This is a genomic window from Mesobacillus selenatarsenatis SF-1 (assembly GCF_000813125.1).
GTDB classification, from domain to species: Bacteria; Bacillota; Bacilli; order Bacillales; family Cytobacillaceae; genus Mesobacillus; species Mesobacillus selenatarsenatis.
Genome location: NZ_BASE01000060.1, coordinates 1 through 44,416 on the forward strand (window position 1 = coordinate 1; position 44,416 = coordinate 44,416).

The window sequence follows — 44,416 nt, forward strand, 5'->3', positions numbered from 1 at the left end:
TGGATCTGAAATGTCCAAGAAACAGGCTTTAATGGACATTTTGAGGTGCAAATGGATCTGAAATGTCTAAGAAACAGGCTTTAATAGACATTTTGAGGTGCAAATGGATCTGAAATGTCTAAGAAACAGGCTTTAATGGACATTTTGAAGCATGAATGATGTCAAAATGTCTAATATCACTACAACAATATGATTCGTGAAGTTATGAGAGCGAATCATGAAAGGAGATTGACTATGACTAGACCACTAAAAGCGTTTATTTTTGACCTTGATGGCGTCATTACCGATACAGCTGAGTATCATTTTTTAGCTTGGCAGGCGCTGGCTCAGGATTTGGGGATTACTTTTACCCGCGAGGATAACGAGGAGCTGAAGGGTGTTTCCCGGATGGATTCGCTTGAGAAAATCCTTGAGTTGGGCGGCCGTACGGGGGACTTCACGGCTGAGGAAAAAGATGCATTGGCAGACAAGAAAAATGATCATTACCTTACGCTTATCCAGAACATCACACCAGCTGATCTTTTGCCGGCGATCAAAGAGCTGATTACGGATATTAAAGCAAAGGGACTCAAGCTGGGCATGGCTTCTGCAAGCAAGAACGCATTCACCGTGATGGAGTCACTTGGAATGAAATCCGAGTTTGATATCATCGTTGACGCAAAGACTGTCGTTAACGGCAAGCCGCATCCTGAAGTTTTCCTGCGCGCGGCGGAAATGCTTGGTGTGGAGCCTGAAGCATGCATCGGTGTCGAGGATGCAGCGGCGGGCGTACAGGCGATTAAATCAGCGGGAATGTTCGCTGTAGCTGTGGGGCCAAAGGAAAGCTTCGAGAATGCTGATATCGTCTATGCAAGCACGGCCGAGCTTTCATTAGAAAGAATTTTAGAAGTTTATAATGCATAACTATTATGGAACCCGGTCGTGAATGTGCGGCTGGGTTTTTACTTTTTTTGGATAAATGGGAGATTATTTGGATTGAGTGAGAGATTACTTGCTTCTATTGAGAGATTTTCGATTCATCGAGAGAGTTTTGCTTTTTATCAAGAGATTAACTGTACTGATCGAGAGATTATTTTTATTCAGCTTTAAAAAAACGATCACTCTGGGAGTGACCGCTTCAGTTCATGGTAAAAAATATCCGGTTCATCGACATTCAATACAATCCTCGTTGCTTTCCGCTTCAAACCGTATATAAAATGAACATTCTGGGGCTCATGAAGCAGGATTTCAAACATTGGCTTTTCCTGGACCAAATCAGGCACCCTGGCATCAAAAAGTTCTTTTTGCTCTTTTCTGCTGAATTTTTCAGGCCCTTCGTAACGTTTGATTTCCTTGATATTGCTTAAAGGCAGGTGCATTGAACTTGAAAACCCTGTCTGTAATAACAAATAATCATCTGTCAGCAAAAAAGGAGTCAAGCGTGTGGCCTGAAGCTCGGCCAGCATGAACAGAATGCCGTATATGTTCAAAATTAGCAGGACATAGGAAACAATTGGGTTCCAGCTATGCAGGAAGTAATGCAGGCCAACCGATTCAATCGCGATGGCATGGATGACCATGATGTAGACAGCATTCACACTGTTTTTTTTATGATAGGTAAAAGCCATGCCGTGATCGATCTGAACTTTCTTTTTCCAGGAGAAGAGAGAGTAATGGAACATGGAAAATTCAGTGACAAGGATTCTGGCTGCAGTATTATCTGGCAGGCTTGTTTCTACAGCTTTTCGAATGTTGAAAAGAAAGAAAGAATTTCGGCTGGCCAGTGTTTTATACTCTTTAAGCAGTTTTGGAAGCCTGGTGATGACGGTATAAGCAATATATAGTTCAAACAGCAGGAATGCGCCTTCCGAAACAATCAAGAGATAGGGCAGGAAGGGATAATCCGATAGATGCTGCTGGGGGACGATTAAGTAGGCTGCGGCAAATCCAGCAAATATGACGATTCCCATATACTTTAGTGAATATCTTTTGTGAATGATCATGAAGTATGTCAAGAGAGGCAAAATGATTAATAGGTCAAGCAAGGAACCGATAACAGCGCCCTCCGGTACTGGTCCGAACAGCGGAGTACGGTAAAGAATGTAATTCGTTGCTAGAATTAAAGAGGCTAAAATTACATAAAGCAGTAATCTTGGTTTTTTTGCGATTGCATTTGTCATTATTATCCACCTCGCTTTTATTATAACTGAATTCATAGTGCTAAAGTAGTAATTTGAAGGTGTTCGACAAAACTAGTGTTTATAAAAATATTGAGAAAATTACTCAAGAAAATAGTGCCGTGAATAAACCCGATTACCACACCTTTAAAAAGGGAAACATTCAATTATGAAACTTTTTAAAAAGGACGGTGGATCGGGTATGTATGATTGCCTTATAGTTGGAGGCGGGATTGCGGGGCTCCAAGCGGCGATTCAGCTTGGGCGCTACAATCATAATGTGATGGTTTTGGATGCAGGTGACGGCCGGTCGGCGATTTGCCAGAGCTATCATAATATCCTTGGCTATCCGGAAGGGGTAAGTGGGCCAGAACTAAGAGAGATTGGCCGTAAACAGGCTGAACAATATGGTGTGGAATTTTTGATTGGCAAGGCTGAAAGTGCCCAAAAGGAGGGAAATGGATTCGAAGTTAAGGCAGAGAGTGGCGACACATACAAAGCGAAGACATTGCTTCTGGCCACGGGAGTCATGGATCGGATTCCGCCTTTCCCAGAGCTTATGCCTACCCTTGGAATCAGCGTGTATATATGTCCGGATTGCGATGGCCATGAAGTGAAGGACAAGTCCACAATCGTGATGGGATCGGGTAATCCTGGCGCGAACATGGCACTGACCCTTAACTATTTTACAGATCAACTTACGTATGTGAATCATGAAAATAAAGAAGTCGATGAGGAAATAATGACGGAAATGAAGGAAAAAGGAATTAAGTATGTCGAAGGGCCAATTGAAAAGGTACTGGCAGACGGGCCTGATTTCAGGGGAGTTGTACTCGCGAATGGTGAGGAGCTCACTTCAGAGCGTGGCTTCATGGCCTTTGGTGGCAATGAAGTAAAGTCCCAGCTGGCACAGCAGCTCGGCGTCGATCTGCATAAAAACAAGCATGTCCTAGTCGACCCGCGCACAAAAATGACCAATGTAGAGAACCTCTGGGCCGCAGGTGACGTCGTTGCCCATTCTGAACAGACAACCATCGCAATGGGAGACGGCATGCAGGCCAGCATCTGGATTCATAAGACACTTTTAGCAGATAAGGGATAATGTTCGCTGTTAATCCCCGTTAGCAGGGTTTTATTCCCGGTTAAAAGCGATATAGTTCCGGTGAATTGGATATATTCCCCCATTGGACAAAATGAAAGCCGCCATTCAACATGGAATGGCGGCTTTTGCTGGTATTAAAATTTTTTTGTAAAAACGTTCCTATTCCAGGTCTAATCTTTTCAATGGCAGCTCAGCTGGGCCTTCAACCACATCTCCTTTGTAGGAGAAGCGGGAGCCATGGCATGGGCAGTCCCATGTGCGTTCGCCATTGTTCCAGTTGAGTTCGCAGCCCATGTGGGTGCAAGTTGTATCGACGACGTGCAGCTTGCCGTTTTCATCACGGTACGCTCCTGCGCGTTTGCCATTAACTGTTACGACTGCCCCTTCTTCCTGAACCAGGCTCTCCGGATCCGTCGATGGCCGATCCAGTTTCCCTTTAACCAGTTCCTTTGCGACCAGGGCATTATCAGTAACGAATGTCGCCACATCCGGCTTGGCATGGAACCTTTGCGGTTCGAATAATTCCACATATGGATTATCTTTCTTCAAAACAAGATCGGACATGAGAAGCGCGGCATTGATGCCGTTGCTCATCCCCCATTTCCGATAGCCGGTAGCAACGAAGATGTTTTCTGTGCTCGAAGAATATTTTCCGACAAAAGGAATTTTATCAAGGGTTGTCGGATCCTGCGCCGACCAGCGGAAAGGGATTTCCTTTACGCCGAAAGCCTGTGCTGCGAATGCCTCGAGTGCCTCATAATACTGGTGTGTGTTTTCTTCCTGCCCGGTAATATGGCTGTCTCCGCCAAACAGCACCAGCTTCTCGCCGTTCCAGTCGGTATAGCGCAGTGAGCGTGACGGTGTCTCAGCATTGATGTACATGCCGCCGGGAAACTCTTTTTCCGTCCTGACGGCAAGCACATATGAACGATTGACCTGCATCCTTGAAAAATAGAACCCTTTTAAATCGTAAAACGGGAAGTGCGTGCTGATGATCATTTGATTGCAGCGAACCTTATGACCGTCCCTTGTCGTAATGACAGGTTCAGAGCCTTCCTCCATATCGACTGCGGTTGTATTCTCGAAAATCTGGCCGCCCATTTCTGTAAAACGCTCCACCAGATGCTTTAAAAATTTTAGCGGGTGGAATTGGGCCTGGTTCCTCATGACCACAGCTGCCATCGCCTCAACTGGAATCGGTACCTCTGAGACATACTCACTTCCAACGACACCCAACTTCTCGTAGGCCTTGAATTCCTTTAACAGCTTTTCCATTTCCTTGTCGGAATTCGTGTAGATATAGGCATCCTCTTCGGTAAAATCGCAATCGATCTGCTGTTCTTTCACGATGTTTTTAACGAATTGCATCGCATCATAATTCGCCTGATAGTAAAGGCGCGCCTTTTCCTCGCCAAAATGGCTGATCAACTCGTCATAAATCATGCCGTGCTGTGCGGTCACCTTTGCCGTTGTATGTCCGGTTGTGCCATTCAAGATCGTGCCGGCCTCAATCACGGCCACCTTTGCTCCAGCTTTGGCCAGCAAGTATGCTGAAGTCAAACCTGTAATCCCGCCGCCAACAACAGCGACATCGATCTTCAAATCCTCCTGCAGCTTAGGGAATGTTGGCAGTTCTGCGGTTTTGCGCCAATAAGGTTCAGGGAAACGAGGCAGCTTTGAAGTATAATCGTTCATCAACAATCCTCCTTAAAAATCTTCATAATAACTAATTTTTCCTGTTTTGATAAAAAACATGCTTTTTTCTTTTACCCGCTTGATAAAGGAATAGACAAGTTATTTCCAAATAGAGCGCATTGGGCAAGAAATTGGTTCCTGCGTGATAAAATGGAATCATCACTGAATGGAGGGCCAATATGGAAATCACAGTAGTTGGGACAGGCTATGTTGGTCTTGTCACGGGAGTTTGTTTTGCTGAAGTTGGTTACAATGTGACCTGTTTTGATATAGATGAACAAAAAATCAGCACCCTCTCCACAGGGATATGCCCGATTTATGAGCCGGGACTTGAGGAGATGCTGAAAAAGAATCTCGATGAAGGAAGGCTGCATTTTACATCTGACTCAAAAGCGGCTTGCACAAAGGCAGAGTTTATTTTCATCGCTGTCGGGACGCCTGAGGATGAGGATGGCTCGGCGAACCTTGACTATTTGGAAGCTGCAGTTGCTGATATCGGCGCCAATTTGACCAAGGATGCTGTCGTTGTCATTAAAAGCACCGTGCCGGTTGGGACAAATGAGCGGATTGGTCAGATGCTTCAGGATATCATTCCAGGCAATATTCATGTGAAAGTCGTTTCAAATCCTGAATTTTTGCGGGAAGGGTCCGGCATTCTTGATACGTTCCATGCTGACCGGATTGTCATCGGCACGGATGACCTTGAGGCTGGCCGCGAGGTAGCGCAGTTGTTTGAACCTTTTGGCAGACCGATTATACAGACAGATATCCGCAGTGCGGAGCTCATTAAGTATGCCTCTAATGCGTTTTTGGCAACGAAAATCAGTTTCATCAACGAAGTGGCCAACCTGTGTGAGTACACAGGCGCAAATATTGAAGATGTCGCAAAAGGAATGGGCATGGACGAGCGAATCGGCAGCCAATTTTTAAAAGCGGGAATTGGCTATGGCGGTTCATGCTTCCCGAAGGATACAAAGGCACTTGAAAAGCTGACAGAGTACTATAATTATGATTTTAAAATTCTGCGTTCCGTGATTGAGGTGAACAGCAGGCAGAAACAGCAGCTATTTTTAAAAGCGAAGAAGATGTTAGGGAGCCTGCGGGGAAAGAGGGTGGCGGTCCTTGGGCTTGCGTTCAAGCCGCATACTGATGATATCCGCGAAGCACCAGCAATAGAGCTGATCACCCAGCTGATTGAAGAACAGGCTGACATTTCCGTGTATGACCCGGCAGCCGTTGGAAAAGTCGAGGAGTTATTCGGCAGCCGGCTTTATTACGCTGACACAGTGGATCTGGCGATTAAAGGAGCGGATGTTGTCTTCATCATGACCGAGTGGCCGCAAATCACTCAATATGATTTAGGACGTTACCCATTACTCATGCGTGAACCTTTGATTTTTGACGGAAGGAATTGCTATGGCTTGGTTGAGGCAGAGTTAGCTGGCATAACGTATATTTCTATAGGCAGGAAGGCTATTAATGTGAATCGGAATCTCGAAAACTCGAAAACTCCAGCCTTAGAGACTGAGCTGGAAGAGACCAGGATTGAATCGGCCATCCTCCATAAGGTAAAATTATCCTAAATACCCTCAGGTAAGGAGGAACCAGGATGGCGAAGGTTAAAACGAACGCGATGAGGATTCTTGATACGCAGAAAGTGCCGTATGAGATTCTTACGTATGATTCAAAGGATGGCAAGATCGATGGTGTTGCTGTTGCGGGGAAGATTGGCCGCGATCCTGCACAGGTCTATAAGACGCTTGTTGTAGTAGGTTCCAGCAAGGAATTATACGTTTTTGTCATCCCGGTGGAAGCGGAGCTGGACATGAAAAAAGCTGCGAGGGAAGCCGGGGAAAAGAATGTTGAAATGCTTCCTGTCAAGGACATCCAGAAATTTACGGGCTATATTCGCGGCGGCTGTTCGCCTGTTGGCATGAAGAAGAATTATCCGACATTTTTGGATGAGAGCGCCCAGGAGCTTGAAACCATCATCGTCAGCGCAGGGAAAATCGGTTTCCAGGTCGAATTGGCACCGGACCAATTGATCAGTACGGTTGCAGGGAAATATGCAGAACTGGTGAAAGCATAGATGTTTTTCTTAATAGGATCAGAGTTCTGACAGGTTCGCGAGTGAATGCGGAAAAGTAGGCAAGAAAACCCTGGAATCGTGACAGGTTAGGGTATAAGGGCCGTAAAGCTGTCAAGAAAACCTGGGAATCGTGACAGGTTTGAGTGTGAAAGCCGAAAAGCTGTCAAGAAAACGCCGGAATCGTGACAGGTTTGGGTGTGAAAGCCGAAAAGCTGTCAAGAAAACTTCGGAATCGTGACAGGTTTGGGTGTGAAAGCCGAAAAGCTGTCAAGAAAACCTCGGAATCGTGACAGGTTCGCGTGTGAAAGTGGAAAAGCTGTCAAGAAAACCTGGGAATCGTGACAGGTTTGGGTGTGAAAGCCGAAAAGCTGTCAAGAAAACGCCGGAATCGTGACAGGTTTGGGTGTGAGAGCCGAAAAGCTGTCAAGAAAACTTCGGAATCGTGACAGGTTTGGGTGTGAAAGCCGTAAAGCTGTCAAGAAAACTTCGGAATCGTGACAGGTTTGGGTGTGAAAGCCGTAAAGCTGTCAAGAAAACCTCGGAATCGTGACAGGTTCGCGTGTGAAAGTGGAAAAGCTGTCAAGAAAACCTGGGAATCGTGACAGGATTGAGTGTGAAAGCCGTAAAGTTGTCACGATAAGTCCCCAATTCCGACAGGTTCATGAGCAATAGCAGAATAATTGTGCGGAGGTTATCCTTTAAACAAAAAACAGCCTTTGCTTGAGCTCGGGCTGTTTTCCATATTACTGAACTATTCATGCCCTGCGGCATTAATTTTAATCTCCAAACTAGCGACTTGCGATTGATAGAGTTCTTCATAGCTCTTGGCTGTGTCATAGGCGATCTCTTTGTCAGTAGCATTTGGCTTTTCTTTTACAACGTCGGCTTTGAGTGTTTCATAGATCTGCTGGGTAAGCAGCTTTTCGGTGAAGTAGCTGTTCAGCCTGTTTTTATATGCATCTTCAGGGTAAGCGGAAACAAGCTGCGAGGCTGCTTCATTTTGCTCGACTTTCGCTTTGAATTCTTCAATAGTTCCAGCTACCTCAGCACTTTCTACGTCCAGGCCCTTTTCCCTTGCTAGCAGGTACATGGTGTGCTGCTCGAGCATTTTGGACAGGTTCACGTTGAAATTATCATGGTACTTGGATTGCTCATCCCAGTAGGCCATTTTTTCTTCCAGTTCCACGCCCTGCAAATTCTTTTCATCGACAGCGCGGTTCAGCTCGATATCTACCTTGTTCATCAGCTGATAAAATTGCAGGTCTTCATAGGAAAAGACCTTGCCGTTGATCGTGACGACTTTGTCATCAGCCTGAAATCCGTCTTCCGAACTTTCCTCCGCTTTCTGCGCACTTGAGTTGTTCTCAGTTACAGGTTCCTTGTTATCCTGCTGGCAGCCCCCAAGAATCATACCGGCCACCAGCAGCACAAGAATCAGAAGTTTTTTAAGTTTCATGTTGGATCATTCCTTTTCCACTTCGAATGTAATCACATGCTCAAAAGCAGAACCATCTGATTCTCCTTCGATATTGGCGATCCATTCTCCGCCCATCGGCAGTTCGACGCTTGATTCATAAACACCATTTCCTTTGTCCTCAAAATTAAGTTCAATGGTACCATGGTCCATTTTGGCCATTTCAAGGTAAGCAGCAAATTCCAGGCCGTCCACCGGCTCGCCATCCTTCATGACTTCAATTACAACTGGGTAGCTTTCGCCAGCCTTGTACTTAGGGGCTTCCCTCAAAGTGATCTCAAAATCAGAGCCTGAACTGCATCCAGCTAGAAGAACAATCAGCAACATAAAGCCTGCGAGTAATTTTTTCATTTGTAATCCGCTCCTTTTAAGTGCTCATTAAGAAATTCATCGACCGTGTACTTTGTCATTTTTCCGTCTTCCAAAAATGCTACATGCGAACAGATTTGCTTGATTTCATCCATATGATGCGATGCCATGAAAATCGTCTTTCCGGATAGAGACTTGAGGATTTGCAAAATCTCCTCGCGGCCGAGCGGATCAAGTCCGCTTGTTGGCTCATCGAGAATCAATACTTCTGTATCGTAATAGAGCATGACGCAGAGTCCGAGGCGCTGGAGCATCCCCTTGGAATAGCCCTTCACCTGGTTATGCCGGTCTTCCCATAAAGAGACCATCTTCAGTTTCTCCTCAATCTTCTTTTCATCAATCTCCTCAGTTCCAAGCGATGCGAAAAAGCGCATATTCTCTTTACCAGTCAGATGCGGATAGAGGTGGAATTTTTCGGGGAGATAGGAAACGATTTTCTTCCAGTCTCCTTTCGAATTTGGAAATCCCCCAAGCGTAATCGAACCTTTTTTAACAAGCTGCAAACCGAGGATCGAACGAATCAAGGTTGATTTCCCGGCACCGTTCCGCCCAACCAGGGCACAGTACTCGTTTTTCTCTATTGTCAGGTTGATATCTTTCAAGACTTGCTTATTTTTATAAGATTGTGATAGGTCCTTGATTTCAATCATGATTTTTCCCCCTTGCTGCGGAACAGGATGGAGAGCTCGAAGAACAGGATCATCCAGAATGCCAGGTCAATCAAGAGAAACTTCCATGGAGCCATCCAGATCATTTTTTCCATCAATCGCGACATATTGTTCAGCGAGAATAATCCGAGCGATGTCTCTAGGAAAAAGCGTAATGTGTGCAATGGATCCAGGAAGTAGAGCCACGAAAACAGTTTGACATTTTCATAGGAAACAGAAGGTACGTACTGGATGAACGCCAGGTCGATCAGGAACACGAACAGGAACCATGTGAAAATCGTTGCGCCGATCAGCTGCATCTTCGTGTTCGTGATGTTCCCCAGAAACAGTCCCAACTGGTTGAAAATCAACAGCAGTACCACAACTGTCACGAGAAAATAGATGAAGCTGGTTAGCTGGAATTGCAGGAACCATTTCATCGCGATGGCGAGAACAAAGTACCAGCCGACAAACACGCCAATGACGACCGTCTGAATCGCGATGGTTTTCTTCAGCAACAGGCTTCGGTTCGATTCTTTTTTCGTCAACAGGATCATCGACGTCTTCAGCTCTTTTTCCTGGAAGATTGAAAAAGAGGAAATGAAGAGAGCGAAGATTGGTACCAGATAAATATTCATGTCATAAAGCGAGAGAAGAAAGGCGTCAAATCCGAGTTCATCTGGATATGAGCGTGCTTCCATCAACAGGAAGATGGAAGTCAGCATGACCATGGCCAGGCCGAGCCAGAGGCCTTTCCCGCGTGACTGTTCAAGCCATTCCTTCCAAATGTAATTCATGATAAACGACTCCTTCTCTTTTTGGTAAAAATCCAACCCGCAATCGCGATCGCCGGAATGAAAAGCAGCATCCATGGTGCAGATTCCTTCTCCTTCTCAATAAGCGGGAATTCATCCACGACCATCACTTTCTGGGTGCTTAAGACTTCATTGATTTTTTCATAGATTTTAATGGCCGGGCTTTTTAAAAATAAATACGCGAGTTCATTATCTTCTACTAGTTTGTAAAGGGACGATTTATATTCAACAGGAGAGTCACCAATCTGGTTCTGATCCAGGTCGAGGACAGAAAGCTCTGTGCCCCAGTAGTTGCCCTTCCCGTTTAGATTCCATTGATTATAAGATTCCGCGCCAATTGTCAGGACATTGGCAATGTTTTGCTCAAAGTGATTTTTCGTGAATACCTGGGAAGTGGACGTAGTCCATAGCTCCACACCAATGTCATTGTGGAAAAACTTGTTTCCCTCAATCTTGTTCTGTTTGGATTGCTCCAGGTAAATGCCACGCTGGTTCAGGTAAAATTCATTATCCAGGACGGTGTTGTTGGTGCTCGTCTGGATGATGAGCCCGAATGAGCGGGATCCCTGGTTAAAGGAAAATTGATTTTCCTTCAACAAGATGTTCTGGGAGTGCATGATTGCCGCACCGCCAGTGTTTTTATTGAAACGGTTTCGGTAAAAAGTATTATCGTTTGAGTACATATAGTGCAGGCCGTACCGTGTTTCACTTACATAATTGTTGCGGATTACGTTTTTATCCGCGTATTCGACATAAATGCCGTCGCGTGTTTTGGAAATAGTGCAATCTTCAATAATATTATTGGACGTGCGCACAAGCTGGATGCCATTTCCCTGGCTGCCTAGCTTTCCCGTACCTTGCCCGGTGACTGTTACATTTTTCACGAGAGTGTGGTTTGAACTATTAATATAGAGTCCATGGTAAACATCGTGGATAACTAGATTAATAAACTGGTTGTGCTCTCCCATCGTGCGGATCCCTGAATATTCCTCATCAGAGCTTCTGTTCAGGCTGCCGTGTTCGATTGTTAAATTTTTCATAATGACATTGGAGGCTTTGACCAGGACGACATTCCCTTTTCCATCGCCGCGGATCGTTGTGTCTTTTTGTCCGATAATCGTAATCGGTTTCGTAATCTCGATATTTCCTTCATATTGCTTATTCTCTAAAATCAATTCACCGTTTATTGGAGTTTCATCAATCAGCTTCTGCAGGGATACATCTGCCGAGACAGGCAGGGTGGAGAAAATCCAGACGCCTATCCCAACAAATAAAATCAATAGCCTGTTCATTTCCGACGCTCCAGCCAAAATGGCAAAAGTGTAAGCAGGAAGCCTGCTCCAAGCAGGAATGACCCTGTTGTAAAATAACTGTGTGTCACGAAGTTCGCAAGGATGTTTTCTCCAATAATCGGCGGTACGAATGGTTCAAGTTCGATTGGTGCCTTAGGGTCAAGCTCTGTACCAAATTTCGTGAGCCAGCGGTTCATGTCGTAAATGCCAAGGGCTCCACCCACAATAAGCAGTGCTGGTGGTACATATAGCAGGCTTTTCTTTCTCACTAAAGCGACGATGATGATGATTGCCGCAAGCCCCATGATCAGGCCAGGCAGGTATTGCAGTTCAGGAAAGCTTTCATTGCTGAAGGGAGCCATGCCAATATAATGATTCAAGCCGTTTACGATATCGATGTCTCCAGCTAGCTTGCTAGGATAAACAATGATATCTAGCCCTTCCATATATTGCGGTGCGTAAAACTTCATCCCCCACCAGGGGAATTTGATAGAGGCAAAAATCAATGCTGCAGCCCCGATAAGACTAGCTATAGAACCAGCAGATAATTTCTTTGCCATCTGAATCATCTCCTAAAAGAAATCTGCAAGAGTCATTTTTTAACGCTGCAAAATTTCTAGACTTAAAACTTTTTAAAAAGGGAGAAAGGGTATCGGCTGAAAACTCAATACCCTTTTCCATATTCAGCTTGCCAGGTTATTTCGGTTCTACTAACATGTAGCCGCTCATTTCCTGGTGGAGGGCTGAACAGAAGTTTGTGCAGTAGATTGGGAATGTACCAGCTTTTTCAGCGGTAAATTCAATCGTGCTTGTCTGGCCTGGCTGGACTTCGTAGTTCAGGTCGTGGTCCATGATGCCGAAGCCGTGGGTGATATCCTGGTCAAGGTCAATATTCGTCAGGTGAATGATAACCTTGTCGCCTTGTTTGACCTTGATTTCGTCTGGACGCTCAGCTTTTGCGTCAAAGACAAACTTGGAACGCATGGCGATACCGTATACATGGACTTCATTGCCTTTGCGCTCGATTCGTGTGTCTTCTTGTTTCCAAACAGAGTGCTCGCGGTTTTCGTCTTTCTCGTAAATCTTGATCGTTTTGATTTTGTCACGGTGGATCGTCTGTGCGTAATGCGGTTCTGGATCGACCGGAGCCGTGTACGTCAGGGACATCTTATCTCCTGAAATATCAATCAGTTCCATTGATTCAGGGTGTGAAGGTCCAACTGACAGGAAATTGTCCTTGGCAATTTTGTTCAGAGATACAATCCATTTGCCGTCCGGAGAGGCTGTGTCACCCTCTGTTGCTGTTGAGTGTCCTGGTGAATAGTGGACAGGTGTACGGTCCAGAATTTCTCCAGTCTCGACTTTCCATTTGACGATCTCAGATGAAATGAACATCGTATTGTACGCATTGCCTCTGTCGTCAAATTGAGTGTGAAGTGGCCCCAATGCTCCTGGAGGGTCAACTTCACGTTCTACAACCTTGTCATAAGGCAAGACTGGAATACCGAATTTTTCAGTTTCAAAGTCCCCAGCCTTGATCGCTTCAAATGCTTTTTCGAATGAGAATACAGTCATTAAAGGTGCCAGCTTACCAGATGCGATGAAGCGTGTTCCGTCCGGAGTGACGTCAACGCCGTGCGGTGATTTCGCTACAGGTAATGCGTAAATCGAACCCTTGTGCTTGCGAGGGTCAATCATCTTCGCGCCATTGACTTCTTCATACTCACCAGCTGCCACTTTTTTCTCGAGCTCTTTCCAGTTCAGCAGGACGATATAGTCACGGTCATTCTGCGATGCGTTGATTTCGTTATTCGTCGTTGCGAATTCTGTGTTGTAAGTTGTCATGACAATCCAGTCGCCAGAAACCTTTTTACCAGCGTCGGAAAGGTCATATGACCAAGGCGGAAGCATGATCTGATAAGCCAGATCGAAGTCCTTTTTTTCCTGGTCGAATGTGACCATTGAAACTACACCTTTATATTTCTCCTCGAATTCATCCAGTGGAGCGTACTCTTTTCCGATTGGAACCGAGAAACGGGTAGGCATGACAATGTATTCCGTGTTCTGTGTAACGAATGTCCCTGCGTGCGGTCCGCCCATGTTCGGCATTTCCATGATGTCTGCCGTATGGAAGGTGCTTAAGTCAACCGCCGCGATTCGGTTATTGGCCACGTCATTTGCGAACACGAATTTGCCATCATATTCACCATCTGTCTCGGAAATGGCCGGGTGGTGAAAATCTCCCCATGTATAGCCGCCAAGCATTTCTTTCGATTTTGTGTCGAAGCCGTATCCAGTGGCCGGATCCGGCGTGAACACCGGCACGGTACGAATCTTTCTCATGGAAGGCAGTCCGTAAACGAATAGCTGCCCTGAATGGCCGCCTGATGAAAGCATGTAGTACTCGTCTAGCTCGCCATAAGGAACATAGACCTTTTCAGCGTTTGACTTGTTTGCGGTGTCATTGCTTGCCGTTCCTTTAGGTCCTGTTGAAAAATCAGCAAAGAATACAGTTGCCGCCATGAAGCCGGCTAGCAGCCCGGAAGCTGCGGGAACCCATTTTTTCATTAACACTGCACCACCTTTGGTTTATTTTTCAGAAGCTTCTTTCAAAATTTCTACAACTTGATTTATTTCTTCCTCTGTCAGCGGGTTGCCGCCAATTACGCCGGACATGACTGCTGAGGTAGGTTCTTTAAGGAATTCATCGATTGCTTTACCGTGCTTGCCCTCGACATTGGTGAATGCACCGGAAAGATCAGGTCCGGTTGCTCCTCCAGTAAGGTTCAAGGCTTCTACAGAGTGGCAGCCAAGGCAGCCTTTCGCTTGAAGGATGTTCTCCTCACCAGCAGCAGTGGAAGTGGTCTCATTTGACTCTTTTTCTTCCTTGACCGTTTCTTCAGGCTTTGAAGACTCATTGACAGCTGTGACTTCTTTTTCCTGGCCATCGTTCCCAGGAATGACATCGAAGGCTATATAACCAATCCCGAGTCCAAGAAGAGCACTGATGATGAAATGGATGATAGGTTTATTCACTTTTTTCCCCCCTTGATTATTTTCCAAGGCTCTTTCCGTTTCAAAGATAAGGCAGTCAAATCCACCCATAAATCTGATTGAGCCTTTCACACTTACATCCTAACTTTTTGGAAAAAACGTTAGTGTGATGTACTGCACACATATTTGTGTTTATTGTGAATGAATTGTGAAAGCGCTGTGATTAGCTGTGAAGAACGTCACTTGCCCGGGAAACAGTTTTCAAAATAGACAAATTTGGAGTGAGATCTGGGCAATCACCCAGAACAAATTCCCTGCATATAGTAAGGAGGAAGCGAAAACTTACCGTTTTTAAGAACGGTTGGAGGGAGTGCAAATCTATGTCAGGGAAAATCCTGAACTACTTTGCCGGCGGCAACACGGCCCGCGGTTTTTACAGCTTATATGATTCCAGCTTGCAGGGCTTGTCCCGGCTTTTCATATTGAAGGGCGGACCAGGAACAGGAAAATCCTCGCTCATGAAAAAGATCGGCAATGAATGGCTTGAAAAAGGCTATGATGTACAATTCCTGTATTGCTCATCAGACAACAAATCAATCGATGGTGTGCTAATTCCCAGATTGAATGCCGGAATTGTTGACGGAACTGCGCCTCATGTCATCGAACCGAAGGCACCTGGAGCGATAGAGGAGTATGTCAATCTGGGTGAAGCGTGGAATTCCGGCAAGCTTCAGGAACACAAGGAAACCATCCTGAAGCTTAGTGAAAAAATCAGTGAGGCATTCAATTCTGCCTACAGCCTTTTTGCCGAAGCGCTGAGAATCCATGACGAGTGGGAAAAAATCTATATTGAAAACATGGATTTTGAAAAAGCGAATGAGCTGACGAACAGATTGATTGAGAGGTTCTTCGGAGACAGTACATCAACAGAAGGCAGCGGGCGGGTGTACGACCGATTCCTTGGTGCCGCCACTCCGGTTGGGGCAGTCGATTTTGTACCTAATTTGACAGAGACAGTGGGCAAGAGGTACTTCATCAAAGGTCGTCCAGGCTCTGGAAAGTCCACCATGCTGAAAAAACTTGCTGCCAAAGCACAGTTGCGCGGATATGACGTTGAAGTCTATCATTGTGGATTTGATCCGCACAGCCTGGATATGGTCATTGTCCGAGAGCTAGACTTTGCGATATTCGACAGCACGGCGCCACATGAGTATTTTCCGGAAAGTGAGACAGATGAAATCATCGATATGTATACAGAGTTGATCACTCCTGGTACGGATGAAAAATATGAAGCGGAAATTAAGGATGTTGGCGGAAGGTATAAAGCAAAGATGAACGAAGCAATCGCCTCACTAGCCCGTGCAAAAGAACTGCGCGACCAATTGGAGGCAATCTATATCGAAGCAATGGATTTTGCCAAGGTAGACGAAATCACCGGCCAGCTTCAGAAAGAGATCGAAAGACTGGGCGCAAACTAGCACCGAATTGGGCTTTTTGCATACATTACAAGGAAGACTTTTAGAGAGGGGACATGAGTTTTGTATTACAATAACTTCTACCCATATGGACCAAATCAGCAATTTGAAGACGATTATGGCTTTAATGAGAACGAATTTAACCAGCAGGGAGATTTGAGGACATTTGGAGGCTTTCCTGGAGGACCAGGTGGATTTCCCGGCCAGGGTGGAGGCATTCCCGGTGGTGGATTTCCGGGGCAAGGCGGGGGCATTCCTGGAGGTGGCTTCCCTGGAGGCGGACCAGGTGGAATCCCAGGAGGTTCACCAGGTGGAGGCCAGGCAGGAGGCCCGCCTTCATCGCCTCCACCAGCATATGTGCCGCAAGAACAGGCAACGGCATTTGCAGTCGACCCAGGCGGAATCAGGAGATGTATGTACCGCTTTACGTATATCTGGCTGATCGATGGCAGAAGCTTCTGGTTCTATCCAATCTTCCTCGGCAGGAATTCGATTGCCGGCTGGAGATGGAGCCGCCGCCGTGGATGGGTTTACTACGGAATGGACCTGAGACAGATTCGATCATTCCAGTGCTAGGAACAGATAATTTTAAAAGAGAAGCGTGCTGCTTCTCTTTTTTGCTGGAAAAAATCAGTGATTTTTTCCAGTTCGCGGAATTAACTTAGAAATTCGCGGAATTAATGTGAGTTTTCGCGGAATTGTGGTCTGATTTCGCGGAATCCCACCCCATTTTCGCGGAATTCACTAAATATGAAAAAACCGGCTGGCATCTCGCCACCCGGTTTTCGCAGTTTTACCTCTTTTTGGTTGTATTAAGATCGAATCACGTTCATTTTGAGTATTTTCACCACTTAAAAAATGATATGCGCAACCAGTACAACGATTGGCAATGTCACAAGTGTACGCTGCAGGAAGATAATGAACAATTCCCCAAAGCTGACAGGAATTTTCGAACCAAGCAGCAGGCCGCCGACCTCAGACATATAGATGAGCTGTGTGACGGAAACAGACGCAATGATGAACCTTGTCATCGGGCTTGCAATGTCAGCACCGATAACGGATGGAAGGAACATGTCCGCAAAGCCGACAATCAGCGTCTCAGATGCTGCCTTCGCTTCAGGAACCTGCATTAGCTCAAGCAGCGGAATGAACGGCATACCTAACCATTGGAATACTGGTGTGTATTCAGCGACAATTAGCGCCAGTGTTCCGAGCGCCATGACGATCGGCGCAACTCCCATCCACATATCAAGGATATTGCGGACGCCGGCAAGGAAGAAATCTTTGAAACTCTTATTGCTACTTGCTTTATCGACAGCCTGTGCCATACCCCAGGAGAAAGGTGTATAGCCATCTGGAATGTTTTCCTCAGAATAGTCGTTGTTCTGCTCCACATAATACGTATCCTCTTTCCTGGAAAGAGGCGGGATTCTTGGGAGGATAACAGCCGCAACCACGCCAGCCAATGTCACGGTCAGGTAAAATGGGACAAACATATGGCCCAGGCCAACCTGAGAAATGACTACGAGACTGAATGTGATTGAGACAACAGAGAATGTAGTTCCGATAACAGCGGCTTCACGTCTAGTATAATACCCTTCTTCATACTGCTTGCTTGTCAGGAGAACACCAATCGTGCCGTCACCAAGCCATGATGTGAGAGTATCGATTGAAGAACGTCCAGGCAATGTGAAAATAGGACGCATGATCTTGGCCATCAATGTTCCGAACAATTCAAGAAGGCCGAAGTTTAGTAATAAAGGCAGGAATAATCCCGCAAACAGAAAAACAGAGAAAAGGATTGGCAAAAGGTCGTTGAGAAGCAGGCCGCCTGTGTTAGGTGACCAAACTGCTTCCGGTCCTAATTGAAATAAAGTCATAACCGCAAAAGTTGCCCCTAAAATCCTGGCAACCAGCCAGACAGCTGGAACATCAAACAATGATTTTAGGAAATGATTGCGATCAAGAATTTCAGGTCTGATTGTTTTTATTAATAATGTTCCGATTAGCGTCAGAACAATGATTACAGTCATGATCGCAGGCAGTGAGCCGCCAAGTAAGTCCTGCAGCCATCCTGATAGGACCGCGATAGGTATTGTTATTTCTCCATTATAGGAGATTGGTAACATAAAGAAAAATATTCCTATTAATGAGGGAATAATGAATGCTAATAAGTCCCCGGTAGATCTTGTTTTGCGCAATGGTTTTTCCAAAATGATTTCACCCTTAGAATACATATTTATAAGCCAAAAATTATTTTAATGCATAACCCCTGTTTTGCCAACACTTTTCTCTCCCCAATTCCTTCCTGTGTTATATTCTCCTAAAGCAAGCAAGCTAAACGTCAATCCGCCACCCTCATATAAAATTCAATTTTTTTTAGCAGGATTCCTTCTGTTTAGCGTGAATTCTTAATAGGACTATTACCTTATTTAACCGGGGAGAAGAAGAATGAAAGTTACTTTGGAAAAAATCAGACCAGATAAAAAGGAAGTACTGCGTAATCTTTATTCACTATACCTGCATGATTTGTCAGCTTATACAGATGGTTTGCAGATCAGCAAGGATGGCAGCTTCGAATTTGATTCATTTTCGCTTATATGGGAAAAAGAAGGAATCACTCCATACTTCATTAAAGTCGATGAAAAACTGGCAGGCTTTGTCCTGATTCTCGAAGCACCTTTTACGAAAAAAGTAGATAAAGTGATCAATGATTTTTTCGTCCTAAATGCCTTCAGGGGAAAGGGAGTCTCTAAAGCAGCCGTATCAGAAATATTTGCTCATAATAAAGGCAGATATTACATATCTCAGTTGGTAAAAAACGAAACAGCAGTTCACTTTTGGAAAAATATCTACAAGCAAATGGAGATAGACTTTGTAGAACAGCCTGAAGTACAGGATGGGGAAGAGGTCGTTTATCAGACCTTTACTGTAATAAAAATGCCAGGAATTGCACTAGAAAGAGAAAGAAGGTAAATAAGAAAAGGTAATAGGTTAATGGTAGAGGACTTTATGTACAAATAACAAATTTTTTATGATGTAGGTAAATTATAGTTAATTTAAGAGGGTGAAGGTATGGGGTTAAGCTTTAAAGTGGCTTCAGAAACGGAGATAAAAGAAATTTATGAATTAGCAGGTGAAAACCGTAAAGAAGCAACAAATCATGATGCAGATGATAATAAGCAAAAAATGATTGAAGCATATGAGCATTCCGCGAAGTATAATGCTTATTTTGTTTGCTTAATGAATGACAATACGCTTCTTGGATGGGTTCAAATTGATAAAGCGTTTGATTACTTAACGGGTGATGAAATCGGCTGGATAAATGATATATATGTAAAAATGCCATACAGAGGCAAGGGTTACTCTAAATTATTGATGGAAGAGGCTTTAAAGGAATTTAGGAAAAACGGATATAGTGATGTAAGACTGAATGTATATTCACATAATGAAAAAGCATTAAAGTTGTATGAGAAAATGGGATTTAAGGATGTTAGTAAATTCATGAAAATATCTTTATAATCGCTTGTTTCTTATAAAATCATGAAGGCTATAGTGACATAAAAAAACGCTGTTGATTTTGTTTTCAACAGCGTTTTCTTGTGTGATTATTCATGTGAATAGCTTTGTGATTTTTGTGGATAAACAAGAAATTGTTTATGTTGTTTGCACCTTAAATCGGCACTCCCTTTAAAAATCAATTCAAATATACTCTTGTTTCATATGGCTTCAATGTGAATGACGGTTTCTGTTCTTCAACCTTGTAGTTGTTAAGCAGCAATTGGCTTGATTCAAGCGGAAATCCGTCGAATTCGAAGGCTGCTGGCTCGCTGGATAGGTTGGAAAGCACAACAGCTTGTTTGTCGTCCAGTGTTCTTGTATAGGCATAGATTTGTTCGTGATCTTCCAGAACTAAATCGTATGTGCCATAAGTGAAAATGTCATTGGCCTTCTTCATTTCGATCATTTTTTTATAAAAATGAAGGATGGAGTCGGGGTCATTAAGCTGAGCTTCGACATTGACCTCTTTGTAGTTCGGATTCATCCCGAGCCAAGGCTTGCCTGTTGTGAAACCGGCATTTTCTGCATCGGACCATTGCATTGGCGTACGTGAGTTGTCGCGGCTAGTCGCCCAGATGAAATCCATGATTTCTTCATGTGGCACACCGTTTTCACGGCGGATTTTATAGAGGTTCTTGATTGCGACATCATCATAATCCTCAATTGAAAGGAACTGGACATTGGTCATGCCGATTTCCTGACCCTGATAGATGAAAGGCGTGCCCTGCATCAAGAAATACATCGATGCCAGCGCAGTTGCACTTTCGCGCCAGTAGTCCTTGTCATCGCCCCATGTCGAAACGATCCGGGCTTTATCATGGTTTTCAATGAATAGCGCATTCCAACCATTTCCTTCAAGCCCTTTTTGCCAGCGGGTAAAAGTTTTCTTCAATTTTGCCAGGTCGAGTGCCTTCTTTTCAGAATCCCACAGGTCTAGGTGCTCAAACTGGAATACCATATTGAACTTACCTTGTTCCTCGCCAACCCAGAGATCGGCTTCCTCGATGCTGACGCCATTTGCCTCGCCGACTGTCATGATGTCGTATTTAGAGAATGTTTCTTCCTTCAGCTCTTCAAGGAATGTCTGGATTCCATCGACATTCATATGCTTGTCAAAAGAAGAAACATACTGCAGCCCTTCAGGGTTAGGCATGTCTTTTAGGCCAGCTTCTTTTTTGATGTGGCTGATCGCGTCGACGCGGAAACCATCGATCCCTTTATCAAGCCACCAGTTAATCATATTGTATAACGCAGTACGGACCTCTTTGTTTTCCCAATTCAAATCTGGCTGTTTGCGGGAGAAGATGTGAAGGAAGTACTGACCTGTCTTTTTGTCATACTCCCAGGCAGATCCGCCAAAGATGCTTTCCCAGTTGTTTGGCTCAGCGCCGTCCTTGCCATCGCGCCAGATATACCAGTCACGCTTAGGACTGTCTTTGGATTCACGGGATTCGATGAACCATTGGTGCTCATCGCTTGTATGGTTGATGACAAGATCAATAATCAGCTTCATGCCGCGTTTATGCGTTTCAGCAAGCAGCCGGTCAAAGTCTTCCATCGTCCCAAATTCATCCATGATGTCCTGATAATCACTGATATCATAACCATTATCGTCATTTGGGGATTTGTACATTGGGCAAATCCAGATGACATCGATCCCTAAATCTTTTAAGTAATCAAGTTTTGAAATCATTCCCTGTAAATCGCCGATGCCGTCGCCGTTGAAATCCATGAAGCTCCTTGGATATACCTGATAGGCAACAGCCTCTTTCCACCATTTGTGTTTCATGTGAACCCTCATTTCTATATTTACTCTTGCTGTTTTACCTTGATATTTAACGTATGCCCCGACATGTGTTGAAGCGGATTTAATTAAGGAGAAAAATAATAAAATTACTAATTGTGCAAACGATTGCAGACAGGATTCATAATAGCATATGAATCTTTTCATGACAATATGGACCTAGCTTGAAAATTTGATCACTAGTATATACACGTATTATTTGCTGTCGAGAGTTTGAAGGTCTATCATGATTGTTAATACTGAAAAAATAACTACAGAAGGTGAAGAAATGATTAGGTGCATAGCTACAGATATGGACGGGACGTTATTGACTGCTACCCAGCAGATTACTGCAGAGAATAGAGAAGCGATTTTAAAAGCAAAAGAGCAGGGAGTCGAAGTCGTTGTCGCAACTGGACGGTCGTTCGAGGAAGCAAGATTCGTTCTCGAGGAATCCGGTCTTAAACTGCCAATGATATGTGTGAATGGAGCCGAGGTTCGTTCAGAGGATGGGGAAATTGTTTCTTCAAGCCCGTTGAATAAAGCCGAGGCACGGCAGGCAGCGCTAAGGCTTGTGGAAAGCGGCGTTTATTTCGAGGTTTACACCAACAAGGGTACCTTTACTGAAGATGAGGATATGGCGATCACGATCATCGTTGATATTTTCTCAACCGCAAACCCTGAAGTGCCGATCGAAAAAATCGCCGAGGCTGCTGAGGAAAGAATGCATAAAGGACTAATTACGAAGATCGACCATTATGACGAATTATTCGAGGACGACCAATATGAGATTTACAAGCTGCTGGCTTTTTCGCTAGATGATGACAAGCTAGAGGCCGCAAAGGATGGCCTGAAGGAAATTTCAGGGCTTGCGGTCAGTTCATCCGGGCGTGAGAACATCGAAATTACGAGCCTCGAAGCTCAAAAGGGGATTGCCCTGGAAAAATTCGTAGCTACAAGAGGGATCAGCCTTGAGGAAACGATGGCGCTTGGTGACAATTTCAACGATGTATCGATGCTTGAAAAAGTCGGCAAACCTGTAGCGATGGGAAATGCAGCTCAAGAAATTAAAGAACTATGCGGCGAAGTGACATTGACGAATGAAGAAAGCGGCGTCGGAAAAGCGATTATGAAGGTGCTGGACATCTAATTTTTGAGTAGATGTGGAGATCTGATTTTTAGAATGGATTATATATAGGAAAGGACGTGTGTCATGAAAAGACTCTCGTATGTGTTGCTAGCAATGCTGATGATGATGGCAGGCTGTTCAACCGGCGGTGACGAAACGAAGCCTGCAGGTGAAGTGAATCAAGAACCAGAAGACAAAGAAGCGGTTGCTCAGGCTGACCAGCTTGAGGTTGTTGCAGAAAATCTGGAAGTCCCGTGGTCAATCAATAAAAGCGGTGAGACATTTTACTTGAGCGAACGCCCAGGTTCGATTGTAAAAGTGGAAGGCGGTAGCACAGAGCGACAGAAGGTTACTTTTAAAAAGAAAGTGTCACAAGCTGCTGAAGCCGGATTTCTTGGCTTTGTGCTCGCTCCTGATTTCGAGCAGTCCAACAAGGCATTTGCTTATTATACATACGAGAATGGCACCGGGCAGTTCAATCGAATTGTCGAACTGGCTTTGAAAAATGGTGAATGGCTGGAAGGCAAGCTTTTGCTTGATAAAATCCCGAGCGGACGCTTCCATCATGGCGGCAGGCTGAAAATCGGGCCGGACGGAAAGCTTTACGCAACCACAGGTGATGCGGCAACAAACCCGGAAATCGCCCAGGATCTTGATTCGCTCGGCGGCAAAGTCCTGCGCCTGAACCTTGATGGAACTGTCCCTGCAGATAATCCATTTGAAGCCTCCTATGTTTACAGCTATGGACACCGAAATCCGCAGGGACTGGCCTGGTCGAAGGATGGAACTCTTTATGCCAGCGAACACGGCCCATCCGCGCATGATGAAATCAATTTGATTGAGGCAGGGAAGAACTATGGCTGGCCGGAGATAACTGGTGACGACACGAAGCAGGGCATGGAAGCGCCAATTTTCCATTCGGGAAGCAATACTTGGGCACCCTCAGGTATGGCAGCGCATGAAGGGAAGTTATATGTTGCTACATTGAGAGGCAACGCGCTGCGTGAATTCGACCCTGCGGCGAACTCCACAAGAGAAGTAGTCACCGGATTAGGCCGAATCCGCGATGTGATCGTTGATGGTGATGATTTATATTTCATCAGCAACAATACCGACGGCCGCGGCACCCCAAGTGAAGGCGACGATAAGCTTTATCGTGTAAAATTGCAGGATTTACGTTAAAAATGGTGGAGGAGTACCTGAAATGGTGCTCCTTTTCTTGTTTTGGAGGCAAAATTACCGATTAAAAAGGATTACTATTATGGTTATTGGCGATAATTTAATTTTATTGGCGGAGTTCACAGTTTTATTGGCGAAAATTTGATTTTATTGGCGATTTTCACAAATTTATTGGCGAAAATCCATTTTTATTGGCGAACTGGAAATTTATCCGCGATTTTTTCCAGTTCCAAAACAAAAAAACCGGGCACGCCCGGTTTACTTTTTACTGTGGTTTGGTCCTGCCAATCCATGCATGATGAATTGAATGGTCCGCTCTGTTTCTGCTTCATCATCCCAATCCGCTTCAGGCAGGATCATATAGCGCGCGATCAAATAGCCAAAGATGGTAGAAAATGTCATTCTAAACACACTGTAGGCCGGGATATCCATGATCTGGCCTTTTGCCTGATAGTGCTCCACAAGCTTTATGAATTGAGCATATACTTTTAGGGCGATATGCTCCTTGAACAATTCCTTCAATTCAGGATGAAACGGAATTTCCTGAACCAGAATTTTAACAGTTGAAAGATTTTTAACAAGGAAATCACGGCGATTCAAAAGCATGGCAGTAAGAAAATCTTCAAAATGCTCGTAATCCTGATGAAGAACCTTCTGCAGGTCTTTTATGATAAAAGGTGCCACAAACTTTGCCATCACTGGAGCGACAATTGCCAGCAGCAAATCCTTTTTTGTTTTATAATGCCTGAAAATCGTTCCTTCAGCGACACCGGCCTTTTTGGCGATTTCGCTCGTTGACGTGGCGGAAAAACCTTTTTCGGCAAAGGACTCGATTGCAGATACGATGATTTTTTTCTGCTTATCTGTCAGTTCATCTCCATCCATTAACTCGTCAATTTCTAAGTCGTGATCTGTCATCGTCTTCTCCTTTCACCGGGGTTCAGACTGCGCGATGTTTCCGCAGTGCCAAAATATTCAAGACCATAAATAAAGCGGAAAACCCGGCCAGCATCAACATATTACCATAGATGGCTTCCCATCCATATCCTCGTACCATAATATCACGCAATGCTTCAGCAGCATAATACAGTGGCGTGACCGGCCCAAGCCAGCTCAGCCAATCGGAAATTGTATCGAGATTGATCAGTCCAGAGAAGAAGAATTGCGGCACGATGATGATTGGGATGAACTGAATCATCTGGAACTCGTTGTTCGCAAATGCGGACAGCAGTGTACCGAGCGTCAGTGCGGTCATCGACAGCATTAGGGTAATCAATAATACATAGAAAAAGGAGCCTTCCATCAGCATACCGAGCACATAAATCGCATATGAGGCAATTAGTGTCGCCTGCAGCATCGTGAAGAGACCAAATCCCAGTACATAACCGATGACAATTTCCCATTTCCGTAACGGGCTTGAAAGTAATTTTTCAAGTGTACCGCTTGTTCTCTCCCGTAAAAAAGAAATCCCTGAAATGAGGAACACAAAGAAGAAGGCGAAAAAGCCCAATAATACCGGTCCGAAATAATCAAACTGGCCCATATCGTCTGAGCCATGGATATAATCAACGTTTATTTCCAATTGTCCCTGTGAAGGCAACAGCTTTTTTGTTGCCTGCTGGAACCATTTCATGACTGCGCCGTTGACAGACGGGTCGCTGCCTTCGAGTACAATTTTATCCAGCATAGGGCCCTCAAAAACAACATACCCATCGATTGCCTGGTTCAATGTATCCTCTTCAGCAGCTTTCACAGACTCATATTCTGTTATTTTTGCGTCATCAATATCCATTTTCTCCATCACAGGGTCTGGGACATCGACCAACCCGATCTTCGGGATATAGTTTTCCCCATTAAAAACAAGGTGGAGCATTGTCAGGATCAGGAGAGGGGCAACAAGCATCATTGCTAGTGTTCTTTTATCCCTCAGGAATTGCCGGATAATCCTGATCACTAAAGCTCTAATTCTCATGCTGGACACCTCCGTATGCTAAAAATGCTTCCTCGACGCTGGCAGAACCAGTCTTTTCCTTCAATTCTGCAGGAGTGCCGACAGCGATCAAAACACCATCGCGAATCAGTCCCAATCTGTCGCATTTTTCCGCTTCATCCATGACATGTGTTGTTACGATCAGTGTTTTTCCCTGTGTTTTCAAATCATAAAAACCCGACCAGATGCTTTGGCGCAGAACGGGATCGATGCCGACAGTCGGTTCATCGAGAATCAACAGCTCTGGTTCATGCAGTAGTGCTGAAGCAAGCGATAGACGACGTTTCATACCGCCAGAATAATTGGTTACCAGTTTGTTAAGATGTTCAGATAAGTCGACAAGCTGCATAACTTCTAAAATACGTTTTTTTCGATGCGTGCCCTTAAGACCGAACAAGGAGGCAAAGAATTCAAGATTTTCTTTAGCGGATAATTCGGTATAGAGTGCGTCCGATTGAGCCATGTAGCCAATCCTTTCAATAAGTTTTAAGGAAGGCATCATTTCGCCGAAAAGATAATTTTCACCTTCGCTGGGCGTTTCCAGACCGACTAGTTGCCGAACTAGAGTCGTTTTTCCTGCTCCAGAGGGTCCAAGCAACCCGAAAATTTCGCCGCTTTCAATTTCTAAGTTGATATTTTTTAAGACGTCTTGCTTACCATAGCGTTTACTTACATTTTTGATTGAAACAATCACGGGATCTTCACCATCCTTTTTAAAAGTGAGTAATCACTCACTAATAGGATAACTGATAAACTTCGCTTTGTATAGTGAGTAATCACTCACAAATTAATTTAAAATACGACATTGTCACGTAAATGCCTATTTCGATGTTTATGTGCTATCATACGAGGTAGAGATAACTGAAAATTTTTAAAATGGGGGAAGTGATCTCTTGTTTTTTAAAAAGAAGCGTATGGTGCTGTTTCTTGTTCCGGTTCTGCTGATAGTTGGCCTGTATTTCTATGACGCGAATTTAGATGTATACATAAATAAAACAGACGGAGTAATTGTCCATAAAGACAAAGAGTTTCACCGAGGCTATGAGACCTATCAAAAATATTATGTGAATGGCGAGAAAACCTTTGAAATAGACCGCTTGATTGGCAAGACTGAAAACAGCAAATTCCTTGGGTTCAAAGAATCTGTATGGAAGATCAAAGGAGAGCCGGAGGACAAGGTTGTGTTTGTAAAAGGCTTGATGATTGAGGGAGTTTATGAACGCAAATAAAAAATCCACCTAAAAAGGTGGACTTCATCATGAAAATTTATAGGTCCAGAAGCGTTCATTGTTAAGCCACGCCAGCGTTTTTGGATCCTTTTCCTTCAGTTTATCAGCCATTTCTTCAAGCATCAGCTCCGTCTGGGAGCGGTGTGCACGGATTGCATCAAGCTTAATGTCCGCGACAGCACTTATATCATAAACGATATCCGGCTCGCCAATCTCTTCGACACAGTTTCGTGAGAACGCTACACAATGAAGCTTCGGCCTGTCTGCTGCAGGGATTTTTTCGACTGCGCGCACCACTGCAGCTCCTGTTGCCTCATGGTCCGGGTGGACGGAATAACCTGGGTAGAAGGTGATCACGAGTGACGGATTCAATTCTGTGATTAATGATGACATGAGATTGGTCAGCATGTTCTCATCCTCGAACTCAACCGTCTTGTCACGGAACCCAAGCATGCGCAAATCATTGATTCCCATCGCGCGTGCGGCGTCCTTTAATTCCTTTTTACGTATAGCAGGGAGGGTTTCCCGGTTTGCGAACGGGGGGTTCCCCATATTCCGTCCCATCTGTCCAAGTGTCAAACAGGCGTATGTGACAGGCGTTCCCAAGTTAACATGGGAGGCGATTGTTCCGGAAACACCGAATGCCTCATCATCAGGATGAGGGAAAACGACAAGTACATGCCTTTCTTTTTCCATCGTAAAATCTCTCCTTTCAGCCAAGTCCAAATAACTTATTCGAACGGTGTTTCGCTTATTTCAAGGGCGACGGCAAGCTTTCCGTTAAAATCATGGCCGGCAAGCAGCAGTCTTCCTTTATCATCAATTTCGAAATGTGTGATTCCCTCAGCGTACACCCAGCCAAAAGGTATCTTCAAACCTGTCCGATATGGACCTTCACCAGTAATCTTCGCACGTTCATAAGTTACCTTCGCATTGCGGATATACGCACCTGATGAGAAGAATGACTCGTTGTTGTGGGAAGCGTACGCTCCATTTGTTGTTTCTAAATGGACATAGACTTCTTTATCTTTAAAACGGTCCAGGGCTTCCTGGACTTCTGATAATATCACCGGATCCATCTTTGTTCCTCCTTCCCGGGCTTAGAAGTTTTTCAGTTTATATTAGCCGAATCAACAGCCTTCTATGTTAAAAATTCATTAATATCTATATTACTAAAAAAACCTTCTGAAAGCGAAATGTACGCTTGAAAAGAATTTACTAAGGCTCTTTTGGCCTACCTTTTCAAAGGGGAAAAGGTAGGCCAATTATAGGGGAATTCCAAAAAGGAGCATCGTAGCTGATTTTACATAAAGTGTTTAATCAGGAAAGACAATGGAAATATTGAGGAGAAAGGAGGGAGCCTATGAAACACGTAAAGGCTTTATTAATTAAAGGCATCATGACATTTGCTGTTCTTCTTCTATTAATGGGTAGTTTTGCAGGGATCGGTGATATTCTCGCCATTACGCTTGTTCTTGGAGCGATTTCCTATCTTGCCGGTGACTTGTTCATTCTCCCGAAAACAAGCAATCTTACCGCTTCACTATCTGATTTGGCCCTTTCATTTTTCGTGATATGGGGACTTGGATTGATGTTGTTTGAGCAGACGGATGGCATTATTTTTGCAGCTCTCTTTGCTTCAGTATTGATTGCTTCCGGGGAATGGTTCTTTCATAGTTATATGGCAGATCGGGTTCTTCGTATTAATCGGAAGATATAATAGGAAAGTAGTAAAGCGCCAGCGCCCTAATCCTAACTAGCGCTGCACTACTTGAAACTTGGCATGTATTTTAAAATGTAAATTTTCATGAAACAGTAAATGATGATATAAGTGGAGGACATTGGCGGGCTCTATCGGACAAACCCATGAGGAAATACAAGAAAAGTGTCCGTTAGAAGGGTTCTATCGGACAAACACATGAGAATTTTCATGAAAAGTATCCGTTAGAAGGGCTCTATCGGACAAACCCATGAGGAAATACAAGAAAAGTGTCCGTTAGAAGGGCTCTATCGGACAAACCCATGAGGAAATACAAGAAAAGTGTCCGTTAGAAGGACTCTATCGGCCAAACGCATGAGAATTTCCAGGGAAAGTGTCCAATAGAGAGACTCTATCAACAGAAAAGAGACTGTCATAAGCTCAAAATGATGAGCTTAGCGACAGCCTCTTTTTGTTTTGTTGTTTATTCTCCGCGGTTGCCGCCTGCGTACTTGTTGTATGCCAGGTGAGCGGTTGGACCTACGTATTCGTTTAGCCTAAAGCCGTGCTTGATGGCTTCGGTGATGAAGCCTTTAGCTACTTCCAATGCTTCAGGGACTGTTTTGCCTTTAGCAAGCTGTGCAGTGATCGCAGAAGCGAATGTGCAGCCTGCGCCGTGCGTAAAGCTTGTTTGGACTTTTTCTGATTCGAAAAGAGTGAAGTCTTTTCCATCATAAAGAAGGTCTACAGCCTTTTCGTGGTTCAGCTTGTTTCCGCCCTTGATCATGACGTTCTTTGCGCCTAGATCATGGATTTTCGCCGCTGCTTCCTTCATATCGTCGATTGTGCGGATTGGCCCTGTTTGTGCCAGCTGCCATGCTTCGAACAGATTCGGTGTGACGACTGTTGCTCTTGGCAGTAGCAATTCTCTCATGGCATCTGTGTTTTCAGGCATCAGGACCTCATCTTCCCCTTTACATACCATTACAGGGTCGATTACCACTCTGTCCAATTTATGCTCATCAATTTTGCGTGCAGATAGCTCGATGATCTCAACCGTTCCGAGCATACCTGTCTTCATTGCATCTATTCCAACGGAAAGAATCGTTTCAAGCTGCTTTTCGACGAGCTCAACTGGCTGTGGGAATACTTCATGGTGCCAGTGATTTTTAGGGTCCATAGTCACGACCGTAGTCAGAGCAGTCATTCCATAAACGCCTAGCTCCTGAAAGGTTTTAAGGTCAGCCTGTATTCCAGCGCCGCCGCTTGTATCGGAACCTGCGATTGTTAACACCTTTTTCAAACTCATCTATACTACCTCCATTTTAAGAATGGCGACTGCTTTATCAGCACAAAGCGTGTCACCTTCATCACTTTCTTATGATTATACCAATTCTATAGATTTAGACAAAGAATTGATTTGAAGGTTGCTTGTATGGATAATATTAACTTTTGACGATTTTGTGGCATTAGGGCATTGACGTGATGAAAGTTACTGAGGGAAAAAGTAAATTCATTTAGGATGGGTATTGTGAAAATTGACCCACCAAAAGATTTTTCGTAAATGAAAAATCTTAATTTAAGAATTTGTTAAAGAAATAGACAATTTTCATCTATATTATTGTAACAATTGAAGCGGTTACAACCAGGGAATTTCCAGTACATTAAAGGCATAGGGGTATTATTACTTTTTGCATAGTGGAATGTTTTTTTAATATAAGGCTTATGATTTGAGCTGAATAAATAGTTTTATCAGCTTGCAAGATTAATAGCAGTCTTTCAATCCCATCGCACCACTGATGGCCGGAAAGAAGTCGATAGTTGCAGCAGAGCCCGGAGATGAAGTACCAGATAAGGGGTGAAGAACATGATCAAGAAAGGCTGTCCTGAAGAATATCCAATCAGCCTGAAGCTGAATGGATATGAGATTGCGGTATTCCAGCTGACAAATCAGGATTTGGAAGACTGGGTATATGGCTACCTTTTTTCAGAAGGATTGATTGACGGGCCGGAGGATGTTGTCAGCGTCCAATTTAGCGAAAAGACCGGCACATTGAATGTAGCATTATGCAATTCCTTTGATCCTGAGCAGATGTTTTCAAAAAAGAAGCATTACACAGCCGGCTGCGGCCGGGGAGTGACTTTCTTTTCGATGACGGATGTTAAAAAGTTCAATAAAGTGAATTCCGATGAAACCTATTCGCTGACATATTTGTTGAAAAAACGCGCAGAATTCGCGCAGAATTCGCCGCTATACCTAGAAACAGGCGGCATGCATGGCGCGTGTATCATCCTTGAGGATGGCAGCATCGAGGTCAGGGAAGATATCGGCAGGCATAATGCTGTCGACAAGATAATCGGCCACGCGATTCGAAAGCGTTTACAGCCTGACCGACTGGTCCTTTTGACGACCGGCAGAGTTTCATATGAAATGCTGTCAAAAGCTGCGAAATTTGGTTTTGCCGTCATTGGCTCACGCACTGCGGCTACAAAGCAGGCTATCCAGCTAGCCCGATTCCTTAACATTGAAGTCGTTGGCTACTTGCGCGGGAAAATGGCGACTGTTTATACATCTGCCAAAAGGATTAATGATGATTTAAACCCGCCGGCTGCATCTGAGGATTTACTTGAAAGGGGGGAAGCCCAGCAAGTACTAAATTGACACCACTTGTGGGATTAGGGATGTTCTAAGCAACTATTGGGAAGGAGAGAGAGAGATGGTTGAAATCAACCTGAATCGCCGGCAGTTCTTGAAGCTGTCAGGTGCCACTGCGGCGACCCTGGCGGTTGTCGAGTTGGGCTTTAACGAAAAAGAGGTCCACGCACAAACAAAAGAACTCAAGATTGCCAAAGCTACTGTAACACCAACAATTTGCGCATTTTGCGGTGTAGGATGCGGCATTTTGGTACACACGAAAGACAATACTGTGGTTTATACGGAAGGGGATCCGGATAGCCCAGTTAACGAAGGTACACTTTGCAGTAAAGGTACGACCATCAGACAAGTTTTCACATCCGAAAAGCGCTTAACGAAGCCATTATATCGTGCTCCTGGCAGCAAGAAATGGGAAGAGAAAAGCTGGGACTGGATGTATGAAACGATCGCAAAACGTACGAAGGAAACACGCGACAAAACATTCATTGAAAAAGAAAATGGCATGTTTGTCAATAAAACCGAAGCCATTGCGAGCTTAGGCGGAGCAGCTCTTGATAATGAAGAGACATATCTGCTTGCGAAAATGATGAGAGGGCTTGGCGTCGTCTATCTCGAACACCAGGCACGAATATGACACAGTTCTACGGTTGCCGGTCTGGCACCTACAGTAGGGCGTGGAGCAATGACAAACCATTGGAGCGATCTGCAAAATACCGATTGTGCATTGATCATGGGCGGGAATCCTGCCGAGAATCATCCAATCTCTTTTAGATGGTTGACTAAAGCGAAAGAAAAAGGCGGCAAAATCGTCTCTGTCGACCCTCGTTTCACGAGGACATCGTCAAAGGCTGACGTCTATGCTTCACTTCGCTCAGGAACGGATATTGCCTTCATGGGCGGAATGATCAACTATGCATTAGAGAATAACTTGATCCACAGAGAGTATGTTGCTGAATATACAAATGCATCTTTCATTGTAAAGAAAGACTTTGAATTCAATGATGGATTGTTCAGCGGGTATGACGAAGCAACCCGCAAGTATGATAAAACGAAATGGGCTTTTGAAACAGATGAAGAGGGCAATCCGAAAAAGGATAAAACCCTTACACATCCGCGTTCTGTATTCCAATTGATGAGAAAACATTTCTCACGCTATGATGTTGACTCAGTTATTGCAGTAACCGGAACACCTAAAGAAGATTACCTCAAGGTCTGTGAAACTTTCTGTTCAACAAGCAAAATAGGAAAATCCGGAACGATCATGTATGCGATGGGCACAACTCAGCATACTGTTGGAACACAAAACGTACGTGCTTTTGGAATCATCCAGTTGCTGCTTGGCAATATCGGCTTGCCTGGAGGCGGGATCAACGCGATGCGCGGCGAGTCCAATGTACAGGGATCCACTGACTTTGCCCTTCTATATCACCTGCTTCCAGGATATGTTGGAACACCAACTGCCATCCCGGAGCATGCAACATTAGAAGGCTACAATACAAAGGAAACACCTTCTGGCGGTTACTGGAGCAACAAACCTAAATTCCTCGTCAGCATGCTGAAGGCATGGTACGGCCCGAATGCGACAAAAGCTAACGAATTTGGGTATCAGTACCTTCCAAAAGGCAACAAGAATTACTCTCACATCAACTTGTTCAACGCAATGTATAAAGGCGAACTGGAAGGTGCGTTCTTATTTGGAACAAACCCTGTAGTCGGAGGTCCGAATGCAGGCAAGGAAAAAGAAGCGCTGTCCAACCTAAAATGGATGGTTGCGGTTGACCTATGGGAGACTGAAACATCTGCTTTCTGGCAAGAGGAAGCTGGCAGTGACCCATCCAAGATCGACACAGAAGTATTCCTTCTGCCGGCCGCAAGCTCTTATGAGAAAGAAGGCAGTGTATCCAACTCTTCTCGCTGGATGCAGTACCGCTGGAAGGCGATTGATCCAAAAGGAGAATCTTTGGCTGATTTGGAAATCATCCATATGCTGGTCAAGAACCTAAAAGGCCTTTATAAGAATGAAAGTTCTGCTGCAGCTAAGCCAATCAATGCACTGTATTGGAACTTTGGTGAAGGGCACCATCCTGATATCGACCTTGTGGCCAGGGAAATCAACGGATATGACCTGTCGACAGGAAAGCTTTTGAAAGGCTTTGGCGACCTTAAGGATGACGGTACAACAAGCTCAGGTAACTGGATTTATTCAGGTTTCTATCCAGAGGAAGGAAAGAACCGCTCTAAAAACCGTGATAATAAGGATACTGGCGGCGGCAACTTCCTGAACTGGGCATATGCTTGGCCTGCAAACCGCCGAATCCTTTACAATCGCGCATCTGCTGATCCAAGCGGAAAGCCATGGAGCGACAAAAAAGCGGTCATCTGGTGGGATGAAAGCCAGAAGAAATGGACTGGTAATGACATTCCTGACTTCAAGCCGACAGTTGCACCAGCTGATCCAGGCGGAACGAATCCTTTTATCATGATCAACGGCGGAGTCGCAGGAGTCTACGCACCAACACTTAATGATGGACCGTTCCCAGAACACTACGAGCCATTTGAAAGCCCAGTGAAAAACTCTTTCTCAAGCCAGGAAATCAACCCTGCAGTTGTCATCATTGAAGGCGAATTCAACCTTAAAGGCGACAGCAAGAAGTATCCGATCGTCGGTACTACTTACAGGGTATCTGAGCACTGGCAGTCCGGTTCGATGACACGTAACCAGGAATGGCTATCAGAACTGGCAGGCCATATGTATATTGAAATGAGTGAAGAACTCGCAAAGGAAAAAGGCATCAAGAACAAAGATAAGATCATTGTCAGCTCTGCCCGTGGCGATATCAAAGCCTATGCAATGGTGACAAAACGATTCAAGCCTCACATGATGAACGGCAAGAAGGTCCATCAGGTCGGCATGCCTTGGCACTTTGGCTATAAAGGATACGCAACAGGGGATACAGCAAACCGCTTAACACCTCATATTGGGGATGCAAACACGACAATTCCTGAATATAAGGCATTCCTCTGTGATATAAGGAGGGCTGACTAATGGCGGAATATATTAAATACGTCGATGTAACAAAATGTGACGGTTGCCGCGCATGTATGGTCGCCTGCAAAAACTGGAACGACCTTCCGGCTGAGCCGGAAGAGTTCCAGGGCAGTGTCCAATCACATGCAAATGTGACAGCGAACACATGGAACGTGCTGTCATTTATTGAACACGAAGACTCTAAAGGCAATCTGGATTACCTTTTCCGCCATTCCTCGTGCTTCCATTGCTCGGATGCGGCTTGCGTAAAGGTTTGCCCTGAAGATGCCATGCACTACACAGATTTTGGAACTGTAGATGTCAACAGTGACAAATGCGTCGGATGCGGCTACTGCGTTCAGAACTGTCCATTTGATGTTGTTCAATTGGCAACATATAAAGACAAGAACGGCAAGGAGTACAAGAAGGCACAGAAATGCACAATGTGCGTGGATCGTCTTGAAGAAGGCATGCAGCCAGCTTGTGTGACGACTTGCCATACAGACGCAATGGAATTTGGCACACAAGAAGAAATGCTCAAGAAGGCCGAAAAGCGCCTGAGCGAAATTAAGGATAAGTATCCTAACGCGATGATTTACAACCCAGAAGGAGTCGGCGGTACGCATACGATTTATGTACTTGCTGAAAAACCATCTGTCTATGGACTTCCTGAAAAACCAAAAGTTCCAACATCAGCTGTGGTCTGGAAGGACTACGCACAGCCAATCGGCAAGATGATGCTTGGAGCGACAAGCATGGCGCTTGTAGGTGCATTCGTGTCCAACAAGCTATTCAATAAAGAAGGCAAAGGCCATGAAGAGGATGGAGGTGGCAGCCATGAGTAATACCCAGTATTCAGGTGTGAAGGTTAAGCGATTTTCAAAAGGCTTTGTAATCGCGCATGCTGTGAACGCCATTTCATTCTTTGCACTGTATATCACGGCTTTGCCAATGTATACAGAGTGGTTTGACTGGCTTTATCCAGTAATGGGCGGACCAGAAGGAGCACGCCTGCTCCACAGGATTTTCGCGATTGCCTTCATTACGCCTACTTTCATCTGGCTGATCATGGACCCTAAGGGCTTCCTTCGCTGGGGAAAAGAGCTTGTCACCTGGAAGAAAAGAGATATACAGTTTTTCACTGAGTTCGTCAAAGAACTATTCGGCTTTAAGTTCAAGCATGTAAAACAAACATTCTTCAACGCTGGTGAAAAAATAAACTCAATCATCCAGATCCTGACTGCGATCCTGATCATCGGCTCGGGCTTCCCAATGTGGTTTCCTGACCTGTTCCCGAAAGCAGTTGTTCAATGGGCGTATGTAGCTCATAACGTCGGCTTCGGTCTGGCGATCGCAGTAGTGGTCGGCCATATTTACCTGAGTGTCATCCACAAAAACTCACGACCAGGATACACTGGTGTCATCACTGGTGAGGTTCCAGCAGAGTGGGCAAAGGATCACTATACAGAATGGTATGAAGAAGAAGTCAAGAAGGGCAATTTCCCTGACCTTGATAAAGACAAGAACAAGAAAAAAGGCGCGTAAAACCATTAATAGAGGGAATGGCTGCCCTGACCGGGCTCCATTCCCTTCAAAATGTAGAATATTAGAATGAAAGAGGGGCTGCAGCAATGAAAAAGTCCGTTGTCTCAAAAGAGTACCAAAAATTGCAGAAGGAAATCATAGAGTTGCAGGAGCAATGGAGGACTTCCCTGGATCCTGACTGTGTCCGGCCAAACCTTGATAAAGCGGCAATGGAGGCGGGAGTGCCTGTCACGGCTTTAGCGGCTATTGACTTTGATATTTCCCTATTCTTACAGTGGATAGAGGATATAGGAGGTCTTTTATCGAAGTATCAGCCAGAGATAGAAACCTCGATGCAATCTGTAAAAAATCTATTGGATGAAGAGACAGCCAAGAGATGGATCGATGAAGCATTTGCTTTTAACTATATATATTTTAAGAGTTTCGCAGAGGAAAATGATCTGGATGGCTGGATTCCGCAATTCGTGGCAGAGACAGTTCTTCGTCCATACCTCCAGCTGACCGCGGCTAAGGTTCAGGATGAAATTCATCAAGGTGTGCATGGTGCCGGCTGTCCTGTGTGCGGAGAACCAGTACGCCTTGCGCAGCTTGAAGGAGAAGGCAAAAAGGTCCTGCACTGCCCGCGTTGTTCGGCTCATTGGAATGACCGGCGAGTAGCCTGCTCACACTGCGGAAATAACGATCATGAAACAGTGAAGATCCTGACAATCGAAGGTGAATCAGCGGCACAAATTCAGATTTGTGAAGAATGCAAAGGGTATACGAAAGTAATTGATACAAGACAATATATTGTAAAGCCAACACCAGCAATGCTCGACCTGAACACAATCCACCTGGACTTTGTTGCCCAGGAGCATGGGTATAAATCCGCTGGAGAAACAAAACAGACAAACTAAAAGAAGGTGCTGTGGGATGAAAGCCGGAGCGATCATTTTATCAGGCGGCAAATCTAGCAGGATGGGAACGAACAAGGCTCTCCTGAAATTTCGTGAAAAAACGAATATTGAGAGAATTAAGGATGAGTTACAGCATGTATTTGATGATATAATTCTAGTAACGAATGATCCTGAAACCTATCAGTTTTTAAATATTAAAATGGTAACAGACCAGTATCCGGGTTCTGGTCCACTCGCGGGAATCCATGCGGGACTCGAGGCATCAGACTATGAGGAAAATTTTGTCGTAGCCTGTGACATGCCATTTGTATCCTCAGAGCTAGCTTCAAGCCTTGTAAAAGCGCTTAAACACTACGATGCAGTCGTACCGGTCAGTGAAGGCAGACAGCATCCGCTTTTTGCGGCATATCAAAAACGGGTAGCAAGAGAAGCTAAGGAATGCATTGAGGACGGGAATTTAAGGATCAAGCAAATGCTTGAAAAACTAAATGTCCGCTTTCTCGAAGAGGCAGATCTGCAGCTCTATTTCGAGGGCAGCCTTGATCGGGTGTTTTTCAATATGAACCATCCCGAGGAATATGAAGATGCAAAGAAATGGGCGGAATCCGGAGAATAGTTTTCAGGTGCTAGAAAGGAAGTAAGTCAGCATGCAATTTTTCAAAGTGAAAAGTGTTGAGGAGACCTTTGCGTTAATTGACGAGAAAATTGGCAAGATCACGGATACTGAAATCCGTCATCTTGATGAGGCGCTTCACTACATCCTGGCAGAGGATATCACTGCAGGTGAGAATGTACCGGGTTTTGACCGGTCGACCGTCGATGGCTATGCCGTCATTGCGCGTGACACATACGGTTCATCTGAATCGATGCCAGGCTTCTTGAATGTGGCTGGCGAGGTCCATATGGGAGAAGAAGCGATCAAGCCAGTGGGCAGGGGCGAGGCGATATACGTACCGACAGGCGGAATGCTGCCACCAGGCAGTGACAGCGTGCTGATGATCGAGCATTGCGAGGAAATCGGCGGGCTGTTGAATACGTACAAGCAAATCGCACCGGGCGAAAATGTCATCAGAAAAGGGGAAGACATCAAGGCGGGGGAAGTCCTGTTATCTGAAGGGACAAGATTGCGGCCGCAGGAGCTTGGAGCACTGGCGGCACTTGGTGTTTCCAAGGTAAAAGTCTACCGAAAACTGAAGGCTGCGTACCTTTCTTCAGGGGACGAAATTGTTCCTTTTGAAACGAAAACACTGGAAACAGGCCAAATCCGCGATATCAATTACTTGACCGTCATGGGACTGGTCAATGAGTGGGATATAGAACTTATTTACGGTGGAATCACCCGCGATGATTACCAGGAATTCGCCCAAAAAGCCCGCGAATTGTATGAACAAGCGGACTGTTTGATTTTATCTGGAGGTAGCTCAGTCGGCGCGAAGGACTATACGACCGAGGTCATCCAGTCACTTGGAGATCCAGGTGTCTTTGTTCACGGGATTTCCATCAAGCCCGGGAAGCCGACAATCCTCGCTGTCGCAGACGGAAAGCCGGTCATTGGACTGCCGGGTCATCCAGCCTCCGCTATGATCATTTTCAAGCTATTTGGCGAACGGGTTTTCAGAAGGCTGAAAGGTGAAAGAATCGAGCATAAGCCTGAACGAATTTTTGCCCGGATTGTGAAAAATATTGCTTCCTCACCAGGAAGATCCGATTATATCAGGGTAAGACTTGAGGAGAAGGATGGAGAATGGTGGGCCGAGCCGATCATTGGTAAATCAGGCCTGATTACGACATTGGTAAAAAGCGATGGAATCGTCGAGATTGTTTCCGGAAAAGAAGGAATTTCACAAGGCGAATATGTTCCAGTAATTTTGACGAGATAGGGGGAGCCGCATCATGGATAAAATACGCTATAACAGAAAAATTTATCTTGAAGACAAGCCGAGGGCACAAGCCAGGAATGAAGTGCTGGCCGCGTTCGACCTGCCTCAGGAAAAAGAGTGGATCCCGGCTGCCGGCGCCCTGGGTAGAATTACTGCTGAACCTGTCTTCGCCAATGTTTCAATGCCTTTTTACCATGCATCCGCGATGGACGGCATTGCCGTGAACGCCGAGGCTACTTATGAAGCACATGAACAGCGCCCGCTTCATTTGAAAATGGGTGAGCAGTTCGAATACGTTGATACCGGGAATGCGATCCCACCTCAATATAATGCGGTGATCATGGTGGAGAACATCCAGGTCATTGATGATGAGACAATCGAAATCATCGAGCCGGCAACACCTTGGCAGCATATCCGCCCTATTGGCGAGGATATCGTCCAGGAGGAAATGCTGTTCACACAGGGACATCAATTGCGTCCAGCGGACCTCGGGGCACTCCTTGCGGCGCAGGTTACAGAGGTGGCTGTCGTCAAAAAACCGCTTGTGACAATCATCCCGACCGGAAATGAACTAGTCAGCGCGGATTCTTCACTTTCATCAGGCAGGATCATTGAATTCAATGGAACGGTTTTTAGCAACTATGTAGAGGATTGGGGCGGACAGCCATATCTGCATCCAATCGTGAAGGATGAACCGGAAAAAATCAGGGAAGCACTGCTGGAAGCGGTGGAAACATCTGATATTGTCGTCATCAATGCCGGATCATCCGCTGGATCAAAGGATTATACAGTTCATATTCTTGAGGAGCTTGGCACTGTTTTTACCCATGGTGTCGCAACAAGGCCAGGTAAGCCAGTCATCCTTGGGAAAATTAAAGATAAGGTAGTCGTCGGTGTACCGGGCTATCCAGTTTCCGCATATATGGCACTTGAGTGGTTTGTAAGACCGCTCGTCTGTAAATATCTCGGGATTCCGGAACCGGAAAGGCCAAAGCTGCAGGTAAAGCTTGGCCGCAGGATCGTCTCCACGATGGGGGCGGAGGACTTTGTCCGAATGAATATCGGCTATGTGGATGGACAATTTGTCGCCAACCCGCTGACACGCGCGGCGGGCGTCACCATGTCGCTTGTGCGGGCAGATGGTTTGCTCGTCGTACCGCCGGAAGAGTTAGGGTACGAACAAGGAGACATCGTCGAGGTCGAGCTATACAGGCCTGTAGAAGAGATCAAGAATGCAATCGTCTTCAGCGGCAGCCATGATCTGACGATTGATCTGCTGTCATCCCAGCTCAAAAGGCAGCGGACCGACATGAAAATTGTATCTTCCCATGTTGGCAGCATGGCCGGATTAATGGCAATCAGAAAAGGGGAAGCCCATGTAGCGGGCATTCATTTGCTAGACCCGGAGACAAAGGAATATAATGTTACCTACGTAAGGAAATTCCTTGCAGGGCAAGACGCAGTCCTATATCCATTTTTAAAAAGAACCCAGGGCTGGATGCTTCCAAAAGGCAATCCACTTGGTATTGAGAGCGTCAGTGACATTGCCGAAAAGGGCGCAGATTACGCCAACAGGCAAAAGGGCGCCGGCACTCGTATATTGTTCGATTTATTGTTAAAAGAAGCAGGTTTGTCAGCAGACGATGTAAACGGCTATGATCGTGAAATGTTCTCGCATCTGAGCGTCGCGGCAGAGGTGAAGGGAAATGACAACGCAGCAGGACTCGGAATCTTCCCGGCAGCACGCGCAATGTCACTCGATTTCATCCCGGTGGCCGACGAAAATTACGATTTACTGATGACAAAGGCATTTTTCGAAAGCGAAAAGGGTATCTGGTTAAGGTCAGTGATTCAATCGTATGCGTTCAAAGCAGAAGTAGCCAAAATCGGTGGCTACGCAGTCGTCGAAAATTCAGAGCCGGTTTATTTTTAAGAAATTTAGGCTCTAACGGACAAACCGGAGTCAGAAACCGAGAAAAGTGTTTGATAAAAATTAGGCTCTGTTAAAGCGCAATGTTGTTTTAATGCCCTGTTGATTGTAGTGGAAGGCGCGTAGACTCCTCCGAAAATGCTAACGCATTTTCATCGTGCGTGGGCTTATTCGAGGAAGCCAATCAATGTCCTGCGGGATGAGCAAGTCATGAGGAGACCCCGCAGGCGCATAAAGCGCCGAGGAGGCTCCCCGACTGCAAGGAAGAATTTGAAGTTTGAAAAAGCTGGCAGTTGAGCTTTTTCATAATTCTTCCCCGCGGAAAGCGAAGCGCCTGGAACGAAAATCAACAGCCTAGTTTAACAGAGCCAAAAAAAATCCTGATCCGGATCAGTTTATTGAGGTGATAATGATGAATTATGAAATAGCGAAAGATCCAATCAACGTTCAATCCGTCATTGATAAAGTGGTCCAGCGTGAAGCGGGGGCAATCACAACTTTCATTGGCACTGTCCGTGAATTGACAAAGGGTAAAAAAACCCTTTACCTTATATATGAAGCATACGAGCCGATGGCAGTGAAAAAGCTGGAGCAAATCGGCACGGAAATCCAGGAGCGCTGGAATGGTGCTGAGGTAGCGATTACGCACCGCGTCGGCAAGCTTGACATCACGGATATCGCCGTGGTGATCGCTGTGTCCACTCCACACCGCAACGATGCATATGAAGCGAATCGCTATGCAATCGAGCGTATCAAGGAAATCGTCCCAATCTGGAAAAAAGAACATTGGGAAGACGGCCAGGAATGGATCGGCAATCAACTAGAAACTGTCCCATATCCGACAGGGAAACCGGAGGAGAAGGATCTCAATGAATAAAATATTATTCTTTGCTCATCTACGAGACGAAGCAGGCCATGAATCAGTCGAAATAGAAGCAGTTGGCAAAACAGTTGCTCAGTTAAAAGAAATGGTTGCTGAAAAGTATGGCGTTCAAAAGCTCGATACTTCGATGACAGCGATCAATGAAGAATTTTCATCCAATGATGAAGTCATTAAAGAAGGAGATACAATCGCCTTCATTCCGCCTGTATCTGGCGGTTGATTCGTCATAGAAGATTGCGGCGCCCGTTCCGTTGACTTGATGGTCGATGGATCAGGGCGTTTGTTTTTACAAGGAGGGTAAAACCATGTCAGAAAGATACTCACGCCAGACGCTGTTTCCTCCAATAGGCAAGACCGGTCAGGAGAAAATCCGCAGCAAGCATGTACTGATGATTGGTGCCGGAGCACTTGGCTCAGGCAATGCTGAACTTTTGGTCAGGGCAGGTGTTGGCCGACTGACGATTGTGGACCGTGATTATGTTGAAGCGAGTAATTTGCAGCGACAGCAATTATATACAGAGGATGATGTTGCCGAGAAGCTTCCGAAGGCGGCTGCGGCAGAAAAAAGGCTTCGAGCGATTAACTCTGATGTTGAAATCAGTGCCCATATCGCCGACGCTACTCCTGAAAAATTGGCACAGCTAGTCGATGGAGTCGACCTCATCATTGATGCAACGGATAACTTTGAAACACGGATGGCTATTAACGATATTTCACAGAAAAACAAGATTCCATGGATCTACGGTGCATGTGTTGGCAGCTTTGGGATGAGTTTTTCGATCATTCCGGGCAAAACGCCATGTCTTAACTGTCTGCTAAAAACTGTTCCGCTTCAGGGGATGACATGTGATACTGGGGGCATTATCGGTCCTGCTGTGCAGATGGTTATTGCCCATCAGGGAGCGGAAGCACTGAAAATCCTCGTGGAAGACTGGGATGCGGTGCGGACTTCATTCGTCAGCTTTGATTTATGGCGAAACCAGTACACCAGCATGAAAATGTCCAAGGCAAAGGATGCTGGATGCCTGAGCTGTGGAGAACATCCTGAATACCCTTATTTAGACGTTGAGAACATGACTAAGACTACCGTCCTATGCGGACGTGATACTGTTCAAATCAGGCCCCCAAAACAGCAGCAGCTTAACCTGCAGGAAACGGCTGGAAAAATGAGGGATTTAGGCTATCAGGTTAAAGGGAATCCATATCTAGTATCAGTGGACATGTCTGACAACAGAATGGTTATTTTCCAGGATGGACGCGCCCTTATTCATGGAACAAAGGATTTGGCTCAGGCAAGAAGCATATATCAAAGATTTTTCGGATGATTCCTATACACGCGCAAAACCCCTGCCAATCGGCAGGGGTTTTCTATATAAACGACCTCTAAGAATCGGTTATGACTGTGCATTCAAAGTGGATTATTTTTCGTCAGATGCAACTAGCACAAGACGGCCTTTATCCAGTTCCATTTCATACTTCTCAGCCTCTTGTTTTGAAAGACCAAGAGATTCGAACTTATTGCGAAGCTCATCTCCGCGTGATTTGAACATATTTCCGATGGAATCAAAGAACCCTTGCTCCTTGAAGCCCATACCACCTGTTTCAGTAGCCTTAGTCAAGTCCTCACTGCGCTTTTCATCATGTGCGAATATATAAATGTTTTCTTTACCAAAGCCAGCAGCTTCAAAAGAGCTGATCTTTTCTGTAGCTTGTACTCCGTTTTCAACTACTTCTACTTTCAACATAGTATCTTCCTCCTTGAAATTTTTTACCTATACTAGTTTTGGGAAGCTTTTTTAGCTTTCACCGTCTACACTATTTATATAACCGATATAAGCTTTATTAAACATACTGGAAATTGTTCACATATATATTTAAAATAATGTGTAGTTTGATAGAAATGAAGGGAGCTGGTCACGATTGCACTTTTAAATAATGGCTGGGAGCCTCTGCTGGCAGAGGAATTTGAAAAAGCATACTATCTTGATTTGAGAGAGTTTTTAATAGAAGAATATCGAACCAAGACAATCTTCCCGGAAAAAGATAATATTTTTAACGCTTTGAGGTTCACCGATTATGAGGATGTTAAAGTTGTGATTCTCGGTCAGGATCCTTACCATGGCCATGGACAGGCTCATGGTTTGAGCTTTTCGGTAAAACCTGGTGTTAAGATTCCGCCTTCGCTTCGGAACATCTTTAAGGAGCTGAATGCCGACCTTGGCTATGAAGTTCCGGATAACGGTTATTTAAAAAAATGGGCGGAGCAAGGTGTGCTGCTTTTAAACACAGTCCTTACAGTAAGAGAAGGGAATGCCAATTCACACAGGGGAAAAGGCTGGGAACATTTTACCGATAAAGTGATTACCCTGTTAAACGAGCGCGAGAAGCCGGCGATATTCATCCTCTGGGGCAAGCCGGCACAGAGTAAACTAAAGTTGATTAACGAGGACAAACATAAAATCATCATGTCTGTCCATCCAAGCCCGCTCTCGGCAAGAAGAGGCTTCTTCGGCAGCAAGCCTTTTTCTAAGGTGAATGAACTGCTGAAAGAACAGGGAGAAAAAGAGATTGACTGGCAGATTGAAAACATGAAAAGTTAGAAACTCTGGGAAACCAGAGTTTTTTGCATGAGCAAACCTCGACATGTTTCACGTGAAACTTACAGGATTTTTTATGCATTAGTAGACGAAGCAACAGAGTTTGTGACCAGTCCACTCCTAAAGTCGAAAAAACATGTGAATTGTTGTAGAATGGAACGGTACAACTATTACATGATTCGTAGGATTTACACATATAACACCCTGTGGAGGTGAGTCGATGAATATTTCATTGCAAAAATTATTATTGAAAATGGAAGAGGAATTAAAGCGGGCAAAATCAGCGGAGTCGGAGGCAGTCCAGCGGGAAAGAATCCACTCGA

The 44,416-nt window shown here is 45.0% G+C and carries 44 protein-coding genes and 1 pseudogene; 26 read left to right on the forward strand and 19 right to left on the reverse strand.

Translation table 11 applies throughout. The features are described from left to right. Nucleotides 1-234 precede the first annotated feature (234 nt). The gene (gene pgmB, locus TY49_RS12740) at nucleotides 235-903 is read left to right on the forward strand and encodes a beta-phosphoglucomutase (RefSeq protein ID WP_041966296.1); all 669 of its coding nucleotides are present in this window, start codon (nucleotides 235-237) and stop codon (nucleotides 901-903) included. A gap of 194 nt (nucleotides 904-1,097) precedes the next feature. On the opposite strand, the gene TY49_RS12745 is transcribed toward pgmB, so the two are convergent. Beyond that, nucleotides 1,098-2,159, reverse strand: a complete 1,062-nt coding sequence (locus tag TY49_RS12745) for a hypothetical protein (protein WP_041966297.1) — start codon at nucleotides 2,157-2,159, stop codon at nucleotides 1,098-1,100. A gap of 166 nt (nucleotides 2,160-2,325) precedes the next feature. Between TY49_RS12745 and TY49_RS12750 the strand changes: the two genes are divergently transcribed. Continuing rightward, on the forward strand, nucleotides 2,326-3,258 hold the full coding sequence (locus TY49_RS12750) for an NAD(P)/FAD-dependent oxidoreductase (protein WP_232310452.1): 933 nt from the start codon (nucleotides 2,326-2,328) through the stop codon (nucleotides 3,256-3,258). A gap of 159 nt (nucleotides 3,259-3,417) precedes the next feature. Here TY49_RS12750 and TY49_RS12755 read toward each other — a convergent pair whose 3' ends face one another. Next, nucleotides 3,418-4,953, reverse strand: a complete 1,536-nt coding sequence (locus TY49_RS12755; protein ID WP_041966298.1) for an FAD-dependent oxidoreductase — start codon at nucleotides 4,951-4,953, stop codon at nucleotides 3,418-3,420. 179 nt (nucleotides 4,954-5,132) lie between these two features. Here TY49_RS12755 and TY49_RS12760 point away from each other — a divergent pair, with 179 nt between their 5' ends. Then, complete coding sequence (locus TY49_RS12760; RefSeq protein ID WP_084135466.1) at nucleotides 5,133-6,536, forward strand: UDP-glucose dehydrogenase family protein; 1,404 nt, start codon at nucleotides 5,133-5,135, stop codon at nucleotides 6,534-6,536. Nucleotides 6,537-6,562: 26 nt separating this feature from the next. Then, complete coding sequence (gene ybaK, locus TY49_RS12765; protein ID WP_041966299.1) at nucleotides 6,563-7,042, forward strand: Cys-tRNA(Pro) deacylase; 480 nt, start codon at nucleotides 6,563-6,565, stop codon at nucleotides 7,040-7,042. A gap of 751 nt (nucleotides 7,043-7,793) precedes the next feature. On the opposite strand, the gene TY49_RS12770 is transcribed toward ybaK, so the two are convergent. The 8 genes from TY49_RS12770 to TY49_RS12805 all read right to left on the reverse strand — a co-directional run bounded on the left by TY49_RS12770 (nucleotide 7,794) and on the right by TY49_RS12805 (nucleotide 14,675). Continuing rightward, nucleotides 7,794-8,498 carry a hypothetical protein gene (locus tag TY49_RS12770; protein WP_041966300.1) on the reverse strand — a complete coding sequence of 235 codons (705 nt, stop codon included), beginning with the start codon at nucleotides 8,496-8,498 and terminating at the stop codon, nucleotides 7,794-7,796. Between the two features lie 6 nt (nucleotides 8,499-8,504). After that, nucleotides 8,505-8,867, reverse strand: coding sequence for a FixH family protein (locus tag TY49_RS12775; RefSeq protein WP_041966301.1), 363 nt, complete (start codon nucleotides 8,865-8,867; stop codon nucleotides 8,505-8,507). Then, nucleotides 8,864-9,535 (reverse strand): ABC transporter ATP-binding protein, encoded by a 672-nt coding sequence (locus tag TY49_RS12780; RefSeq protein WP_041966302.1) that lies wholly within the window; start codon nucleotides 9,533-9,535, stop codon nucleotides 8,864-8,866. Before TY49_RS12780 ends, TY49_RS12775 begins: the two co-directional genes overlap by 4 nt. Continuing rightward, nucleotides 9,532-10,329 carry an ABC transporter permease subunit gene (locus tag TY49_RS12785; RefSeq protein WP_041966303.1) on the reverse strand — a complete coding sequence of 266 codons (798 nt, stop codon included), beginning with the start codon at nucleotides 10,327-10,329 and terminating at the stop codon, nucleotides 9,532-9,534. The genes TY49_RS12780 and TY49_RS12785 overlap by 4 nt, the downstream gene beginning before the upstream one ends. Beyond that, nucleotides 10,326-11,639, reverse strand: coding sequence for a nitrous oxide reductase family maturation protein NosD (gene nosD, locus TY49_RS12790; protein ID WP_041966304.1), 1,314 nt, complete (start codon nucleotides 11,637-11,639; stop codon nucleotides 10,326-10,328). The genes TY49_RS12785 and nosD overlap by 4 nt, the downstream gene beginning before the upstream one ends. Continuing rightward, complete coding sequence (locus TY49_RS12795) at nucleotides 11,636-12,199, reverse strand: hypothetical protein (RefSeq protein ID WP_041966305.1); 564 nt, start codon at nucleotides 12,197-12,199, stop codon at nucleotides 11,636-11,638. The genes nosD and TY49_RS12795 overlap by 4 nt, the downstream gene beginning before the upstream one ends. Nucleotides 12,200-12,335: 136 nt before the next feature. Further along, complete coding sequence (nosZ, locus tag TY49_RS12800) at nucleotides 12,336-14,207, reverse strand: Sec-dependent nitrous-oxide reductase (protein WP_041966306.1); 1,872 nt, start codon at nucleotides 14,205-14,207, stop codon at nucleotides 12,336-12,338. Nucleotides 14,208-14,228: 21 nt separating this feature from the next. Further along, entirely contained in the window at nucleotides 14,229-14,675 is a 447-nt protein-coding gene (locus tag TY49_RS12805; protein WP_041966335.1) for a c-type cytochrome, read from the reverse strand. Nucleotides 14,676-15,013: 338 nt separating this feature from the next. Here TY49_RS12805 and TY49_RS12810 point away from each other — a divergent pair, with 338 nt between their 5' ends. Then, nucleotides 15,014-16,111 carry a PRK06851 family protein gene (locus tag TY49_RS12810; RefSeq protein WP_041966307.1) on the forward strand — a complete coding sequence of 366 codons (1,098 nt, stop codon included), beginning with the start codon at nucleotides 15,014-15,016 and terminating at the stop codon, nucleotides 16,109-16,111. Nucleotides 16,112-16,171: 60 nt separating this feature from the next. Further along, entirely contained in the window at nucleotides 16,172-16,684 is a 513-nt protein-coding gene (locus TY49_RS12815; protein WP_052442182.1) for a hypothetical protein, read from the forward strand. Between the two features lie 275 nt (nucleotides 16,685-16,959). On the opposite strand, the gene TY49_RS12820 is transcribed toward TY49_RS12815, so the two are convergent. Further along, nucleotides 16,960-18,321, reverse strand: coding sequence for a YjiH family protein (locus TY49_RS12820; RefSeq protein WP_041966337.1), 1,362 nt, complete (start codon nucleotides 18,319-18,321; stop codon nucleotides 16,960-16,962). 238 nt (nucleotides 18,322-18,559) lie between these two features. Here TY49_RS12820 and TY49_RS12825 point away from each other — a divergent pair, with 238 nt between their 5' ends. Then, nucleotides 18,560-19,084 carry a GNAT family N-acetyltransferase gene (locus TY49_RS12825; protein ID WP_041966308.1) on the forward strand — a complete coding sequence of 175 codons (525 nt, stop codon included), beginning with the start codon at nucleotides 18,560-18,562 and terminating at the stop codon, nucleotides 19,082-19,084. A gap of 99 nt (nucleotides 19,085-19,183) precedes the next feature. Then, nucleotides 19,184-19,630 (forward strand): GNAT family N-acetyltransferase, encoded by a 447-nt coding sequence (locus tag TY49_RS12830; RefSeq protein ID WP_052442183.1) that lies wholly within the window; start codon nucleotides 19,184-19,186, stop codon nucleotides 19,628-19,630. 175 nt (nucleotides 19,631-19,805) lie between these two features. On the opposite strand, the gene TY49_RS12835 is transcribed toward TY49_RS12830, so the two are convergent. Continuing rightward, complete coding sequence (locus TY49_RS12835; protein WP_041966309.1) at nucleotides 19,806-21,458, reverse strand: glycoside hydrolase family 13 protein; 1,653 nt, start codon at nucleotides 21,456-21,458, stop codon at nucleotides 19,806-19,808. 241 nt (nucleotides 21,459-21,699) lie between these two features. Between TY49_RS12835 and TY49_RS12840 the strand changes: the two genes are divergently transcribed. Both TY49_RS12840 and TY49_RS12845 read left to right on the forward strand, forming a co-directional pair. Next, nucleotides 21,700-22,602, forward strand: a complete 903-nt coding sequence (locus TY49_RS12840; RefSeq protein ID WP_369389973.1) for a Cof-type HAD-IIB family hydrolase — start codon at nucleotides 21,700-21,702, stop codon at nucleotides 22,600-22,602. A gap of 63 nt (nucleotides 22,603-22,665) precedes the next feature. Then, a complete protein-coding gene (locus tag TY49_RS12845) occupies nucleotides 22,666-23,763 on the forward strand; it encodes a PQQ-dependent sugar dehydrogenase (protein ID WP_041966310.1) in 1,098 nt (365 codons plus the stop codon). A gap of 255 nt (nucleotides 23,764-24,018) precedes the next feature. On the opposite strand, the gene TY49_RS12850 is transcribed toward TY49_RS12845, so the two are convergent. The 3 genes from TY49_RS12850 to TY49_RS12860 are packed head-to-tail and all read right to left on the reverse strand — an operon-like array spanning nucleotide 24,019 to nucleotide 26,444. Continuing rightward, entirely contained in the window at nucleotides 24,019-24,678 is a 660-nt protein-coding gene (locus TY49_RS12850) for a TetR/AcrR family transcriptional regulator (protein ID WP_041966311.1), read from the reverse strand. A gap of 22 nt (nucleotides 24,679-24,700) precedes the next feature. After that, a complete protein-coding gene (locus TY49_RS12855) occupies nucleotides 24,701-25,732 on the reverse strand; it encodes an ABC transporter permease (protein ID WP_041966312.1) in 1,032 nt (343 codons plus the stop codon). Continuing rightward, on the reverse strand, nucleotides 25,722-26,444 hold the full coding sequence (locus TY49_RS12860; RefSeq protein ID WP_041966313.1) for an ABC transporter ATP-binding protein: 723 nt from the start codon (nucleotides 26,442-26,444) through the stop codon (nucleotides 25,722-25,724). Before TY49_RS12860 ends, TY49_RS12855 begins: the two co-directional genes overlap by 11 nt. 199 nt (nucleotides 26,445-26,643) lie before the next feature. Between TY49_RS12860 and TY49_RS12865 the strand changes: the two genes are divergently transcribed. Next, entirely contained in the window at nucleotides 26,644-26,979 is a 336-nt protein-coding gene (locus TY49_RS12865) for a hypothetical protein (protein WP_041966314.1), read from the forward strand. 27 nt (nucleotides 26,980-27,006) lie between these two features. Here TY49_RS12865 and bshB2 read toward each other — a convergent pair whose 3' ends face one another. Beyond that, nucleotides 27,007-27,675, reverse strand: a complete 669-nt coding sequence (bshB2, locus tag TY49_RS12870) for a bacillithiol biosynthesis deacetylase BshB2 (RefSeq protein ID WP_041966315.1) — start codon at nucleotides 27,673-27,675, stop codon at nucleotides 27,007-27,009. A 35-nt stretch (nucleotides 27,676-27,710) separates the two neighbouring features. After that, on the reverse strand, nucleotides 27,711-28,058 hold the full coding sequence (locus tag TY49_RS12875) for a YojF family protein (RefSeq protein WP_041966316.1): 348 nt from the start codon (nucleotides 28,056-28,058) through the stop codon (nucleotides 27,711-27,713). 284 nt (nucleotides 28,059-28,342) lie between these two features. On the opposite strand from TY49_RS12875, the gene TY49_RS12880 reads away from it, so the two are divergent. Then, nucleotides 28,343-28,699: a DUF2512 family protein gene (locus TY49_RS12880; protein ID WP_041966317.1), complete on the forward strand. Its 357-nt coding sequence runs from the start codon at nucleotides 28,343-28,345 to the stop codon at nucleotides 28,697-28,699. 463 nt (nucleotides 28,700-29,162) lie between these two features. Here the strand turns inward: TY49_RS12880 and pdxK are convergent, their stop codons facing one another. Next, nucleotides 29,163-29,987, reverse strand: a complete 825-nt coding sequence (gene pdxK / locus TY49_RS12885) for a pyridoxine/pyridoxal/pyridoxamine kinase (RefSeq protein WP_041966318.1) — start codon at nucleotides 29,985-29,987, stop codon at nucleotides 29,163-29,165. Between the two features lie 558 nt (nucleotides 29,988-30,545). Between pdxK and fdhD the strand changes: the two genes are divergently transcribed. The 12 genes and pseudogenes from fdhD (at nucleotide 30,546) to TY49_RS12945 (ending at nucleotide 42,821) form a co-directional block, all read left to right on the forward strand. Continuing rightward, the gene (gene fdhD / locus TY49_RS12890; RefSeq protein ID WP_041966319.1) at nucleotides 30,546-31,340 is read left to right on the forward strand and encodes a formate dehydrogenase accessory sulfurtransferase FdhD; all 795 of its coding nucleotides are present in this window, start codon (nucleotides 30,546-30,548) and stop codon (nucleotides 31,338-31,340) included. Nucleotides 31,341-31,395: 55 nt separating this feature from the next. After that, the gene (locus TY49_RS25645; protein ID WP_041966320.1) at nucleotides 31,396-31,968 is read left to right on the forward strand and encodes a twin-arginine translocation signal domain-containing protein; all 573 of its coding nucleotides are present in this window, start codon (nucleotides 31,396-31,398) and stop codon (nucleotides 31,966-31,968) included. A 12-nt stretch (nucleotides 31,969-31,980) separates the two neighbouring features. After that, a pseudogene (fdnG, locus tag TY49_RS12900) lies at nucleotides 31,981-34,380 on the forward strand (formate dehydrogenase-N subunit alpha); the annotation flags it as partial. Further along, nucleotides 34,380-35,207 (forward strand): 4Fe-4S dicluster domain-containing protein, encoded by an 828-nt coding sequence (locus TY49_RS12905; protein ID WP_041966322.1) that lies wholly within the window; start codon nucleotides 34,380-34,382, stop codon nucleotides 35,205-35,207. The pseudogene fdnG and the gene TY49_RS12905, both read left to right, overlap by 1 nt. Then, entirely contained in the window at nucleotides 35,200-35,907 is a 708-nt protein-coding gene (locus TY49_RS12910) for a formate dehydrogenase subunit gamma (protein ID WP_041966323.1), read from the forward strand. The genes TY49_RS12905 and TY49_RS12910 overlap by 8 nt, the downstream gene beginning before the upstream one ends. Nucleotides 35,908-35,993: 86 nt before the next feature. Beyond that, on the forward strand, nucleotides 35,994-36,803 hold the full coding sequence (locus TY49_RS12915; RefSeq protein WP_041966324.1) for a formate dehydrogenase accessory protein FdhE: 810 nt from the start codon (nucleotides 35,994-35,996) through the stop codon (nucleotides 36,801-36,803). Nucleotides 36,804-36,819: 16 nt separating this feature from the next. Continuing rightward, nucleotides 36,820-37,419: a molybdenum cofactor guanylyltransferase gene (gene mobA, locus TY49_RS12920; protein ID WP_041966325.1), complete on the forward strand. Its 600-nt coding sequence runs from the start codon at nucleotides 36,820-36,822 to the stop codon at nucleotides 37,417-37,419. A 31-nt stretch (nucleotides 37,420-37,450) separates the two neighbouring features. Continuing rightward, complete coding sequence (locus TY49_RS12925; RefSeq protein WP_041966326.1) at nucleotides 37,451-38,683, forward strand: molybdopterin molybdotransferase MoeA; 1,233 nt, start codon at nucleotides 37,451-37,453, stop codon at nucleotides 38,681-38,683. Nucleotides 38,684-38,696: 13 nt separating this feature from the next. Beyond that, on the forward strand, nucleotides 38,697-40,616 hold the full coding sequence (locus TY49_RS12930) for a molybdopterin biosynthesis protein (protein WP_041966327.1): 1,920 nt from the start codon (nucleotides 38,697-38,699) through the stop codon (nucleotides 40,614-40,616). Between the two features lie 409 nt (nucleotides 40,617-41,025). After that, nucleotides 41,026-41,490, forward strand: a complete 465-nt coding sequence (locus tag TY49_RS12935) for a molybdenum cofactor biosynthesis protein MoaE (protein WP_041966328.1) — start codon at nucleotides 41,026-41,028, stop codon at nucleotides 41,488-41,490. Further along, nucleotides 41,483-41,716 (forward strand): molybdopterin converting factor subunit 1, encoded by a 234-nt coding sequence (gene moaD, locus TY49_RS12940; RefSeq protein ID WP_041966329.1) that lies wholly within the window; start codon nucleotides 41,483-41,485, stop codon nucleotides 41,714-41,716. The genes TY49_RS12935 and moaD overlap by 8 nt, the downstream gene beginning before the upstream one ends. Nucleotides 41,717-41,801: 85 nt before the next feature. Then, nucleotides 41,802-42,821, forward strand: coding sequence for a thiazole biosynthesis adenylyltransferase ThiF (locus TY49_RS12945; RefSeq protein ID WP_041966330.1), 1,020 nt, complete (start codon nucleotides 41,802-41,804; stop codon nucleotides 42,819-42,821). A gap of 93 nt (nucleotides 42,822-42,914) precedes the next feature. On the opposite strand, the gene TY49_RS12950 is transcribed toward TY49_RS12945, so the two are convergent. After that, entirely contained in the window at nucleotides 42,915-43,241 is a 327-nt protein-coding gene (locus TY49_RS12950) for a YflT domain-containing protein (RefSeq protein WP_041966331.1), read from the reverse strand. Between the two features lie 174 nt (nucleotides 43,242-43,415). Between TY49_RS12950 and TY49_RS12955 the strand changes: the two genes are divergently transcribed. Together TY49_RS12955 and TY49_RS25560 are read left to right on the forward strand one after the other, a co-directional pair. Then, nucleotides 43,416-44,096, forward strand: a complete 681-nt coding sequence (locus TY49_RS12955) for a uracil-DNA glycosylase (RefSeq protein ID WP_041966332.1) — start codon at nucleotides 43,416-43,418, stop codon at nucleotides 44,094-44,096. Between the two features lie 217 nt (nucleotides 44,097-44,313). Further along, the coding region (locus TY49_RS25560; protein WP_198135620.1) for a DUF5327 family protein at nucleotides 44,314-44,416 on the forward strand (103 nt) is incomplete at its 3' end.

What these genes read in the sequence shown, in the direction of transcription:
- pgmB (WP_041966296.1), top strand. Translation starts at nt 235, where the DNA reads ATGACTAGACCACTAAAAGCGTTTATTTTTGACCTTGATGGCGTCATT.
- TY49_RS12745 (WP_041966297.1), bottom strand. Translation starts at nt 2,159, where the DNA reads ATGACAAATGCAATCGCAAAAAAACCAAGATTACTGCTTTATGTAATT.
- TY49_RS12750 (WP_232310452.1), top strand. Translation starts at nt 2,326, where the DNA reads ATGAAACTTTTTAAAAAGGACGGTGGATCGGGTATGTATGATTGCCTT.
- TY49_RS12755 (WP_041966298.1), bottom strand. Translation starts at nt 4,953, where the DNA reads ATGAACGATTATACTTCAAAGCTGCCTCGTTTCCCTGAACCTTATTGG.
- TY49_RS12760 (WP_084135466.1), top strand. Translation starts at nt 5,133, where the DNA reads ATGGAAATCACAGTAGTTGGGACAGGCTATGTTGGTCTTGTCACGGGA.
- ybaK (WP_041966299.1), top strand. Translation starts at nt 6,563, where the DNA reads ATGGCGAAGGTTAAAACGAACGCGATGAGGATTCTTGATACGCAGAAA.
- TY49_RS12770 (WP_041966300.1), bottom strand. Translation starts at nt 8,498, where the DNA reads ATGAAACTTAAAAAACTTCTGATTCTTGTGCTGCTGGTGGCCGGTATG.
- TY49_RS12775 (WP_041966301.1), bottom strand. Translation starts at nt 8,867, where the DNA reads ATGAAAAAATTACTCGCAGGCTTTATGTTGCTGATTGTTCTTCTAGCT.
- TY49_RS12780 (WP_041966302.1), bottom strand. Translation starts at nt 9,535, where the DNA reads ATGATTGAAATCAAGGACCTATCACAATCTTATAAAAATAAGCAAGTC.
- TY49_RS12785 (WP_041966303.1), bottom strand. Translation starts at nt 10,329, where the DNA reads ATGAATTACATTTGGAAGGAATGGCTTGAACAGTCACGCGGGAAAGGC.
- nosD (WP_041966304.1), bottom strand. Translation starts at nt 11,639, where the DNA reads ATGAACAGGCTATTGATTTTATTTGTTGGGATAGGCGTCTGGATTTTC.
- TY49_RS12795 (WP_041966305.1), bottom strand. Translation starts at nt 12,199, where the DNA reads ATGGCAAAGAAATTATCTGCTGGTTCTATAGCTAGTCTTATCGGGGCT.
- nosZ (WP_041966306.1), bottom strand. Translation starts at nt 14,207, where the DNA reads ATGAAAAAATGGGTTCCCGCAGCTTCCGGGCTGCTAGCCGGCTTCATG.
- TY49_RS12810 (WP_041966307.1), top strand. Translation starts at nt 15,014, where the DNA reads ATGTCAGGGAAAATCCTGAACTACTTTGCCGGCGGCAACACGGCCCGC.
- TY49_RS12825 (WP_041966308.1), top strand. Translation starts at nt 18,560, where the DNA reads ATGAAAGTTACTTTGGAAAAAATCAGACCAGATAAAAAGGAAGTACTG.
- TY49_RS12830 (WP_052442183.1), top strand. Translation starts at nt 19,184, where the DNA reads ATGGGGTTAAGCTTTAAAGTGGCTTCAGAAACGGAGATAAAAGAAATT.
- TY49_RS12835 (WP_041966309.1), bottom strand. Translation starts at nt 21,458, where the DNA reads ATGAAACACAAATGGTGGAAAGAGGCTGTTGCCTATCAGGTATATCCA.
- TY49_RS12840 (WP_369389973.1), top strand. Translation starts at nt 21,700, where the DNA reads ATGATTGTTAATACTGAAAAAATAACTACAGAAGGTGAAGAAATGATT.
- TY49_RS12845 (WP_041966310.1), top strand. Translation starts at nt 22,666, where the DNA reads ATGAAAAGACTCTCGTATGTGTTGCTAGCAATGCTGATGATGATGGCA.
- TY49_RS12850 (WP_041966311.1), bottom strand. Translation starts at nt 24,678, where the DNA reads ATGACAGATCACGACTTAGAAATTGACGAGTTAATGGATGGAGATGAA.
- TY49_RS12855 (WP_041966312.1), bottom strand. Translation starts at nt 25,732, where the DNA reads ATGAGAATTAGAGCTTTAGTGATCAGGATTATCCGGCAATTCCTGAGG.
- bshB2 (WP_041966315.1), bottom strand. Translation starts at nt 27,675, where the DNA reads ATGGAAAAAGAAAGGCATGTACTTGTCGTTTTCCCTCATCCTGATGAT.
- TY49_RS12875 (WP_041966316.1), bottom strand. Translation starts at nt 28,058, where the DNA reads ATGGATCCGGTGATATTATCAGAAGTCCAGGAAGCCCTGGACCGTTTT.
- TY49_RS12880 (WP_041966317.1), top strand. Translation starts at nt 28,343, where the DNA reads ATGAAACACGTAAAGGCTTTATTAATTAAAGGCATCATGACATTTGCT.
- pdxK (WP_041966318.1), bottom strand. Translation starts at nt 29,987, where the DNA reads ATGAGTTTGAAAAAGGTGTTAACAATCGCAGGTTCCGATACAAGCGGC.
- fdhD (WP_041966319.1), top strand. Translation starts at nt 30,546, where the DNA reads ATGATCAAGAAAGGCTGTCCTGAAGAATATCCAATCAGCCTGAAGCTG.
- TY49_RS25645 (WP_041966320.1), top strand. Translation starts at nt 31,396, where the DNA reads ATGGTTGAAATCAACCTGAATCGCCGGCAGTTCTTGAAGCTGTCAGGT.
- TY49_RS12905 (WP_041966322.1), top strand. Translation starts at nt 34,380, where the DNA reads ATGGCGGAATATATTAAATACGTCGATGTAACAAAATGTGACGGTTGC.
- TY49_RS12910 (WP_041966323.1), top strand. Translation starts at nt 35,200, where the DNA reads ATGAGTAATACCCAGTATTCAGGTGTGAAGGTTAAGCGATTTTCAAAA.
- TY49_RS12915 (WP_041966324.1), top strand. Translation starts at nt 35,994, where the DNA reads ATGAAAAAGTCCGTTGTCTCAAAAGAGTACCAAAAATTGCAGAAGGAA.
- mobA (WP_041966325.1), top strand. Translation starts at nt 36,820, where the DNA reads ATGAAAGCCGGAGCGATCATTTTATCAGGCGGCAAATCTAGCAGGATG.
- TY49_RS12925 (WP_041966326.1), top strand. Translation starts at nt 37,451, where the DNA reads ATGCAATTTTTCAAAGTGAAAAGTGTTGAGGAGACCTTTGCGTTAATT.
- TY49_RS12930 (WP_041966327.1), top strand. Translation starts at nt 38,697, where the DNA reads ATGGATAAAATACGCTATAACAGAAAAATTTATCTTGAAGACAAGCCG.
- TY49_RS12935 (WP_041966328.1), top strand. Translation starts at nt 41,026, where the DNA reads ATGAATTATGAAATAGCGAAAGATCCAATCAACGTTCAATCCGTCATT.
- moaD (WP_041966329.1), top strand. Translation starts at nt 41,483, where the DNA reads ATGAATAAAATATTATTCTTTGCTCATCTACGAGACGAAGCAGGCCAT.
- TY49_RS12945 (WP_041966330.1), top strand. Translation starts at nt 41,802, where the DNA reads ATGTCAGAAAGATACTCACGCCAGACGCTGTTTCCTCCAATAGGCAAG.
- TY49_RS12950 (WP_041966331.1), bottom strand. Translation starts at nt 43,241, where the DNA reads ATGTTGAAAGTAGAAGTAGTTGAAAACGGAGTACAAGCTACAGAAAAG.